This window comes from Massilia mucilaginosa (assembly GCF_011682145.1).
GTDB classification, from domain to species: Bacteria; Pseudomonadota; Gammaproteobacteria; order Burkholderiales; family Burkholderiaceae_D; genus Telluria_A; species Telluria_A mucilaginosa.
Map to the genome: position 1 here is coordinate 1 of NZ_WHJH01000047.1, position 53,959 is coordinate 53,959.

General features: G+C 64.3%; 55 protein-coding genes and 1 tRNA gene. 26 read left to right on the forward strand and 30 right to left on the reverse strand.

The annotated features are described in order from the left end of the window. Window positions 1-707 precede the first annotated feature (707 nt). From F2P45_RS26310 to petA, 8 genes are all read right to left on the reverse strand, one after another. Entirely contained in the window at window positions 708-1,424 is a 717-nt protein-coding gene (locus F2P45_RS26310; RefSeq protein WP_166881181.1) for a hypothetical protein, read from the reverse strand. Then, window positions 1,421-2,356, reverse strand: a complete 936-nt coding sequence (locus tag F2P45_RS26315) for a hypothetical protein (protein WP_166881182.1) — start codon at window positions 2,354-2,356, stop codon at window positions 1,421-1,423. Before F2P45_RS26315 ends, F2P45_RS26310 begins: the two co-directional genes overlap by 4 nt. Window positions 2,357-2,459: 103 nt before the next feature. Further along, window positions 2,460-2,535 (reverse strand) — tRNA-Thr (locus F2P45_RS26320). 26 nt (window positions 2,536-2,561) lie between these two features. Continuing rightward, the gene (locus tag F2P45_RS26325) at window positions 2,562-3,086 is read right to left on the reverse strand and encodes a ClpXP protease specificity-enhancing factor (RefSeq protein WP_166881183.1); all 525 of its coding nucleotides are present in this window, start codon (window positions 3,084-3,086) and stop codon (window positions 2,562-2,564) included. A 106-nt stretch (window positions 3,087-3,192) separates the two neighbouring features. After that, window positions 3,193-3,804, reverse strand: coding sequence for a glutathione S-transferase N-terminal domain-containing protein (locus F2P45_RS26330; RefSeq protein ID WP_054265664.1), 612 nt, complete (start codon window positions 3,802-3,804; stop codon window positions 3,193-3,195). 105 nt (window positions 3,805-3,909) lie between these two features. Continuing rightward, on the reverse strand, window positions 3,910-4,671 hold the full coding sequence (locus F2P45_RS26335) for a cytochrome c1 (protein WP_166881184.1): 762 nt from the start codon (window positions 4,669-4,671) through the stop codon (window positions 3,910-3,912). A 29-nt stretch (window positions 4,672-4,700) separates the two neighbouring features. Next, complete coding sequence (locus F2P45_RS26340; RefSeq protein WP_166881185.1) at window positions 4,701-6,113, reverse strand: cytochrome b; 1,413 nt, start codon at window positions 6,111-6,113, stop codon at window positions 4,701-4,703. Window positions 6,114-6,115: 2 nt separating this feature from the next. Next, window positions 6,116-6,721 (reverse strand): ubiquinol-cytochrome c reductase iron-sulfur subunit, encoded by a 606-nt coding sequence (gene petA / locus F2P45_RS26345; RefSeq protein ID WP_166881186.1) that lies wholly within the window; start codon window positions 6,719-6,721, stop codon window positions 6,116-6,118. 295 nt (window positions 6,722-7,016) lie between these two features. On the opposite strand from petA, the gene mscL reads away from it, so the two are divergent. The 5 genes from mscL (at window position 7,017) to F2P45_RS26370 (ending at window position 10,452) form a co-directional block, all read left to right on the forward strand. Further along, on the forward strand, window positions 7,017-7,436 hold the full coding sequence (gene mscL / locus F2P45_RS26350) for a large conductance mechanosensitive channel protein MscL (RefSeq protein WP_166881187.1): 420 nt from the start codon (window positions 7,017-7,019) through the stop codon (window positions 7,434-7,436). Between the two features lie 13 nt (window positions 7,437-7,449). Then, complete coding sequence (locus F2P45_RS26355; RefSeq protein ID WP_166881188.1) at window positions 7,450-8,598, forward strand: Do family serine endopeptidase; 1,149 nt, start codon at window positions 7,450-7,452, stop codon at window positions 8,596-8,598. Window positions 8,599-8,642: 44 nt separating this feature from the next. Next, window positions 8,643-9,332: a DUF2461 domain-containing protein gene (locus F2P45_RS26360; protein WP_166881189.1), complete on the forward strand. Its 690-nt coding sequence runs from the start codon at window positions 8,643-8,645 to the stop codon at window positions 9,330-9,332. An 11-nt stretch (window positions 9,333-9,343) separates the two neighbouring features. After that, window positions 9,344-9,673 carry a cupin domain-containing protein gene (locus tag F2P45_RS26365; RefSeq protein WP_166881190.1) on the forward strand — a complete coding sequence of 110 codons (330 nt, stop codon included), beginning with the start codon at window positions 9,344-9,346 and terminating at the stop codon, window positions 9,671-9,673. 62 nt (window positions 9,674-9,735) lie between these two features. Continuing rightward, window positions 9,736-10,452 carry a substrate-binding periplasmic protein gene (locus F2P45_RS26370; RefSeq protein ID WP_166881191.1) on the forward strand — a complete coding sequence of 239 codons (717 nt, stop codon included), beginning with the start codon at window positions 9,736-9,738 and terminating at the stop codon, window positions 10,450-10,452. A 56-nt stretch (window positions 10,453-10,508) separates the two neighbouring features. On the opposite strand, the gene F2P45_RS26375 is transcribed toward F2P45_RS26370, so the two are convergent. From F2P45_RS26375 to F2P45_RS26395, 5 genes are all read right to left on the reverse strand, one after another. Next, on the reverse strand, window positions 10,509-11,549 hold the full coding sequence (locus tag F2P45_RS26375; RefSeq protein WP_166881192.1) for an NAD(P)H-dependent glycerol-3-phosphate dehydrogenase: 1,041 nt from the start codon (window positions 11,547-11,549) through the stop codon (window positions 10,509-10,511). A gap of 5 nt (window positions 11,550-11,554) precedes the next feature. Then, the gene (locus F2P45_RS26380) at window positions 11,555-11,998 is read right to left on the reverse strand and encodes an SH3 domain-containing protein (protein ID WP_166881193.1); all 444 of its coding nucleotides are present in this window, start codon (window positions 11,996-11,998) and stop codon (window positions 11,555-11,557) included. A gap of 289 nt (window positions 11,999-12,287) precedes the next feature. Further along, window positions 12,288-12,761, reverse strand: a complete 474-nt coding sequence (gene secB, locus F2P45_RS26385; RefSeq protein ID WP_099873667.1) for a protein-export chaperone SecB — start codon at window positions 12,759-12,761, stop codon at window positions 12,288-12,290. Window positions 12,762-12,909: 148 nt separating this feature from the next. Continuing rightward, window positions 12,910-13,173 carry a glutaredoxin 3 gene (gene grxC, locus F2P45_RS26390; RefSeq protein WP_166881194.1) on the reverse strand — a complete coding sequence of 88 codons (264 nt, stop codon included), beginning with the start codon at window positions 13,171-13,173 and terminating at the stop codon, window positions 12,910-12,912. Window positions 13,174-13,186: 13 nt separating this feature from the next. Then, window positions 13,187-13,588, reverse strand: coding sequence for a rhodanese-like domain-containing protein (locus F2P45_RS26395; protein WP_166881195.1), 402 nt, complete (start codon window positions 13,586-13,588; stop codon window positions 13,187-13,189). Between the two features lie 147 nt (window positions 13,589-13,735). On the opposite strand from F2P45_RS26395, the gene gpmA reads away from it, so the two are divergent. The 18 genes from gpmA (at window position 13,736) to F2P45_RS26485 (ending at window position 34,328) form a co-directional block, all read left to right on the forward strand. After that, complete coding sequence (gene gpmA, locus F2P45_RS26400) at window positions 13,736-14,482, forward strand: 2,3-diphosphoglycerate-dependent phosphoglycerate mutase (RefSeq protein WP_166881196.1); 747 nt, start codon at window positions 13,736-13,738, stop codon at window positions 14,480-14,482. Window positions 14,483-14,521: 39 nt separating this feature from the next. Further along, the gene (locus F2P45_RS26405; RefSeq protein ID WP_166881197.1) at window positions 14,522-16,006 is read left to right on the forward strand and encodes a murein hydrolase activator EnvC family protein; all 1,485 of its coding nucleotides are present in this window, start codon (window positions 14,522-14,524) and stop codon (window positions 16,004-16,006) included. Between the two features lie 22 nt (window positions 16,007-16,028). Further along, the gene (locus F2P45_RS26410) at window positions 16,029-17,531 is read left to right on the forward strand and encodes a S41 family peptidase (protein WP_166881198.1); all 1,503 of its coding nucleotides are present in this window, start codon (window positions 16,029-16,031) and stop codon (window positions 17,529-17,531) included. Between the two features lie 25 nt (window positions 17,532-17,556). Then, window positions 17,557-18,315, forward strand: coding sequence for a HesA/MoeB/ThiF family protein (locus F2P45_RS26415; RefSeq protein WP_166881199.1), 759 nt, complete (start codon window positions 17,557-17,559; stop codon window positions 18,313-18,315). A gap of 220 nt (window positions 18,316-18,535) precedes the next feature. After that, window positions 18,536-20,659, forward strand: coding sequence for an amidohydrolase family protein (locus tag F2P45_RS26420; protein ID WP_166881200.1), 2,124 nt, complete (start codon window positions 18,536-18,538; stop codon window positions 20,657-20,659). 264 nt (window positions 20,660-20,923) lie between these two features. After that, a complete protein-coding gene (gene gspG, locus F2P45_RS26425; RefSeq protein WP_166881201.1) occupies window positions 20,924-21,391 on the forward strand; it encodes a type II secretion system major pseudopilin GspG in 468 nt (155 codons plus the stop codon). A gap of 24 nt (window positions 21,392-21,415) precedes the next feature. Continuing rightward, window positions 21,416-21,886: a GspH/FimT family pseudopilin gene (locus F2P45_RS26430; RefSeq protein WP_166881202.1), complete on the forward strand. Its 471-nt coding sequence runs from the start codon at window positions 21,416-21,418 to the stop codon at window positions 21,884-21,886. A gap of 13 nt (window positions 21,887-21,899) precedes the next feature. After that, window positions 21,900-22,292 (forward strand): type II secretion system minor pseudopilin GspI, encoded by a 393-nt coding sequence (gspI, locus tag F2P45_RS26435; RefSeq protein ID WP_229505317.1) that lies wholly within the window; start codon window positions 21,900-21,902, stop codon window positions 22,290-22,292. After that, window positions 22,289-22,969: a PulJ/GspJ family protein gene (locus F2P45_RS26440; RefSeq protein WP_166881203.1), complete on the forward strand. Its 681-nt coding sequence runs from the start codon at window positions 22,289-22,291 to the stop codon at window positions 22,967-22,969. The genes gspI and F2P45_RS26440 overlap by 4 nt, the downstream gene beginning before the upstream one ends. Then, entirely contained in the window at window positions 22,969-23,967 is a 999-nt protein-coding gene (gene gspK / locus F2P45_RS26445; RefSeq protein ID WP_166881204.1) for a type II secretion system minor pseudopilin GspK, read from the forward strand. Before F2P45_RS26440 ends, gspK begins: the two co-directional genes overlap by 1 nt. An 18-nt stretch (window positions 23,968-23,985) precedes the next feature. Beyond that, window positions 23,986-25,203 carry a type II secretion system protein GspL gene (gene gspL / locus F2P45_RS26450; RefSeq protein WP_166881205.1) on the forward strand — a complete coding sequence of 406 codons (1,218 nt, stop codon included), beginning with the start codon at window positions 23,986-23,988 and terminating at the stop codon, window positions 25,201-25,203. Continuing rightward, complete coding sequence (locus tag F2P45_RS26455) at window positions 25,200-25,733, forward strand: type II secretion system protein M (RefSeq protein ID WP_166881206.1); 534 nt, start codon at window positions 25,200-25,202, stop codon at window positions 25,731-25,733. Before gspL ends, F2P45_RS26455 begins: the two co-directional genes overlap by 4 nt. Then, a complete protein-coding gene (gene gspN, locus F2P45_RS26460; protein WP_166881207.1) occupies window positions 25,730-26,509 on the forward strand; it encodes a type II secretion system protein N in 780 nt (259 codons plus the stop codon). Before F2P45_RS26455 ends, gspN begins: the two co-directional genes overlap by 4 nt. Further along, a complete protein-coding gene (gspD, locus tag F2P45_RS26465) occupies window positions 26,509-28,752 on the forward strand; it encodes a type II secretion system secretin GspD (RefSeq protein ID WP_166881208.1) in 2,244 nt (747 codons plus the stop codon). The genes gspN and gspD overlap by 1 nt, the downstream gene beginning before the upstream one ends. Window positions 28,753-28,804: 52 nt before the next feature. After that, complete coding sequence (gene gspE, locus F2P45_RS26470; RefSeq protein ID WP_166881209.1) at window positions 28,805-30,250, forward strand: type II secretion system ATPase GspE; 1,446 nt, start codon at window positions 28,805-28,807, stop codon at window positions 30,248-30,250. Window positions 30,251-30,260: 10 nt separating this feature from the next. After that, on the forward strand, window positions 30,261-31,481 hold the full coding sequence (gspF, locus tag F2P45_RS26475) for a type II secretion system inner membrane protein GspF (protein WP_166881210.1): 1,221 nt from the start codon (window positions 30,261-30,263) through the stop codon (window positions 31,479-31,481). 11 nt (window positions 31,482-31,492) lie between these two features. Next, a complete protein-coding gene (locus F2P45_RS36835; protein WP_267877382.1) occupies window positions 31,493-32,092 on the forward strand; it encodes a type II secretion system protein N in 600 nt (199 codons plus the stop codon). A gap of 7 nt (window positions 32,093-32,099) precedes the next feature. Next, window positions 32,100-34,328: a patatin-like phospholipase family protein gene (locus F2P45_RS26485; RefSeq protein ID WP_166881211.1), complete on the forward strand. Its 2,229-nt coding sequence runs from the start codon at window positions 32,100-32,102 to the stop codon at window positions 34,326-34,328. Between the two features lie 12 nt (window positions 34,329-34,340). On the opposite strand, the gene F2P45_RS26490 is transcribed toward F2P45_RS26485, so the two are convergent. Then, entirely contained in the window at window positions 34,341-35,075 is a 735-nt protein-coding gene (locus F2P45_RS26490) for a helix-turn-helix domain-containing protein (protein WP_166881212.1), read from the reverse strand. 143 nt (window positions 35,076-35,218) lie between these two features. Between F2P45_RS26490 and F2P45_RS26495 the strand changes: the two genes are divergently transcribed. After that, window positions 35,219-35,794 (forward strand): outer membrane beta-barrel protein, encoded by a 576-nt coding sequence (locus tag F2P45_RS26495; RefSeq protein ID WP_166881213.1) that lies wholly within the window; start codon window positions 35,219-35,221, stop codon window positions 35,792-35,794. A gap of 539 nt (window positions 35,795-36,333) precedes the next feature. Here the strand turns inward: F2P45_RS26495 and F2P45_RS26500 are convergent. From F2P45_RS26500 to F2P45_RS26560, 13 genes are all read right to left on the reverse strand, one after another. Beyond that, window positions 36,334-36,594, reverse strand: coding sequence for a hypothetical protein (locus tag F2P45_RS26500; protein ID WP_166881214.1), 261 nt, complete (start codon window positions 36,592-36,594; stop codon window positions 36,334-36,336). Between the two features lie 2 nt (window positions 36,595-36,596). After that, complete coding sequence (locus tag F2P45_RS26505; protein ID WP_166881215.1) at window positions 36,597-36,974, reverse strand: Tse2 family ADP-ribosyltransferase toxin; 378 nt, start codon at window positions 36,972-36,974, stop codon at window positions 36,597-36,599. 178 nt (window positions 36,975-37,152) lie between these two features. Then, window positions 37,153-37,347 carry a hypothetical protein gene (locus tag F2P45_RS26510; RefSeq protein WP_166881216.1) on the reverse strand — a complete coding sequence of 65 codons (195 nt, stop codon included), beginning with the start codon at window positions 37,345-37,347 and terminating at the stop codon, window positions 37,153-37,155. After that, window positions 37,344-37,544: a hypothetical protein gene (locus F2P45_RS26515; RefSeq protein WP_166881217.1), complete on the reverse strand. Its 201-nt coding sequence runs from the start codon at window positions 37,542-37,544 to the stop codon at window positions 37,344-37,346. Before F2P45_RS26515 ends, F2P45_RS26510 begins: the two co-directional genes overlap by 4 nt. A gap of 11 nt (window positions 37,545-37,555) precedes the next feature. Then, on the reverse strand, window positions 37,556-38,896 hold the full coding sequence (gene hslU, locus F2P45_RS26520) for an ATP-dependent protease ATPase subunit HslU (RefSeq protein ID WP_187367231.1): 1,341 nt from the start codon (window positions 38,894-38,896) through the stop codon (window positions 37,556-37,558). Window positions 38,897-38,919: 23 nt separating this feature from the next. After that, window positions 38,920-39,456 (reverse strand): ATP-dependent protease subunit HslV, encoded by a 537-nt coding sequence (hslV, locus tag F2P45_RS26525; RefSeq protein WP_099873691.1) that lies wholly within the window; start codon window positions 39,454-39,456, stop codon window positions 38,920-38,922. Window positions 39,457-39,586: 130 nt separating this feature from the next. Further along, entirely contained in the window at window positions 39,587-40,918 is a 1,332-nt protein-coding gene (locus tag F2P45_RS37055) for an STAS domain-containing protein (RefSeq protein WP_166881218.1), read from the reverse strand. A gap of 287 nt (window positions 40,919-41,205) precedes the next feature. Continuing rightward, window positions 41,206-41,655 (reverse strand): RNA polymerase-binding protein DksA, encoded by a 450-nt coding sequence (gene dksA, locus F2P45_RS26535; protein WP_166881219.1) that lies wholly within the window; start codon window positions 41,653-41,655, stop codon window positions 41,206-41,208. Between the two features lie 196 nt (window positions 41,656-41,851). Beyond that, window positions 41,852-42,895, reverse strand: a complete 1,044-nt coding sequence (locus tag F2P45_RS26540) for a CobW family GTP-binding protein (RefSeq protein ID WP_166881220.1) — start codon at window positions 42,893-42,895, stop codon at window positions 41,852-41,854. 151 nt (window positions 42,896-43,046) lie between these two features. Continuing rightward, window positions 43,047-44,000, reverse strand: coding sequence for a tyrosine recombinase XerC (locus tag F2P45_RS26545; RefSeq protein WP_166881221.1), 954 nt, complete (start codon window positions 43,998-44,000; stop codon window positions 43,047-43,049). 1 nt (window position 44,001) lies between these two features. Beyond that, the gene (locus tag F2P45_RS26550) at window positions 44,002-44,664 is read right to left on the reverse strand and encodes a DUF484 family protein (RefSeq protein ID WP_166881222.1); all 663 of its coding nucleotides are present in this window, start codon (window positions 44,662-44,664) and stop codon (window positions 44,002-44,004) included. Between the two features lie 304 nt (window positions 44,665-44,968). After that, entirely contained in the window at window positions 44,969-46,252 is a 1,284-nt protein-coding gene (locus tag F2P45_RS26555) for a porin (RefSeq protein ID WP_166881223.1), read from the reverse strand. 272 nt (window positions 46,253-46,524) lie between these two features. Continuing rightward, window positions 46,525-47,586, reverse strand: coding sequence for a porin (locus F2P45_RS26560; protein ID WP_166881224.1), 1,062 nt, complete (start codon window positions 47,584-47,586; stop codon window positions 46,525-46,527). Window positions 47,587-48,049: 463 nt separating this feature from the next. Here F2P45_RS26560 and F2P45_RS26565 point away from each other — a divergent pair, with 463 nt between their 5' ends. After that, on the forward strand, window positions 48,050-49,690 hold the full coding sequence (locus F2P45_RS26565) for a tetratricopeptide repeat protein (RefSeq protein WP_166881225.1): 1,641 nt from the start codon (window positions 48,050-48,052) through the stop codon (window positions 49,688-49,690). Window positions 49,691-49,728: 38 nt separating this feature from the next. Here the strand turns inward: F2P45_RS26565 and dapF are convergent, their stop codons facing one another. Genes dapF through F2P45_RS26580 form a run of 3 tightly spaced genes read right to left on the reverse strand, consistent with a single transcriptional unit; the run spans window position 49,729 to window position 52,335 of the window. Next, a complete protein-coding gene (dapF, locus tag F2P45_RS26570) occupies window positions 49,729-50,589 on the reverse strand; it encodes a diaminopimelate epimerase (protein ID WP_166881226.1) in 861 nt (286 codons plus the stop codon). Between the two features lie 25 nt (window positions 50,590-50,614). Further along, entirely contained in the window at window positions 50,615-51,487 is an 873-nt protein-coding gene (locus tag F2P45_RS26575) for an LpxL/LpxP family acyltransferase (protein ID WP_166881227.1), read from the reverse strand. Beyond that, window positions 51,484-52,335: a lysophospholipid acyltransferase family protein gene (locus F2P45_RS26580; RefSeq protein WP_166881228.1), complete on the reverse strand. Its 852-nt coding sequence runs from the start codon at window positions 52,333-52,335 to the stop codon at window positions 51,484-51,486. The genes F2P45_RS26575 and F2P45_RS26580 overlap by 4 nt, the downstream gene beginning before the upstream one ends. Before the next feature lie 188 nt (window positions 52,336-52,523). Between F2P45_RS26580 and metK the strand changes: the two genes are divergently transcribed. Further along, window positions 52,524-53,690 carry a methionine adenosyltransferase gene (metK, locus tag F2P45_RS26585; protein ID WP_166881229.1) on the forward strand — a complete coding sequence of 389 codons (1,167 nt, stop codon included), beginning with the start codon at window positions 52,524-52,526 and terminating at the stop codon, window positions 53,688-53,690. The last annotated feature ends 269 nt before the right edge of the window (window positions 53,691-53,959 follow it).

A 53,959-nucleotide genomic window follows, 5' to 3' on the forward strand; every position in this document is an offset into this window, starting at 1 on the left:
TCGCGGCAACGTGCTTCTCCCAAAAAACGGTCGTGTTTTCCATGCTTGCTCCGGTATCAAATCGAAGTAGCAAGAATGCGGAAATTCGGATTAGCCAGCAAGTCTGGGGTTTATGGAGCGCTTACGGCAATTCCCCCTCGCCGCAGTTACACACTGGCGCCCATGCCAGCAACCACAGGGCTAATGTCGCAAGGGTTTCTGAACGCGCAATAGACGCGAAAGCCGTTGCGAATCAAATGGTTGCGGCAGAGCGTGCAATGCCGACGTCGCAGGTTTCTGAACGGATCGGCGGCGAGTGCGCGGCCGGCGCCGGACCTCCAGCTTGGCCGGGCCGGCCCGGCGGCTGCGAGGTAACAAGTAACGCGCGTGCGCGCAAGGAGCCGGTCCAGCTCTCATCGTGTTGTGGCGGCTGGTCGCCTGTGAGTGCGGTCGCGCGGACCAGTCTACAGAGGTGCGCTGACCAGCGTGGGCGGCCTTTCAGTGGCGCCGTGACGGCGCTAGAACTGGCAGCGGCGGGCTTCCTGTGCCATCGGTATGGGCAAAGTGCCGGAAAGTGCCGGGAAGTGCAGCTTAACGCCGCACGGTGTCCGGGCTGGATGGCACAGCGCAAGGTCGACCGTGATACATTCGATTAGCCAGCGCGCTACTTCGGGCAGGCCAGCGGCGGGAACTGAGGGCCGGAGGACGCAATGGCAAAGTAAGATGCCTTAAGCAGTTGTGGCAGCAGGAAAAAACTTCTTGCGGCGCTCTTTGACGATGTCAGGTACATACCGATTTTTCTCAGTTCGGTTACCGAGGCCCAGCAATTCATAAAGCGAGCCCCCTATTCCGGGAAGCACACTTTCTCCATCAGCGGCTTTTTCGCTATCCGTGACGAAGTGCACAAACTTAAACTTTGAGCTAATTGCGTCAGGGAACTCTTGCGCTAAGCGATCTTCAGCACCCACTAGCATGACCGGGGACGCAACAAAGATTTCCGATGGATCGGCGAACGAAATTGCGCGAGTCAAGTTGGTCTTAACTACGCAGGCGCCAGAGATAATTGCCTTCACGACAACAAACGTCGAATGTTTGGGGTCGAAGTCCTCTTTATACTGTCGAGTAATTGGGGAGAGCGATACCCCGTTCTTGCTAATCTTGTCATTCCACAAGCAGATAAGGTGAAGGCGACTACCGAAGCCGCGCTGCTCTAGTTCCTCGATCAGTCCACGTCCGAGAAAATCCGCATCCTCGACAGTGCAGACCACGCATATGTCGTTCTCAAGGCCTTTGTCAAGTTGAGGCGCCACACCGGCACCAAGGTGCTTACCAATCTGACGCATTTGATCACGATACTTCAGCGGATTATTCTGGATAGTGTGGAGCTCTTCCACCAGTTGTCGAGCAACCGGATCATGATTAGAGTAGGAAGTGAAAGTTCTCATGGCAGTAGCTCCTCAAAGCCATCAAATGTCGTCGGTTGTTTAAGTTCAATTAATGCCTGAAAGTCATTGAAGCGTTCATCAGCACAATCGAAATCTAACGCGCCATGTGTTCCAAAACCTGACCACGCAAAGAACCCTTGGGTGACATCGTACGTTAATCCCGATATTCCAGCAAGAGTATTGACAAACTGAGCACGCAGGTGTACTTGCTCAACGACTCCAACTCTTCTAAGCTGGTGAGGGAGATAGCGCTGTGCAACATCTAGCACATCGTCCACGCTGCCGCCGTCCGGGAAATCGCCACAGGCCATCACGAGCACGCCTAACACACCAGCGAGTTGGTCATCAGTTGGATTGCGCGACCGCGCCAGACTGCCGAGTACGCTGTGAAAGGACGGGTTCTCAATTACCCAACGGTTTAGGGTCGGGCTATACGGGAAATGAATCACGCCGGAATGGGACCTGATTGCGGCCGGCACATCAGCACTGAGCTTAGCCGCAAGCGCGGTTGAGGATACGACGATACTTGTCTTGGGTGTTGGCTGTTGAAGAAAGTTCGCGAGACGATACTGGTACGAAAAATCGGTTACAACCGGGTGCTCGCCTGCTGTCCAACTGATTGTTGCTGCGTTTTTCAGCTGGAAATAATTCGTTGCCATTGCGTCCCGAATCACCACGTCATCTACAAAGCTCTGCGCCTGGCCACTCACGTGAGGCCATGGATCGGTTGTTGACGTACGAAGTGAAACGATCTCTGCAACCTTATACGCAAGAAATAGATCCTCATATCGCGTTCCCTTCTTGCCATTCTGACCGCCACGATGCTTATTCGCTGCGTAGTTAGCGGCGGCTTGACCCAAACCGCACGCAATTATTGCCGCTGCGGTGGTTGAAGCCACTCCAGGAACATTTTGGGACGGTGGTTGAGTCATCAGAACCTTGAAAGTTTCCGTAAGAAATTCCTACATGGTGCCTACACGGCGCAGGATAAAAAAAGCCCAGCCATATTTGGCCGGGCTAAGTTATTGATTTTATTGGTGCCGACTGCCGGTTTCGAACTGGCCACCTGATGATTACAAATCAACTGCTCTACCAAATGAGCTAAGTCGGCGAAACTTTTACAGCTGCGATTATACGCTATTTGATGCGCGTGAGCGTCGGACGGCCACCTTTTTTAGGCGGATCGTTGTTGTCGTCCGGCGCCGGCGCGGTCGCCGGCACGCCCGTCGGCGCACTGTCCGCACCCGTGACCGGCACGCTCTGCAAGCCCACCGGCGGCACCTTGGCCAGCGCCGGCACGCTCGACAGCGGGCTGTCGGTCGGCTGGCTGGCCGCGTTCTCGGACGCCGTGCTGCTCACTTCGAACGCCATCCCCTGGCCGTTCTCGTTGCCGTAGATCGCCAGCACATTTTGCACCGGTACGTAAATCTCGCGCGAGACGCCGCCGAAGCGGGCGTGGAACTGGATCGCGTCATTGTCCATCTTCAGGCCCGAGGTGGCGCCGAAGCTGATGTTAAGAACGATTTCGCCTTTTTTGACGAATTCCATCGGCACCGTCGTAGCGGCGTCGACCTTGACGGCGAGGTAGGGCGTGAACCCGTTGTCGGTGCACCACTCGTAAATGGCGCGCAGCAGGTAGGGCTTGGTTGAGATCTCGGGCATGTTCTGTCGTGGTGTGATACGCGGTGATCACGCCAGTCTACTGCGATTGGCCCGAAGGCGTCGTGACTGGCGTGATACGGAAGTTGCGGTAAGCGTCGGCCGCCGATCAGCGGCGCATGACTTTCTCGGACGGGGTCAGCGCTTCGATGTAGGCCGGACGCGAGAAAATGCGCTCGGCGTACTTCATCAGCGGCGCTGCCGTCTTCGACAGTTCGATGCCGTAGTGGTCCAGGCGCCACAGCAGCGGGGCCACCGCCACGTCGAGCATCGAGAATTCGTCGCCGAGCATGTACTTGTTCTTCAGGAACAGCGGCGCGAGCGTGGTCAGGCGGTCGCGGATTTCGGCGCGGGCCTTGTCGTGGCTCTTGTCGTTGGCCTTGGCGCGCTCGCTTTCGAGCACGTGCACATGGACGAACAATTCTTTTTCGAAGTTGAACAGCATCAGGCGCGCGCGCGCGCGCATCAGCGGATCGGCCGGCATCAGTTGCGGATGCGGGAAGCGCTCGTCGATGTATTCGTTGATGATGTTCGATTCGTACAGGATCAGTTCGCGCTCGACCAGGATCGGTACCTGGCCGTACGGATTCATCGTCGAGATGTCTTCTGGCTTGTTAAACAGGTCCACATCGCGCACTTCGAAGTCCATGCCCTTTTCGAACAGGACCAGGCGGCAGCGTTGGGAAAACGGGCACGTGGTGCCGGAGTAGAGAACCATCATTTTTATAGTTCCTTAGAAACAAAGGGGGTGAAACGACGAGCGGATCACCCCGAAATGTGCCCGCTGAATGACTCAGCGGGCAATGAATGAAGCGTGCAGCCTGCCTTACTTGACTTCTTTCCAGAACGATGCGCTCAGGCGCCATGCGAACAGGGCGAAGATCGACATCAGGAACAAGACCCACACGCCCAGGCTCTTGCGGGTGGCGGCGGCCGGCTCGGCCATCCACTCGAGGTAGGCAACCAGGTCGGCCGTCGCTTCGTCGAACTGGAGCGGCGTCATGGTGCCAGGCGTCACTTGGGTAAAGCCAGCGAACTTGTGCACGGTTTTGCTTGCATCATGCGGATCTTTGACTTCATCCATCTTGACGGTGCGCACACCCTGCTGTTGCCACATGACGTGCGGCATGGCGACGTTGGCCACCACCATGTTGTTCCATCCGGTCGGACGGGTATCGTCCTTGTAGAAGGTACGCAGGTAGGTGTACAGATAGTCGGGGCCGCTGCCGGCCGAGGAGGCCTTGGCGCGCGCGATCACGGACAGGTCGGGCGGTACCACGCCGAACCATTCCTTGGCGTCGGCCGGGCGCAGCGCGGTGGTCATCAGCGCGCCGACTTTTTCACCGGTAAACAGCAGGTTTTCCTTGATTTGCTCTTCCGTCAGCCCCAGGTCTTTCAGGCGGTTGTAGCGCATCGAGGAAGCCGAGTGGCAGTTCAGGCAATGGTTGACGAACAGCTTGGCGCCGTTTTGCAGCGAGGCCAGGGCCGGGCGCGCAGGCGCCTTGTCCAGCGGATGGGTGCCTTCGCTGGCCAACGCCAGGCCCGGCAGCAATGCCAGGATCGCGATCAGTTTTTTCGGAAAATTCATGTAATGTCCTTTTGCTGTGATGTCGTCGATTAGTGCGGATGGAACGTCACACGTTTCGGCACGGGCTTGAAGGTGCCCATCGAGCTCCACCAAGGCATCAACATGAAGAAACCGAAGTACAACAGCGTGCACACTTGCGATGCGGCCGTGAAGAAGGCGGTCGGCAACTGGGTGCCGAGGTAGCCCAGGGTCACGAACGACAGGCCGAACACCATGTACACATACTTGTGCCAGTCGGGACGGTAGCGGATCGACTTGACCGGCGACTTGTCCAGCCACGGCAGGGCGGCGATGATCATCACCGACGAACCGAACAGGACCACGCCCCAGAATTTCGCATCGAGCACCTGCGGCAGCATGCCGATGATGACCAGCAGCGCGAAACCGGCGATGGCGGCCTTGACGATGAACGGCAGGCGCGTCTTGACCCAGATGAAGGCCACGTACAGGGCGATCGCACCCATCAGCACATACATGAAGTCGGCCGTGGTGGCGCGCAGCACCGAGTAGAACGGCGTGAAGTACCAGGTCGGGGCGATGTGCGCCGGGGTCTTGAGCGAATCGGCCGGGATGAAGTTGTTGTACTCCAGGAAGTAGCCGCCCATTTCCGGGGCAAAGAACACCACCGCGCTGAAGATCAGCAGGAACACCGACACGCCGAACAGATCGTGCGCCGAGTAGTAAGGATGCGACGGGATCGAATCGAGCGGATGGCCGTCCGGACCCAGGGTTTCCTTGACTTCGATGCCGTCAGGATTGTTCGAACCGACTTCGTGCAGCGCGATCAGGTGGGCGGCAACCAGGCCCAGCAGAACCAGCGGGATCGCGATCACGTGGAAGGCGAAGAAGCGGTTCAGGGTGGCGTCGGAAACAACGTAGTCGCCGCGGATCCACAGCGACAGGTCGGGGCCGATGAAAGGAATCGCACCGAACAGGTTGACGATCACCTGGGCGCCCCAGTACGACATCTGGCCCCATGGCAGCAGGTAGCCGAAGAAGGCTTCGGCCATCAGGCACAGGAAGATCGCAAAGCCGAACAGCCAGATCAGTTCGCGCGGTTTGCGGTAGGAACCGTACAGAAGGCCGCGCGTCATGTGCAGATAGACGATGATGAAGAAGGCCGAGGCGCCGGTCGAGTGCATGTAGCGCACCAGCCAGCCCCACGGTACTTCGCGCATGATGTATTCAACCGAACCGAAGGCCAGGTTGGCGTCCGGCTTGTAGTGCATGGTCAGGAAGATACCTGTGACGATCTGCAATACCAGCACCAGCATCGCGAGCGAGCCGAAGATGTACCAGAAATTGAAGTTTTTCGGGGCGTAGTACTGGCCCCACTGGTCGTTCCAGAGTTTGGTCAGGGGAAAGCGGTCGTCCACCCAGCCCAGTGCCTTGTCGGCCACCGGCGCATTCGCGGGGAACTTGGTTTCTTTGAAAGCGGCCATGGTTATGCCTCGCCTTTCTCGTCTTTACCGATGATCAACTTGTCGCCCACGTACATGTGGCGCGGCACTTCGAGGTTGTCCGGCGCCGGCTTGTTCTTGAACACGCGGCCGGCCAGGTCGAAGGTCGAACCGTGGCAAGGGCACAGGAAACCGCCCGCCCAGTCGTCCGGCAGGTTGGGCTGGGCGCCTTCCGCGAACTTCGAGGTTGGCGAGCAGCCCAGGTGCGAGCAGATGCCGACCGCGACCAGGTAGTCGGGCTTGATCGAACGGTGTTCGTTGCGCGCGTACTCGGGCGTGAGCATGTCCGGCGTACGCTCGGACTTCGGATCGGCGACCGCGTTGTCGGTCTTTTTCAGCGACGCCAGCATTTCCGACGAACGCTTGAGAATCCACACGGGCTTGCCGCGCCATTCCACGGTTTTCATTTCGCCGACAGCCATGCCGGCAATATCCACTTCCACCGGCGCGCCAGCGGCTTTTGCCTTCTCCGACGGCTGGAATGTGCTTACCAAGGCTCCCGCCGTGGCCAAACCGACAACACCACCCGCCGCGCACGTAGCGGCGAGCATGACGCGTCGGCCCGGATCGACCTGCTTTTCGTTACTCATACCAACCCCAATCAGTCAAAATGCGAAATCTTAAAAAGCTACTTAGAGCTTCTAGCAACCTTAAATTATAAGGGAAGAGGGGGGCGAGTTAAAGAAAAAATGTTGCTCGTGCGCCTGTCAAGAGCGAATCATCGCCAATTTGAAACGAATCGGCCGCCCGTTGCCGGCATTTCGCGCGCGCCGGCCCTGTTTGCGGGGCGATAGCGGTGCGCTGGGAACCGATGACACGGTTTGGTTTCTAACAGCGGTGCGGTATGATCGGGGATGGCTATTTCACAATCCTAGGGTGGCAAGAATGACGATGATGAGCGAGTTCCGGCAGTTCGCAATGAAGGGCAATGTGGTCGATCTCGCCGTCGGCGTGATCATCGGTGGTGCTTTCGGCAAGATTGTCGATTCACTGGTGCAAGACATCATCATGCCGCCCATCGGCCGCCTGTTCGGCGGGCTCGATTTCGCCAATTACTATATCCCGCTCAACAACCAGGCCATGAACCTGACCCTGGTCGAAGCCAAGAAAGCCGGCGCGGTGCTCGCGTACGGCAATTTCCTCACCATCCTGCTCAATTTCATCATTCTCGCCTTCATCATCTTCCAGATGATCCGCCTGATGAACAAGCTGCGCCGCGCCGAGGAAGCGCCTGCGGTGGCGGCCGCGCCGACCCCCGAAGACGTGCTGCTGCTGCGCGAGATCCGGGATTCCCTGAAAAAATAGACAGGAGGGCGCGATGCGGCGCTGCTGGTTGTTGTTTTCGCAAGTGGTGACGATTGCCCTGGCCCTGTACTTCGTGGCCGCGGCGCTGCGCCCGGACTGGCTGGCGTGGCCGGCGCGCCGGGTTGAACCGGCCAAGGTCGCCAGCAACGTGTCGGTGCTGCAGGCGCCCGGCGCGGCGCCGGCCTCGGGCAGCTATCGCGAGGCGGCCGGGCGCGCCATGCCGGCCGTCGTCAACATCCTCACGAGCAAGAACCAGGGACGCGAGCATCCGCTGCTGAAAGACCCGTTCTTCCGCCGCTTTTTCGGCGACCGCCTGCCGCCCGGGGAGCAGCAGGCCAGCCTCGGCTCCGGCGTGATCGTCAGCCCGGACGGCTATATTCTCACCAACAACCATGTGATCGAAGGCGCCGACCAGATCCAGGTGGTGCTGGCGGACGGGCGCAAGGCGCCGGCGCGCCTGGTCGGCACCGACCCCGAGACCGACCTGGCGGTGATCCGGATTGAGGCGCGCAACCTGCCCGCGATCGTGCTCGGCAACGACGACGCCGTGCGCGTGGGCGACGTGGTGCTGGCCATCGGCAACCCGTTCGGGGTCGGCCAGACCGTCACCCTGGGCATCGTGTCCGCGCTCGGGCGCAACAACCTGCACATCAACCAGTTCGAGAACTTCATCCAGACCGACGCCGCGATCAACTTCGGCAACTCGGGCGGCGCCCTGGTCGATACCAACGGCAACCTGCTCGGCATCAATTCGGCCATCTATTCGCAGAGCGGCGGCTCGGTCGGGATCGGTTTTGCGATTCCCGTCACCACCGCCAGGACCGTGCTCGACGCCATCATCCGCCACGGCGCCGTGGTGCGCGGCTGGATCGGCATCGAAACCCAGGACATCACGCCCGAGCTGGCCGACAGCTTCGGGCTGGCGCAGCAAAGCGGCACCATCATCGCCGGCGTGGTGCGCAACGGCCCGGCCGACCGCGCCGGGCTGCGTCCGGGCGACATCTTGCTGGCGGTCGACGGCAAAGAGGCCGGCAACACCAACGACACCTTGAACCTGATCGCGCAGCTGGCGCCGGGCGGCAAGGCTACAATGACCGTGATGCGCAAGAACCGCCCGGCAAAGGTCGACGTCACCATCGGCAAGCGCCCGCGTCCGCAGTAAGGACTCCCGGGGACCTCGACACCCCCTTCTTTTTTGGATTGACAATGCATTTGCGCGACCTGACGCAGTTTTTGAACGAATTAAGCGAAAATAACAACCGTCCCTGGTTCATCATGAACAAGCCGCGCTACGATATCTTGCGCGAAGAATTCCTGGCCGTCGTGACCGAACTGATTAGCGAACTGAGCAAATTCGACCGGCAGGTGGCGGCCTGCAATCCCAAGAAAGCCATGTTCCGGATCAACCGCGACATCCGCTTCGCCACCGACAAGCGCCCGTACAAGACGCGCTTTTCGGCCGGCATCACGCCCAGGGATTTGCGGCGCCCGAGTGCCGGTGGCGGTTCCACCTACTATTTCCAGATCGACGGCAGCGGCAAGCTGCAGTTCGGGGTCGGCGAATACCTGCCGCCGGCGCCGCGCCTGAAGGCGATCCGCGAGCACATCGTCAACGATGCGACAGGATTTGCCAAAGTAATGAAGAATAGACAACTGCGCGCCACCTACGGCGACCTGCTGGACGAAGACAAGCTGCAGCGTCCGCCCAAGGGCTTCGATCCGCAGCACGTGCATGTCGAGTATCTGAAGCTGAAAAGCTTTTTTGTCTGGACCGCGATCGACCTCAAGGTCAATCAGCCGGACCAGCTGGTGCCGGACCTGGCGCGCGGATTCAAAGATGCCTTCGCGCTGGTGACGTGGTTGCGCAGCGTGGAGATGAGCAATCCGGAAGAATAAAGGGAAACATCATGGCCTTACAACATGCCGCCTCGGGCGAACTGATTCCACTGCAACGCGGCGACGACGACATTGCCCATTTCACCTCGGTGGCGCTGGCCAAGACCGAGAACATGGAGCTGATCCGGCTGGTGCTGCCGAAGGACCGCGACATGCCGGTGCACAAGGTCGATGGCGAGATTACCTTGCTGTGCCTGCAGGGCGAGATCGTCTGCGATGCGTACGGCAAGAGCGTGCTGCTGCGCCCCGGCGAGATGCTGTACCTGCTGGGCGGCGTGCCGCATGGCTTGCGCGCGAACGAAGATGCGGTCGCGCTGTTGACCATCTTGCTCAAGCCCTGAGGCCGGGGCGGTGGCAAGGGACGGGTTAAGATGGTACTGAGCACATTCCTTCGGAGAATCCCATGGACCGCCACCGTTTTTTGATACTTGCGTTCGCCTTGAGCGTGATGCGGGCGGGAGCCGCTGCCGAGAGCGGCGACATCCACGTTTCCACGCTGGTCGGCAGCGACCCGGCCACCAGTGTCGCCGAACTGGTCATGGGCGAAGCCTATCGCCGTATCGGCCGGGTGCTGGTGGTGCACAAGCTGCCCGGAGAACGCACCCTGATGATGGCTAACGAAGGCCGGATGGATGGCGAGCTGTATCGAAAGGTCGGCATGGAGCGGGACTATCCGAACCTGACGATCGTTCCCGTGCCCTTGCTGACCTATGAGATCGTCATCTTCACGCGCGGGACCGATTTCGTCGTCAACGGCTGGGAAAGTTTGCGGCCGTTCACGATTGGCTATGTGCGCGGTATCAAGATCGTCAAGGAAAATACGGCGGGCATGAAGACCGAAGCGGTGCCTGCCATGGGACAGGCTTTCCAGAAGCTGGCCATGGGCCGCACCGATGTCGTGGTCGGCAACCGCCTGTCGGGACTGGCTGCCGCCGAGACCCTCGGGATCGACGATGTGCGCGTGCTCTCGCCCGCACTGGCCTCGTTCCCGGTCTACCACTACGTGAACAAGAAGCACGCCGCGCTGGTGCCGGCACTGGTGGCGGCCCTGCAGGCAATGAAGGCGGACAAGACCATCGACAGGCTGCAGAAACAGGGCGCGCGCGGCGCGCGGCCCTGATGTGCGGCGGCGCGCAGTGCCCGTTCCGGGCAATCGGCGCCGCCTGAGGCCCTGCGTCAGGTCAATTCATCGCGCGGATCGCGCGCCAGCAATTGCGCCAGCATCGCCTGCGGCGTTCCGCCGTCGAACAGCACGCCGGCCACCGCGTTGGTGATCGGCATATCCACTCCCAGCGTGAGGGCCAGCGCCCGTACCGCCTTGGCGCACGGCACGCCTTCGGCCACGTGCCCGAGTTCGGCCACGATGGTTGCCAGGGCCTTGCCCTGCGCCAGCCCCAGCCCCACGCGCCGGTTGCGCGACAAGTCGCCGGTGCAGGTCAAAATCAGGTCGCCCATCCCGGTCAAGCCCATGAAGGTTCCCGCAACCCCGCCCAGCGCCATGCCCAGCCGCGTGATTTCGGCCAGCCCGCGCGTGATCAGCGCCGCGCGCGCATTCAGGCCCAGCCCCAGTCCATCGGCCACGCCGGTGGCGATCGCCAGCACGTTCTTGACCGCGCCGCCCACTTCCACGCCGACCAGGTCGTCGCAGGAATACACGCGGATATTGCCGCCATGCACAGTGGACACCACCCGCTCGCGCAGCATCTCCGAGCGCGACGCCACTGTCAGCGCACACGGCAGGCCGCGCGCGACTTCCTGCGCGAACGACGGTCCCGACAGCGCGGCGCCGGCCACCCCGGCGCCCAGCACCTGGCCGACCACCTGATGCGGCAACAGGCCGGTATCGCCCTCGAAGCCCTTGCAAAGCCAGACGATGTGCGAGATTGCGTGCGGTTTGAGTTGCAGCAGCAGCGGCCGCAGCCCGGCCACCGGACAGGCCGCGATCAGCAGCGGGGCCTGGTCCTCGGGCGTGCCGAGCACATGCGCCAGCGCGGCATCGAAGTCGGCCGTCACCCGCAGCCCGGGCGGAAACGCGCAGCCGGCCAGGTAGGCGCGGTTCTCGCGCTGCGCGCCCATCGCCGCCATGGCGCCGCCGTTGCGGCCCCACATCAGCACATCATGGCGCGCCGCCAGGGCGATCGCCACGGCCGTGCCCCAGGCGCCCGCGCCCAGCACCGTGATCTTGCGGTTTGAAACGTTGTGCGTGCTCGTTGGCATGGGGCTCAGGTGCCCCACACGTCGGCGGCGCGCATATAGCCGCTGATGCCGTCACGATGACGGACTTTGATCCAGCCCGAGGCCGGGGCATCGAGCAGTTCCAGCAGCACGCCCTTGTCGGCGGTCATCACCGGATTGGCGTCGGCGTCGGCCGTGCCGCGCACTTTGGCGTTGGCGCTGCGCACCACCACGGTGCGGCGCGGGCTCAGCGATTTGGCTTCGGCCCAGGCCAGGTCGCCGCCGGCGTCGCGCAGCTTGACCCAGTCGCCATAGGTGAGCACGACTTCGACCGGCATGCCGCGCGGCGCGATGAACAGCTTGGCGCCTTTGAGCGAGGGTGCGTCATACAGGATCAGGCTGGCCGCGCCGACGCTCTTGAATTCGAGGGCGTGCGCGCAAGCCGGGGCCAGCACGAATGCGGCACTGAGAAGAAAACGGGGAATTGTCATTGCGTGGCCTTCGCCGTGAGAGTGCAGGGTGGCGGCCGCCAGCGGCAAGGGAGACCCGTGCCTGGACAGGACCCGCGCGCAGTCGATGGAGTCGATAGCGCGCGGGCGGCCCGGCCCACCCTGCGGCTTGCCTAGAGCCTATCTCGGCAGACCGGAGTCGCTGCTGGCGCGCCTGGCAGGCGGGGGCGGCGTTGCTCGTCGTTGCATGGCTAGCCATGCGGCCTCCTCGCGCCTTGCCCGCGCCGGCCATGCACTGCCACCAGCTTCCCCCGGTCTACCGAAATAGGCTCTAGTGTGCTGCGGTGTCGGCTGGGGCAGCGGCGGCTGCTTCAGCGAGCGCCTGGCGGCGCTGCTGGTAGAACACTTCGAAATTGATCTCTGCCAGATGCACAGGCGGGAAGCCGGCACGGGTGATCACGTCGGCGATATTGCCGCGCAGGTAAGGGTAAACGATGTTCGGGCAGCCGATTCCCAGCAGGGGATCCATCTGGTCCGCAGGAATGTTGCGCGCTTCGAAGATACCAGCTTGCTTGCCTTCAACCAGGAACGCAACCTTGTCCTTGACCTTGGCGGTCACGGTGATGGTGACGGTCGACTCGTAGATGCCGTCGGCGATGGCTTCGGCGCCAACGTCCAGCGACACTTCGATCGACGGCGCTTCTTGCTCGAGGAAGATGGCTGGGGAATTCGGCTGTTCCAGCGACATGTCTTTCAGGTAGACGCGTTGGATTTGGAATACGGGTTGCAGATTTTCGTCAGACATGGAACGCTTTCGTTGAGAAATTAACAGAACGGCGACACGCCGTTCCCTCTGTGCTTGGACTTCAAACGCGACGGCAATTGTAGCAAAATCATACGACTTGAAATAGTTTTGCGCAATCGATTACCGGCGACCCGGGACTATATGCCGATCAAACCCCTTTTAACAAGGGATCGAGTCGTCCTTGTTGATCGAGCGCATACAAATCGTCGAAACCGCCGACGTGCGTCTCGCCCACGTAAATCTGGGGCACGGTGCGGCGTCCGGTCCTGTTCATCATGACCACTTTCTGGTCCGGGTCGAGGTCGACGCGGATTTTCTCGATATCGGTCACGCCCTTCGCTTCAAGCAGGCGCTCGGCGCGCACGCAATACGGGCAGGAGGCGGTATGGTAGAGCACTACATGGGCTGTCATGGTGTTTCCTTTCTCACTTTGCAATCGGCAAGCCAGCGGCTTGCCATGCGGTCTGGCCACCGTCGAGGCTGAACACGTCGGTAAAACCGGCGCCTTCGAGGATCTTGATGGCCTTGTCGGCACGCGCGCCGGTCTGGCACACGACGACAACGGTTTTGCTTTTCGCCTTGTCGAGCTCGGCTATGCGGGATGACAAGTCTGCCAGCGGAATGTTTTTCGCGTCGCGCAAATGCCCGTTTGCAAATTCTTCCGCCGTGCGCACGTCCACCACCACGGTCTTGCCGCGGTTGATGAGCTGGGTCACCTGCAAGGTGGAAGCACGTTTTCCGCGTGGTTGCAGCGCCGGCCAGAGCAGGGCGCCACCCGACAGCACGACGATGCTGACGATAAAAATATGGTCAATAATGAATTTCACGGGGTTCCAATGGTTTAGGACAATCCGCGCATTATAAAATAGAAGCCGGATCTGCTATAACTTCACCTTTGCTGCATCGATAGTTAGCGCTGGCACTCACCATTTTCGCATCGCACCCCTTTTCCTCACTCTTTTGAAAAATTGCTTATGTACAAAATTGTCTTCATGCGCCACGGCGAATCCACCTGGAACCTCGAGAACCGCTTCACCGGCTGGACCGACGTCGACCTGACCGAAAAAGGCGTGCGCGAAGCGCGCAGCGCCGGCCAGGTGCTCAAAGAGGCCGGCTTCACCTTCGACGTGGCCTACACCTCGGTGCTCAAGCGCGCCATCCGCACCCTGTGGCTGGCGCTCGACGACATGGACATGATGTGGCTGCCGATCAAGAACGACTGGCGCCTCAACGAGCGCCACTACGGCGCCCTGCAGGGCCTGGACAAGGGCGAGACCGCCGCCAAGTACGGCGACGCCCAGGTGCTGGTCTGGCGCCGCAGCTACGACACGCCGCCGCCGGCGCTCGAAGCGTCCGACGAGCGCACCTCGTTCAACGATCCGCGCTACAACGGCGTGCCGAAAGACAGCATTCCCCTGACCGAATGCCTGAAAGACACCGTGGCGCGCGTGATGCCGGTGTGGGATGAGGAAATCGCCCCGGCCATCCGCGCCGGCAAGAAAATCCTGATCTCGGCCCACGGCAACAGCCTGCGCGCCCTGATCAAAATGCTCGACGGCATCAGCGACGACGACATCGTGGGCCTGAACATCCCCAACGGCCAGCCGCTGGTGTACGAGCTCGACGCCGACCTGAAACCGATCCGCCACTACTACCTGGGCGACCAGGATGCCATCGCCGCCGCCGTCGCGGCGGTTGCCAATCAAGGGAAGGCCAAGTAAGTTTTGTCTTTCAAGTTCAAGCAGTTAGCGGCCGGAGCCTTGTGTGCGCTCCTGGCCGTCGCCACGTGCGGCGCGGCTAGCGCGCCGGCTCCCCGCCAGACCGAACGCTCCAAGCAGAAAGTGCTGGCGGAGAAGACGCGCGCCGGCATCCAGCAAAAACTGGCCGAGCTCAAGCGCGAAGTCAGCAAGACCGAAAGCGAGCGCGAGGATGCGGCCGACACCCTGGCCGAGTCCGAGGAAGCCATTTCCAACGCCAACCGCGTGCTGCGCGAGCTCGCCAGCGAACAGAGCGACACCAGCGCCACCGTGGCCGAACTGGCCGCCTCGCAAGAGCAGCTGGCCGCCACCATCGTCAGCCAGAAACAGCAACTCTCGCGCCTGTTGCGCGAGCAATACGTGGCCGGCAACGAAGACCGCATCAAGCTGCTGCTGTCGGGCGACAATCCGAACCGCATCAACCGCGATTTGCAGCTGATGGCCTATGTCTCGAAAGCCCAGGCCAGGCTGCTCGCCTCGCTGCACGGCAACCTGGCCGCTGTCGCCAGCAACCGCGACAAGGCTGAAAACGCGCGCGAAGAACTCGACGAAATCGCCCAGGAAGAGCGCGAACAGAAAGCCGTGCTGGTCAAGGAAAAGGCGCGCCGCGCCGCCTTGCTCGGTTCGCTGTCGGAACGGCTCGCCGAGCAGCGCAAGGAAATCGGCGGCCTGGAACGCGACGAGCAGCGCATGGCCGGGCTGGTCGACAAGCTCTCCAAATTGATCAAGGAACAGGCCGAAGCGGCGGCCGCCGAGCAGCGCCGCCAGGAAGCGCTGGCCGCCGCGCGCGCCAAGGCCGCCGAGCAGGCCCGGGTGCTGGCGGCGGCCAAAAAAGCCGAACGCCGTGCCGAACGCGAGCGCGAACGGGAGCGCGAACGCGAACGCCTGGCGCGCGAAGCGGCCAAAAAGCCGCCCAAGATCGACCCGCGCACCGGCGCCAGGACCCCGCCGGCTCCGGTCCCGGTACCGGTTCCGGTCCCGCTGGACCCGATCGACGACGACGACGCACCGGTGCTCGCGCAAGTGCCCGAGAAGCCGGAACCGGCGCCGCCGCGCAAACCCGACATCGCGCTCGCGCCGGCCATGCTCGACGGCGCTTTCGCCAGCCTGCGCGGCAAGCTGCGCGCGCCCGTGTCCGGCAAGCTGGCGGCCCGTTTCGGCGCCAAGCGCGGCAGCGGACCGAGCTGGAAAGGGATGTTCATCAAGGCCGCCGAAGGCAGCGAAGTGCGCGCCGTCGCTGGCGGGCGGGTCGTGTTCGCGCGCTGGATGCGCGGCTTCGGCAACCTGATCCTGGTCGACCATGGCAGCGAATACCTCTCGATCTACGGCAACAACCAGGCCCTGCTGAAACGCGAGGGCGACGCCGTCAAAGGAGGCGACCCCATCGCCAGCGCGGGAAACACCGGCGGCAACGAGGAATCGGGGCTATACTTTGAAATCAGGCACAAGGGTGCGGCAGTCGATCCGGCGGGCTGGGTGAATTTCTGACGGTATTACTATAGGTAGAAGAATGAAAGTCAAAAGTATCGGCCTGATCGGCATTGGGATGGTGGCCGGCGTGGCCGCGTCCTTCCAGTTTTCGGCCATGGCGCAAAAACCCGGCGGCGCGCCCCTGCCGCTCGACGAGCTGCGCCAGCTCACCGATGTCTTCGGCCTGATCAAATCCGACTACGTCGAGCCGGTCGAAGACCGCAAGCTGCTGTCGGAAGCGATCACCGGCATGGTGGCCTCGCTCGACCCGCACTCGGTCTACCTCGACAAGAAAGCCCTGCGCGAAATGCAGGAAAGCATGCAGGGCCGCTTCGTCGGCCTCGGCATCGAAGTGGCCATGGAAGAAGGCTACGTCAAGATCGTGACCCCGATCGAAGATTCGCCGGCCTTCCGCGCCGGCATCAAGGCGGGCGACCTGATCACCCGCATCGACAGCACCCCGATCAAGGGCATGTCGCTGGACGAAGCGATCAAGAAAATGCGCGGCGAGCCGAAAAGCCGTGTCGTGCTGACGATTGCGCGCAAGGGCGACGACATGCCGTGGATCGTGCCGCTGGTGCGCGAAGAAATCCGCGTGCAGAGCGTCAAGGCCAAGATGGTCGAGCCGGGCTACGGCTGGCTGCGCATCAGCCAGTTCCAGGAACAGACCGTGGACGACATGGTCAAGAAGGTCAACGCGCTGTACGCCCAGGACCCCAAGCTCAAGGGCCTGGTGCTGGACCTGCGCAACGATCCGGGCGGCTTGCTGCCGGGCGCCATCGGCGTCTCGGCCGCGTTCCTGCCGCATGACAAGCCGATCGTCTCGACCGCCGGCCAGCGGCGCGACTCGAACGAAGTGTTCTACGGCCGCCGCGAATTCTACGCCGCCCGCAGCGGCGCCGATCCGCTGGCCAAGCTGCCGGCCGCGCTGAAAAACGTGCCGGTGATCGTGCTGGTCAACACCGGCTCGGCCTCGGCCTCCGAAATCGTCGCCGGCGCCCTGCAGGATTACAAGCGCGCCATCATCATGGGCACCCAGACCTTCGGCAAGGGCTCGGTGCAAACCTTGCGCCCGCTCACCAAAGACACCGCCGTCAAGCTCACCACCGCGCGCTACTTCACCCCGAACGGGCGCTCGATCCAGGCCAAGGGCATCGTGCCCGACGTCATGGTCGACGAAACCGCCGAGGGCGACGGCTTGAACAGCCTGCGCGTGCGCGAAGCCGACCTCGAAAAGCACCTGTCCGACGGCAGCGGCAAGGATAGCGTCGATGCGGGCCGCGCGCGCCGCGACGAAGTCGAAGAAGACCAGCGCGCGCAGAGCCTGGCGCGCAGCCGCAAGCCGCTCGAATTCGGCAGCAAGGACGACTTCCAGCTGGCCCAGGCCCTGAAGCATTTCAAGGGCTTGCCGGTCAAACTGTCCAAGGTCGAACCGGTGCACGACAAGGAAGCCGAAAAATCGAAGGAAAAGGCGGCGCCGGGCGTCAAGCTGCCGGCGACCGAGGTCAAACCGCCCGAACTCAACAAAGGCGACAAGAAATAATGCAGCACAGTACGGCCCGCACGCGATGAACGACAAGCAGCTGCTGCGCTATTCGCGCCATATCCTGCTCGACGAGATCGGCATCGAAGGCCAGCAGCGGGCGCTGGCGGCGAGCGCGCTCGTCATCGGCGCCGGCGGGCTCGGTTCGCCGGCGGCCCTGTACCTGGCCTCGGCCGGGATCGGGCGCATCGTGCTGGTCGACGATGACGAGGTCGATCTGACCAACCTGCAGCGCCAGATTCTGCACACCACCGAGCGGGTGGGGCAGCCCAAGGCCGAGTCGGGGCGCGCCGCGCTGCTGGCGCTCAATCCCGAGATCGAGGTGGTGGCCTTGCGCGAGCGGGCCGATGACGCACGCCTGGCCGAGCTGGTCGGGCAGGCCTCGGTGGTACTCGATTGCAGCGACAATTTTGCCACCCGTCACGCGGTCAACCGGGCTTGCGTGGCGCACACCGTGCCGCTGGTGTCGGGGGCGGTGATCCGTTTTGATGGGCAGATCAGCGTGTTCGATCCGCGCGCCAAGGAGTCGCCTTGCTACAGTTGCCTGTTTCCGCAAGACCAGCGCTTTGAAGACGTGGCGTGCAGCACCATGGGCGTGTTCGCGCCCTTGGTGGGCGTGGTCGGCGCGATGCAGGCGGCCGAGGCGCTCAAGCTGGTGATGCAGATCGGGCAATCGCTGGCGGGACGCCTGCTGCTGCTCGACGGGCGCGCCATGGAGTGGACCAGCATCGGCGTGGCGCGCAATGCGGGGTGCCCGGTGTGCGGGAGCGCCGGTTGCGTGTAAGCCTGCTAGCGCCTCCTTCAAACTCTGACCTCAAGACGGCTATAAATGAGGCGGTCAATGATGCTGCACCGTACGGATTAGCGCGCTTTTCACCCTCTCTCTTCCCCCCAACATAGTCATTTGTGCATTTGTCTTTCTGACATTGCTCTAGACCGTACTTTGCCGTGCTATTCTTGCGACCCAGCACAATTCCAACCATCCCGTCCAGGAGATGCATCACATGAAACGTCCGCTCGTCCTTGCTGTCGCTGCCGCCCTGAGCTGGTCGGCGCACGCCGCCACCCAGACCATCCGCTACGAAATGCACGCCGAGAACGGCAAGCGCATCGGTGAACAGGTCGTCGAGCGCGACGACGATGGCCTCACCCGCGTACGCTTCATCTACAAGGACAACGGCCGCGGCCCCGAGCTGACCGAGCAATTCCGCCTGGGCGCCGACGGCACCATGACCGACTACACGGTCAAGGGCAACTCGACCTACGGCGCGGTGGTGGACGACCGCTTCGAACGCAAGGGCGACAAGGCCAGCTGGAAATCGACCTCCGAAACCGGCGAAAAATCGATTGTCGGCCCGGCCATGTACGTGCCCCTGAACAGCTCGGCCGAAATGGCCTCGATCGCCATCGCCGCCCTGGCCGCCAGCCCGAGCGGCAGCCTGCCGCTGCTGCCTTCCGGCACCCTGACCCAGCGCAAGCTCGATGAAGTGGAAGTCTCCGCCAACGGCAAGACCCGCAAGGTGCAGCTGTTCGCCCAGACGGGCCTGGGCATGTCGCCGCAATTCTACTGGGCCACCACCGACGCCAGGCCGCGCCTGTTCGCGATGGTGATCCCCGGCTTCATGACCGCCGCCGAAGAAGGCTGGAACAGCGTCGGCAAGGTGCTGGCCGAACGCCAGAAACTGGCCGAAAGCAAAATGCTGACCGACCTCGCCAGCCAGCTCCAGCACAAGCTGACCGGTTTGACGGTGGTCAGGAACGCGCGCATCTTCGACAGCGAAAAAGCCACCGTCGGCGCGCCGTCCGACGTGTATGTGCTGCGCGGGCGCATCAGCGCGATCCTGCCGGCCGGCGCCCCGGTGCGCGGCGCGGTCAACGAAATCGACGCCGCCGGCCGCATCATGCTGCCCGGCCTGTTCGACATGCACGGCCACGTGGGCCGCTGGGACGGCGGCCTGAACCTGGCTGCGGGCGTGACCACGGTGCGCGACATGGGCAACGATAACGCGCAATTGCAGCAGATCCTCGACGAAGTCGCCGATGGCCGCCTGCTCTCGCCGCAAGTGGTCCCAACCGGTTTCCTGGAAGGCGAAAGCCCGTTCTCGTCGAACGGCGGCTTCGTGGTCAAGGACTTGCCGGCCGCTAAGAATGCGATCGACTGGTACGCCGAGCACGGCTATCCGCAGCTGAAGATCTACAACTCCTTCCCCAAGGCGATCCTGAAAGACACCGTCGCCTACGCCCACCTGCGCGGCCTGCGCGTGTCGGGCCACGTTCCGGTCGGCCTGCGCGCGCATGAAGCGCTGGACGCCGGCTACGATGAAATCCAGCACATCAACCAGGTCATGCTCAACTTCCTGGCCACGCCGGAAACCGAAACGCGCACCCTGGAACGCTTCATCCTGCCGTCCGAAAAAGTGGCCGGCCTGGACTTCGCTTCGCCCAGGGTCAAGCAATTCATCGCGCGCCTGAAAGCCAAGCAGATCGTGATCGATCCGACCCTGGCGACCTTTGCCTTCCTGAAGCAGCGCGACGGCGACCTGAACGAGCCCTTCGTGGCCGTGGCCGAGCACATGCCGCCGGATGTGAAGCGCGGCTTTTATGTCGGTACCATGAAGATCGCCGACGACGCGGCCCAGAAGCTGTACGAAAAATCCTACGCCAAGATGGTCGACTTCGTCGGCCTCCTGTACAAGGCGGGCGTGCCGATCGTGGCCGGCACCGACGAAATGGCCGGCTTCACCCTGCAGGCCGAGCTCGAACTGCTGGTCAAGGCCGGCCTCACGCCAGCCCAGGCGATCCAGGTCGCCACCCTCAACGGCGCGCGCTACACCCGCACCCTGGCCGACCGTGGCACGGTCACCCAGGGCAAGCTGGCCGACCTGGTGCTGGTCGACGGCGATCCGACCAAGCAGATCGGCGACATCCGCAAGGTGGCGGCGGTGATCACGCGCGGTTACGTGATCTATCCGCATGAAGTCGACAAGGCACTCGGCATCGTGCCTTTCGTCAAGGATGCGCCGATGCTCAAGGCGCTCGCGCCGGTCTCGAGCAACCTGGCCGAGGGCGGCAATGATGGCGGCTGCATCGCTTCACGGGCAGTAGTGCCCGCCATCACCACTGATTGAGCAAAGCTTGCGCGCGGCGGCACTGTCGATTTGTCCATCATTGGAAAGCGCCGCCGCACTGCCTTACAATGAAACCGTCGATCCGCCCGATCGACAGCGCCGCCGGGTGTATCAAGGTAACTTGTATGACGTCCGGCAACGGAAGCTTCCACCTGCGCAATTATGACGGCGAGATGACGCAAAATAGCCCGCAGTTGGATAGCGACGGCGGGCCTTATTGGCCTTATACTCCGACTTCATCGTAGAACTTATTACAGACTGACTATGAAACTCGCTGCAAAACTTTCTCTTCGCCAGCGCCATGCGCGCGGCATGCGCGCCCCTGGTTTCACCCTGGTCGAAATCATGGTGGTGGTGGTCATCATCGGCGTGCTTGGCGCGCTGGTCGTGCCGAAGCTGCTCAGCCGCACCGTCGAGGCGCGCATCACCGCCGCCAAGAGCGATATCGCCAGCCTGAACCAGGCGCTCAAGCTGTACAAGCTGGACAACCAGCGCTACCCGACCACCGAGCAAAGCCTGAACGCGCTGGTCGCCAAGCCGAGCAACGGTCCGAGCGCCAACGGCTGGAAGTCGGGCGGCTACATCGATAAATTGCCGAAGGACCCGTGGGGCAACCCCTACCAGTTCCTCTCGCCCGGCGTGCAGGGCGAAGTCGACGTGTTCTCGCTCGGCGCCGACGGCTTGCCGGGCGGTACCGGCGACGACGCCGATATCGGTTCCTGGGAACAGTAAGCCGGCCCGGGTCGCTTGAGCGTGATGAAGGCACTGCGCGCCGCGCGCGGCTTCACCCTGATCGAGGTGATGGTCGTCATGGTCATCATGGGCATCGTGCTGGGCATGGTCTCGATCAATGCCATGCCGAGCCCGCGCCAGAACCTGGAGAACGAGGCGCGCCGCCTGGCCTTGCTGCTGCAGCTGGCGCGCGACGAAGCCATCGTGCGCAACCGCCTGGTGGCCTTCGAAGCCGATACCGAACGCTATCGCTTCCTGGTGCGTAACGAAGCGATCTGGGAACCGGTCACGCGCGACGACCTGCTGCGCGAGCGTCCCTTCAAGGGTGCGCCGGTGCAGCTGCTGCTCGACCCGCCGGTATCGGTCGGCGGCGGTCCGGTGCGCATCACCTTCGGGCGCGAGCCGGTCGACAAGCCGTTCGTGCTGACCCTGGCGATCGGCGACGACCGGGTTGCCATCCGGGCCGACGGCATCGGCCACTTTGTCGTTGAGTAAACCAGCTGAAAACATGATGCGCGCTCCTGACCGTTGTCCATCTTCCCGCCAGTCCGGCTTCACCCTGCTCGAAGTGCTGGTGGCGCTCGTCATCATCGGCACCGCGCTGGGCGCCTCGCTGCGCGCGGTGGGCAGCCTCACGTCCAACAGCGCCGGCCTGCGCGCCGCCATGATGGCCACCTGGTCGGCCGAAAACCGGCTGGTGCAGATCCGCCTGGCCAAGGAATATCCGGCCATCGGCAAGAACAGTTACGAATGTCCCCAGGGCGACCTCAAGCTGCTGTGCCAGGAAGAAGTGCTGGCCAGCCCGAATCCGCGCCTGCGCCGGGTCGAGGTCAGCGTGTTCGACAGCGCCAGTCCGGAACGCCGCATCATCAAGCTGGTCCAACTGGTGCTCAACGAATGAGTCGGCGCGGGCAGTACGGCAAACGGCAGCGGCAAGGTGGCTTCACCCTGATTGAACTGCTGGTGGCGATCAGTATCCTGGCCATCGTGGCGGTGCTCGGCTATCGCGGCCTGGACAGCATCGTGCGGGCGCGCGAAGCGCTCACCCTCCAGCTCGAATCGGCGCGCGGCATGCAGCTCGCCTTTGCCCAGATGCAGAGCGACTGCGAGCACCTGGCCACGCCAGGCCTGCTGCAGGGCCGTCCCTACCTGCTGTCCGCGCCCGACCGCCTGACCCTGGTGCGCAGCGTCTACAACGAAAACGACGCGGCCCGGATGCAAGTGGTCACTTACCGCATCGTCGAGCGCATGCTCACGCGGCGCGAAAGCAATGGCACGCGCGACCTAGTCCAGCTCGACGTGATGTGGCAGGCCGCCATCAGCAATGCCGACACCAGCCCGTCGGTCACCCTGCAATCGGGCGTGAGCGCGATGCAGATCATGACCTGGGAAAACAATGGCTGGCGCCAGAACACGCAGCCGCTGGCGCAGGCGGTCCCCACCCAGCAACAGCAGCAACAGCAGCAGCTGGCCCCGGTCGCGCCGCCCAGCCTGGCCCCGACCGGGCTCCAGGTGCAGTTGCAGGTCGACAATGTGGCGGCCGTGATGACCAAGTCCTTTCTGTTGGGGGGCATGTGATGCGCCGCCCCTATCCGCGCCGCCAGCAGGGCGTGGCCATCATCACGGCCCTGCTGCTGACCATGCTGTCGGTGACCATTGTCGCCAGCCTGTTCTGGCAGCAGCAGGTCCAGGTGCGCTCGATGGAAAACCAGCGCCTGCACTTGCAGACCAAGTGGATCCTGCGCGGCGCGCTCGACTGGGCGCGCCTGGTGCTGCGCCAGGACGGCATCGACAACCGCAGCCTGACCACCCTGAACGCGGTGTGGAACACGCCGCTGGCCGAAACCCGGCTCGACCAGTACATCGAGCGCGAGCGGGTCGAGGGCGAGGTGTTCGACGCCACCCTGTCGGGCCAGATCTCGGACGCCAACGCGCGCTACAACCTGCTCAACCTGGCCAACGGCCGCGATGTCGACAAGATCCACGTCGGCATCTACCAGCGCCTGCTGCAAAACCTGCAGCTCGACCCGGCCCTGGCCCAGCGCACCGCGCTGGCGGTGGCCGCCGGCGCGGTGGCGGAGGCAAAGAAACTCGACGAGAACGGCCAGCCGCCGCCGATCGACCCCGACGTGGTGACGGCCCCGGTCTCGAGCGACACGGCGCCGCTGGCCCTGACCCAGCTCGACGACCTGCTGTCGATTCCCGGCTACACCGTCGAAACGGTCAACCGCCTGCGCCCGTTCGCCATCGTGCTGCCCGAAAAGACCAGTATCAACGCCAACACCGCTCCGGCCGAAGTGCTGGCCGCGATCGTGGTCGGCATGTCGGTGTCGGAAGCGACCGCCCTGGTGGCGCGCCGCAAGACCGCGTATTTTCTGCATGACGACGGTTTCAAGGAACAGTTGTATGGCCACAAAGAAGACGTGATCAAGAAGACCTATAGTTTCAAGAGCGAATTTTTCCTGGTAAAAAGCCGGATCCGCCTGGACCGGGCCGCGCTCGACGCGGAAGCGCTGGTCAAGCGCGGGCTGGACGATCGTGTCACCACCACGACCGTCTGGGTACGGCAAAATTAAGAACGAAAGCGAGATGGTTTGACTACTTTATATATCCGGCATCCGGCCAGGGCTGACAGCGACGGGCCGCTGGCCCGCTTCGCGCTGGTCGCCGACGGTGGCGCCCTGATCCAGCAGGGCGAGGGCGTGCTGAAAGGCATGGGCGACCTGGTGGCGTCGAGCCGGCGCGTGGTGCTGCTGCTGGCCGCGGCCGATGTGACCTTGCTGCACATTAAGGTGCCGCCGCTGTCGGCGGCGCGCCTGCGCACCGCGCTGCCCAACCTGGTCGAAGAACAAGTGCTGGGCGACCCGGAAGAATGCGTGCTGGTGGCCGCGCCCGCCACCGCCGCGGACGGCATGCGCCCCGTCGCCGTGGCCCAGCGCGCCTGGCTCGAAGCGCTGGTGCGCTCGCTGCTGGCCATGGGCGCGCGCTCGGTGTCGGCCTTTCCCGCCCAGCTGTGCCTGCCGCTGGCGCCGGGCAATGCCTCGGCCGCCATCGACGGCGCCGGCATCACCATCCGCCATGGCCAGTATCACGGCCTGGGGCTGGCGCTGGCCGGCGAGCCGGCGCTGGCTCTGCAAACGGTGCGTGCGCTGGCCGGCGACACGCCCCTGACCCTGTACGTGCCCGAACAGCAGCTGGGCGAATACCAGGCCCTGCTGGCCGAAGCTGGACCGGCCGTCACGCTCGAAGCCGAGCACTGGGCGCACTGGATCGCCGGCTCGAAAAGCACGGTGCTCGACCTGGTGCCGGGCCTGGGCGCGGCCGGCGCCCGCACGCGTGACTGGCAGCGCTGGAAGTGGCCGGTGCGCCTGGCCCTGCTGGCGGTGGCGGTCAACCTGGCCGGCATCAATTACCAGTGGCTGCGCTTGAAGCGCGAAGCCGACAACACGCGCACGGGCATGGTGCAGATCTTCCGCGCCGCCTATCCGAAGGAGACCGTCATCAGCAACAACCTGGAACGCCAGATGCAGCAGAAAATCGCCCAGGCGCGCGGCGCTTCGGGCCAGGTCGGCCCCGAGGAATTCACCTTCCAGGCCGCCGCCCTGGGCGAAGCCATGCGCACCCTGGGCAAGCCGCCCGAGCTGGCCTCGATCACTTTCCGCGAGCGCGCCATGACGGTCAAGCTCAAGCCCGAAGGCGCCGATCCGGCCCTGGCCGCCAACCTCCAGCCCGGCCTGCAAAAGCACAAGCTCGACGTCAGTGAAGTGGCCGCCGGCACCTTGCTGGTACGCACTTCGGGAGCGAAACCATGAGCGCCCTGACCGCGCTGACCGGTTTCAAGGACAAGCTGGCGCTGTACTGGATGGCGCGCACCGAGCAAGAGCGCAAGTTCCTGGCCATCGGCGGCGCCATTGCGCTGCTGGCGCTGGTGTACGGCGTGTTGCTGGCGCCCGCGCTGGAAGGCAGCGCGCGTCTGCGCAAGGAACTGCCCCTGCTCAAGCAGCAGAAGGCCCAGCTCGAAGCGCTGGCCAAGACCGCCGCCGAACTGGCCGGCCAGACGCCGCCGCAGGTCACGCCGATGTCGCGCGAGACGCTCAATGCCAGCTTGAGCGCGCGCGGCATCAAGCCCGAGCAGGTCAGCATGACGGGCGAGTACGCCAAGGTCCAGCTCAGCGCCGTGGCGTTTTCCAATCTGTACGCCTGGCTCGAGGCGCAGCGCCTTGAAAACCGGGTCAGCGTGCTGGAAGCGGCGATTACCGTCCCCACCACGGCTTCTGCCCCGGCCGGCCAGGTCGACGCCACCATCACCTTGCGCCAGAACGCGGATGCGGGTTCGCGATGATGCGCGCCGTGCTATGGTTGGGCGCCATCGTGCTGGCCGTCGCCCTCACCGTGCTGGCGTTCGCGCCGGCCGCCTGGCTGGGCGACGTCATCGAGCGCCAGACCGGCGGGCGTTTGACTCTGGGGGATGCGCAGGGTACGCTTTGGCGCGGCTCGGCCTTTATCGGCGGCGCGCCCGGGCCGGGTGGCGCGGTCACGCCGCTGCTGCCGGGGCGCTTCGCCTGGACCCTGTCGCCCCTGGCCCTGCTCGGCTCGGTCGACATGAGCCTGGAAAACCCGCTGGCCTTGAGCCAGCCGGTGCGCCTGACCGGCAGCTGGTCGCAGTGGCAGGTCAGTCCGGCCGCGCTGCTGCTGCCGGCCGAAGGCCTGGCCGGCCTGGGCGCGCCGCTCAACACGCTGGCGCTGTCGGGCGACATGAAGCTGTCGTGGACCACCCTGGGCCTGGCCGCCCTGAATGGCGGCAAGGCCATCGCGGTGGACGGGGTGACCACCCTGGAACTGAACGAAATGGGCTCGCGCATGGCCCCGATCAAGGTGCTGGGAAGCTACAAGATGACCATGGATTGGCAGGGTCAGCAGGCACAACTGAATTTGAAGACCGAACGCGGTGCCTTGTTGTTGGCGGGAAAGGGCAGCCTGAACCAGGGCCGCTTCCAGTTTTCCGGCACGGCACAAGCCGCCGATGGATATGAAGAAACGCTGGGCAATCTCCTGAATTTACTGGGCCAGCGCCGAATGGTGGACGGCAAGAAAACTATCGCCTTAGAGTTTAAATGATGAAAAAACAGTCACTGAGCACTTTCCCTTCCCCGGCGCTGCGCCGCATTGCCGCCGGCGTCCTGCTGTGCTGCGCGGTCGCGGGAGCCCCGGCCCCCGCGCTGGCGGCCCCGGACGAGTCGGCCGCCCTCAATTTCGTCGGCGCCGACATCGAATCGGTCATCAAGGCGGTCGGCCATTACACCGGCATGACCTTCATCATCGATCCGCGCGTCAAGGGCACCCTGACCGTGACGTCGGAAAAACCGGTCACCAAGGCCCAGGCCTTCGGCCTGTTGACCTCGGCGCTGCGCCTGCAGGGCTACGCCGTGGTCACCGGCGACGGCTACGCCAAGGTGGTGCCGGAAGCCGAGGCCAAGCTGCAATCGTCGCCGACCCAGGTCGGGGTGGGCGGCGCCAGGATCAAGGGCGACCAGATCGCCACCCAGATTTTTCACCTGAGCCACGAATCGGCGGCCAACCTGACCGCGGTCTTGCGCCCGCTCATTTCGCCGAATAATTCGATCATGGCCAATCCGGGCAATAACAGCCTGGTCATCACCGATTACGCCGACAACCTGCGCCGCCTGGCCAAGATCGTCGCCGCGCTCGACGCCCCGGTGGCGGCCGACCTCGACGTGATTCCCGTGCGCCACGCGATCGCCTCCGACCTGGCCACCATGGTCAACAAGCTGATGGAGCCGAGCGCCGGTGGCGATTCGGGCCGCATCAGCGTGGTGGCCGATCCGCGCACCAACGCGGTGGTGCTGCGCGCGCCGTCGCCGGCGCGCGCCAGCCTGGCCAAGTCGCTGATCGCCAAGCTCGACCAGCCGACCTCGGAAGCGGGCAACGTGCACGTGGTGTACCTGAAAAACGCCGACGCCACCAAGCTGGCGCAAACCCTGCGCGCGGTGGTCTCGTCCGACTCCTCGGCCCTGCCCCAGCAGCAGCAGGGCACCACCGGCGGCAGCGTGGCCAGCGGCGGCGGCGCCAGCAACAGCATGACCGGCGGGAACAACCAGAACAGCGGCGCCGGCAACAGCATGGCGCAGCAAAGCCAGACCGGCGGCGGCAGCGGCGGCAGCGGGGCCGGCTTCATCCAGGCCGACGCCTCCACCAACACCCTGATCATCACCGCCCCGGACGCGGTGTACCGCAACCTGCGCGCCGTCATCGACCAGCTCGACGTGCGCCGCGCCCAGGTCTACATCGAATCGCTGATCGTCGAAGTCAACGCCGAAAACGCGGCCGAATTCGGGGTCCAGTGGCTCGGCATCACCGGCACCGAAAACAGCAAGTACCGGGTCGGCGCGCTGCAGAACTCGACCAACGTGGCCGGCAACAACGCCCTGCTCAAGCTGGCCGCGGCCGGGCGCGCGGCCACGCCGGGCGCGGGCCTGTCGATCGGCATCTTCAAGCAGGTCGCGGGAGAACTGGGCCTGGGCGCGATCGCCCACGCGCTGCAAACCACCGGCAACGCCAACATCCTGTCGACGCCGAACATGCTCACGCTCGACAACGAACTGTCGACCATCAAGGTCGGCCAGAACGTGCCGATCATCACCGGCAGCTTCACCACCAACACCGGTGGCGCCGCCGGCGGCAACCCGTTCCAGACCATCGAGCGCAAGGATGTCGGCCTGACCCTCAAGGTGCGTCCGCAGATCTCGGAAGGCGGCACCATCAAGATGGCGATCTACCACGAGACCTCGAACGTCGACCAGTCCTCGCTGGCCGCGCCCTCGGGCGTGACCACCAATGTGCGCATCATCGAAAACAATGTGATCGCCGACGATGGCCAGATCATCGTGCTGGGCGGCCTGATCAAGGACGACACCAGCGACAACGAAGAACGGGTGCGCGGCCTGGCCGACATTCCCGTGCTCGGCAACCTGTTCAAGTACCGCAAGCGCGGCCGCACCAAGACCAACCTGATGGTGTTCCTGCGCCCGGTGATCGTGCGCAGCAAGGAAGACAGCAACGTCATCGCCACCGACCGCTACGATTTCATGCGCTCGGCCGGCCAGGCCGTGGGCGGACCGAAAGACAGTATCGTCATGCCCGACTACGGCACCCCGGTGCTGCCGCCCCTGACCAACGGCCAGCCGCCGCCGGGCGGCACCATGGCGCCGATGCTGCAGCGACCAAGCCAGGCGCCCGCCACGCCGGCCCCGGCGCCGGGCAGCACCACCGAGCGTCCCTTGTCCGCCCCGGCCACGATCAACCCGGCCGATGTGAATATGTATCGTCCGGCCACGAAGTGATGAAGACGCGGACAACACAGAAGCGGATAACCCAGAAGCGGACAACCCAGCGATGAGCAATCTTTTACCTTACGCCTTCGCGCGCGACTTCGGCGTGCTGGCGCGCTCGCCCGACAATGGCGAGCATCCGATCGAAGTCTGGGTCTCGGGCGCCACCGCGCCGGCGGCGATCGCGGAAGTCTCGCGCCGCTTCGGCCGCATCGCGCTGCGCTCGATGGAACGGGCCGACCTGGAAGCGGCGATTGCCAGCGCCTACGCCGGCGCCGGCGGCGACGCCTCGCAGGTGGCCGACGAATTCGACGCCGATCTCGACCTGACCAAGCTGCTGCAGGACGTGCCGGCCATCGAAGACTTGCTCGAATCGTCCGACGACGCCCCGGTGATCCGCATGATCAACGCGCTGCTGACGCAGTCGCTGCGCGAAGGCGCCTCCGACATCCACATCGAGCCGTTCGAACAGACCTCGGTGGTGCGCTTTCGCATCGACGGTTCGCTGCGCGACGTGGTGCGTCCGCGCAAGGCCATCCACGCCTCGCTGATCTCGCGCATCAAGATCATGGCGCAGCTCGACATCGCCGAAAAGCGCCTGCCGCAGGATGGCCGCATCACCCTGCGCGTGGGCGGCAAGCCGGTCGACGTGCGCGTCTCGACCCTGCCGACCGGGCATGGCGAACGCGCGGTGCTGCGTTTGCTCGACAAGGAAGCCGGCCGCCTCGACCTGTCGCACCTGGGCATGAACGCGGCCCTGCTGCCGCAGTTCGATGAACTGATCAACCAGCCGCACGGCATCGTGCTGGTCACCGGGCCGACCGGCTCCGGCAAGACCACCACCCTGTACGCGGCACTCTCGCGCCTGAACGCCTCGACCACCAACATCCTGACCGTGGAAGACCCGATCGAGTACGACCTGATCGGCGTCGGCCAGACCCAGGTCAACGCCCGCATCGACATGAGCTTTTCCAAGGCCCTGCGCGCGATCCTGCGCCAGGATCCGGACGTGATCATGATCGGCGAGATCCGCGACCTGGAAACGGCGCAGATCGCGGTCCAGGCCTCGCTCACCGGCCACCTGGTGCTGGCCACCCTGCACACCAACGACGCCGCGGCGGCGGTCACCCGTCTGCTCGACATGGGGATCGAACCGTTCCTGCTGTCGTCGTCGCTGCTGGGCGTGATGGCGCAGCGCCTGGTGCGCAAACTGTGCGAGCACTGCAAGGTGCGCGACGAGGTCGAAACCCCGCAGGGCCGGTCGGTCCAGTGGAAGGCGGTCGGCTGCGACAAGTGCGGCCAGACCGGCTACCACGGCCGGGTCGGCGTGTACGAACTGCTGCAAACGAACGACAAGATCAGCGCCCAGATCCACAACCGCGCCTCGGAAGCCGAGATCCGCGTGGCGGCCCAGGCCAGCGGCATGAAAACCATGCGCGAGGATGGCCAGCGCTGGCTCGACAACGGCACCACCACGCAGGCCGAATTGCTGCGCGTGACCAAGGACTAGGCCGAACACCATGCCCGCATTCCGTTATGAAGCCGTCGATGGCGACGGCAGCACCCGCAAGGGCGTGGTCAACGCCGACAGCGCCCGTTCGGCGCGCGCCGACCTGCGCCTGCAGGGCCTGACCCCGCTGATGGTCGACGCCATCGCGGCCCAGCTCGACGCCGCCGGCGTCGAGAAGAGCCGCGGCTTCGGCGAGCGCCTGTCGCAGGTCGAACTGGCGCTGTTCACGCGCCAGCTGGCCAGTCTGCTGGAGGCCGGCCTGCCGCTCGAACAAGCTTTTACGGCCCTGCTGGAACAGGCCGAGCGCCCGTATGTGCGCGACCTGGTGGCCTCGATCCGCTCGGAAGTGATGGGCGGCGCGCCGTTTTCCGACGCGCTCTCGCGCCATCCGCGCGACTTTGCCGAGATTTACCGCGCGCTGGTGGCCTCGGGCGAGCAGATCGGCCACCTGGCGCGCGTGCTCTCGCGCCTGGCCGACTACATCGAACGGCGCAACGCGCTGGTGCAGAAGGTGCGCCTGGCGTTCACCTATCCGGCCATCGTCACCGTGGTGGCGTTCGCGATCGTGATCTTCCTGCTCACCTACGTGGTGCCGCAGATCGTCTCGGTGTTCGCCAACACCAAGCAAAAGCTGCCGCTGCTGACCGTCATGATGCTGGGCGTGTCGAATTTCGTGCGCGCCTACGGCATCATCGTCGGCATCTTGCTGGTCGGGGCCTTCTGGATGTGGCGGCGCGCGCTGCGCAACCCGGTGCTCAAGCGGCGCTGGCATACCTGGCTGCTCACCGCGCCCATCTACGGCAAGTTCGAGCGCAGCCTGAACACGGCGCGCTTCGCCAGTACCCTGGCGATCACCACCGGCTCGGGCGTGCCGATCCTGCGCGCGCTCGACACCAGCCGCGATACCCTGTCCAACGTCGCCATGAAGGAGCTGGTCGAGCAGGCCAGCGCCAGCGTGCGCGAGGGCGTCAGCCTGGCGCGCGCGCTGTCGGCGCAAAAGCACTTTCCGCCGATGCTGATCCACATGATCCGCGCCGGCGAGATCACCGGCGAACTGCCGGCCATGCTGGAACGGGCCGCCAATTCGCAGCAGCAGGACCTGGAGCGGCGCACGCTCACCATCGCCGGCCTGCTCGAACCGGTGCTGATCCTGGCCATGGGCGTGGTGGTGCTGCTGATCGTGCTCGCGGTGCTGATGCCTATTATTGAAATCAATCAGCTGGTGCGGTAAAAAGGAATGTAATGAAGCGTTTGCCAATAGTTTTCAGCCTGCTCGCCGTGGTTCTCCTGTCGGCCTCGATCGCCTACTGGGCCATGCAGTTCATCAAGGGCGAGCAGCGCCCGATCGTCGCCGCCGCCAGCGCGCCCGATCCGGTGCCCGCGCCGGATGCCGCCGCCACCCTGTTCGGCGGCCAGGCCGCCACCGTCGTGGTCAGCAATTACCAGCTGACCGGCGTGATCTCGGCCGGGCGCGACAGCGCCGCCATCCTGGTGGCCGACGGCCAGCCGCCGCGCGCGCTCAAGGTCGGGCGCGAAGTCGCCCCCGGCGTGACCGTCAGCGCGGTGTTCCCGCGTTACGTGATGCTGTCCGAAGGCGGCGTCGAGAAGCGCATCGAACTGGCCACCGACGCCAAGGCCGGCCCCGAGATGGCGCCGCCGATGCCGGCCCCGCCGCCGGCCGACAACAGCGCCGCGAACCCGCCGCCGGCGCCGCCGCCGGACGCCGCGCAAGGGCTGTCGCCAACGCCGCCGGCGGCCAACGCGCCGCCGCCGCAGATGCCGGGGCCGAACCGCACCGTGGTCAGCCCCGGCAACAACGACAACCAGCCGCCGACCCAATAGGGTGCCCATGAAGCGACTGTGCGTGCTGGCCGCAGCCTGCGCCCTCGGCCTGCCCGCGGGCGCCGCCCTGGCGCAGGCTCCCGCCGCGTCCGATGGCGGCGCCGGCGCCAGTGTGGCGGCGCGTCCGCGCGTGGCGCTGGTGCTCTCCGGCGGCGGCGCGCGCGGCTTCGCCCACATCGGCGTGCTGCGCGTGCTGCGCGAGCTGCGCGTGCCGGTCGACATCGTGGTCGGCACCAGCATGGGCAGCGTGATCGGCGGCGCCTACGCGGCCGGCTCCTCGGTGGCCGACCTGGAACAGATGGCGCGCCACACCGACTGGGACCGCGTGGTGGCCGACCGTCCGGCGCGCGAAGACCTCGCGTTCCGGCGCCGCGAAGAAGACGTGATGCTGCCGTCCCGCATCGAGTTCGGCCTGCACCGCGACGGCGTTTCGCTGCCGCCGGCGGCGGCCGGCAACGCCGCGCTGGAACTGGCCCTGGCGCGCCTGCTGCCGGCCGGCACGCGCGACCGCCCGGTCAATCAACTCAGCCTGCCGTTTCGCTCGGTCGCCTCGGACCTGGTCACCGGCGACCTGGTCGACCTGGTCGACACCCCGCTGTTCCTGACCATGCGCGCCTCGCTGGCGGTGCCGGGCGTGTTCGCGCCGGTGCGGGTCAACCAGCGCCTCGTGGTCGACGGCGGCCTGGTGCGCAACCTGCCGATCGACCTGGCGCGCAAGATGGGCGCCGACATCATCATCGCGGTCAACGTCGGCACCCCGCTGGCGCCCGAAAAGAACCTCGGCAGCGCGCTCGGCGTGGCGCAGCAGATGATCAACATCCTGACCGAGCAGAACGTGCAGCGCTCGATCAAGGAACTCGGCCCGGACGATGTCCTGATCTCGCCGGACCTGAGCGGCACCAGTTTCCTGGACTTCCGCAATATCGACAACGCCATCAAGGGCGGCGAGGCGGCCACGCGGGCCCTGGCGCCGCGCCTGGCGGCGCTGGCGCTGCCCGCTGCCGGCTACGCGCTGTTCGAAAACAACCGCCTGGCCACGCCGCCGCTATCGGACACGCCGCTGCTGCTGGCCGAGGTCAAGGTCGAGAGCAGCGGGCGCATCAACCCGAAAATCCTGCAAGTGCAGTCCGGCCTGGCGCAGGGCCAGACCCGCACGCGCGACCAGGTGCGACGCGCCGCCAACAGCCTGTACGGGCGCGGCGACCTGGAGCGGGTCGAAACCGATATCGACGACGAGGGCGGCCAGCGCGCGGTGGCGATCCGCGCCACCGAGGCCGGCTGGACCAACAGCCGCCTGCGCGTGGGGCTGGAACTGGCCAGCGACTTCGACGACGCCAACCGCTTTGCGCTCAAAGTGATGCACGTGCGTTCCTCGATGAACCCGTGGGGCGGCGAGCTGCGCACCACGGCCCAGATCGGCGACGAGCGCGGCATCGGCGTGCAGTTCCACCAGCCGCTCGGCCCCGGTTCGCCCTGGTACGTGGCGCCCGACGCCCAGTACGGTTCCAGCGCGTTCGACGTGTTCAAGTACGGCCGGCGCCAGAGCCGCGTCGCCTTTTCGCAGCGCTCGGTGAGCCTGGTGCTGGGGCGTGAACTGGGCAACTGGGGCGACGTGCGCTTCGGCGTGGTGCGCCAGAGCCTGGGTGTGCGCGCGGTGATTCCCGAGCAAAGCGGCGGCGCGCGCGCGGAGAATAACTATAGTTTCCTGCGCTACCGCATCGACACGCTCGACTCGCTCGGCTTTCCCAGCCGCGGCAATTTTCTCGACGCCCAGCTGGCCGGGCGCGGCCGCGACGCCGACGGCGCCGGTGCGCTGGCGCAGTTTTCCGTGCTCGGCCTCTCCGCCTTCCGCACGCGCGACTGGGCCGGCCATGTGTACGGCGAATACGCGATCGCCAGCAGCGGCGCCGCGCCGCTCAGCCTGGGCGGATTCTTGCGTTTGTCGGGCTCGCTGCCGGAATCGGTGGAAGGCAACCGCATCGTTTTTGGACGGCTGGTCATGGCGCGCCGCATCGGTGCCTTGCCGGTGACCCTGGGCGGCACCGTGCGCGCCGGCTTTTCGCTGGAAGCGGGCGGTGCTTTCGACCGCCAGATCGTGCAGGGCGACGCCGCCTTCAAGCAAGCCGTCAGCGGTTTTCTGTCGGTCGACACGCGCTTCGGCCCGGTCTACGTGGGCGCCGGCAAGACCATCCACGGCGGCGGCACCGCCTATCTGTTCCTCGGGCCGATCTGGTAGCCGCCGGCGAGCCTAAGCGCGCCGCAGCGCGGTAAACGCACTCGACTCCCACGATTGAAAGCCGAGCAGCAGGGTCACGCCGTCGCGCTCGTCGCGGGCCAGGCGGCGGTCGGCCTGGTGCAGGCGCGCCAGCTCGGCCGCCAGCTGCTGGATTTTCAGCAGCAATTCGCGCGAACTGCCCAGCGACAGGCGCGCGGGCAGGCACAGCAAGGTTTCGCCGGCGCCGTCGAAGCGCCCGCTGAAATAGTCTTCCACCACATGCTCGCGGAAATACTGCTGCACCGGCCCGTCCGGCAGCCAGCGGAAGGTGGTCGAGACGCGCATGCTGTAGCGGTTCAGGGGTTTCAGTTCGATCAGGCCGAGACGGTCCAGTTCGACCATCAGGCCGATGCATTCGGGCTCGCTCAGCTGGTAGGTTTCGATGATCTGGTCGAGCGTCCAGTTGCCCAGGCAGCAGATGGCGACCAGCAACAGGCGCGGATTGGCCATCAGCGACTTTTCCTGGGTCGGGGTGAGGGTGTCGGCCTGCGGACGGGCGTCGGCGGCGCGGCGCAGCACGTCTTCGAGCGGCACCCCGGCCGCCTTGCAGATTTGCGCCAGGCGCGACAGCGCCATATCTTTCTGGCCGAACATGCGCTTGACGCTCGACTCGCTCATGCCGATGCGTGCGGCCAGCGCCTTGTACGTGATGCCCGCCGCGCGCAACTCGGCGCGCAGCACTTGTATGACCAGCTCAGGTGAGCTCATGCGATTCCTTTAAGGGCAAAATGTAGTGTTATCCGATACTCAATGTACCGAATTTCGGTGCTTCGCACAAGAAGATAGTACTTTTTGAGGAAAAGCAGGACACTGGCTTCATTCCCCTCACGCTGTATAGCGAAAGTGAACCGATGCCGAAAACCCCGCTGCTTGCCGCCATCCTGCTGACCGTGTTCAGCGGCGCCGCCAGCGCCGCCAGCTACGGCGATACCAGCCCGATCTATGTGGGCGGCGCGGCAGGGCGCATGCAGTTCAGCGCGCCTTGCGGTGCGGGGGATGGGTGCAAGGGACAGGACAATGGCAGCGGCAAGCTGTTCGCCGGTTTCAATTTTGCGCCGTTCAGCGCGTGGCAGGGTTCCGAGCTGACCAGTTCGGTCGAGCTGGTGGGCTACCGCAGCGGCAAGATGAGCCTGGCGCGCGAGCATGGCGCGGCGTCGCTGCGGGGAGCGGGGCTGTCGTACCGGATCAGTTCACGCGAGACCGATGCGCTGTCGGTGCACGCCAGGGCGGGGCTGGCGCGCTTGTCGGGCAAGTTCGATGGGGCGTCAAACGCCTCGACCGGGGTGACGGGCGGGCTGGGGATGGCCTATGCGCTCGACAAGCATCTGTCGCTGACGGCCGATTACGATGTGCTCAGGGCGGGTTTCGGCGCGCTGGCACGCACGCAAGTACATTTACTGACCTTAGGCGCGGCCTACAAGTTCTAGGACGCGCGCACCAGATGGCCTGATCGCGGGCGCCCGCCAGGGCGCCCGCTGGCGGCCCTTGCCTTGATCGTTTGATATCCTCGCTGTACTCAACATGCCCGTCCCCGTCGTCGATGCGCTACTGCGACAAGCTCCCGATCGGAATCGACGCTAGCATCGGTGATTCGGCGCTTGCCTCGCCACCCGGCGTTGCCGACAACCCACCACACATCACCTATGGACCCATCAGAATCACCAAGGCGGGCTGTCTCGAAGAGCTCGCCAGCAATACCCGTGTTGGTACAAACTTCCAGTGGTGGATGAACGATTTTCCTTGCTGGTCCAGCTGGGGGGCGTAAGCCGGAACCGCCGAAAATTCCGCGCCGCTGTGTGTCGCTCGTCAGCTTGATCCATACCTCAGCTTGACGTCAGGCACATGGTGAAAATCACGCCAACTTAAGGTCGGTTTTGGCATTGTCTGACACCACCGTGCCGACTTCCCAGGCTTCAACCGGACCTGGCAGGGGCGCGGAATTTTCGGCGGTTCCGGCTGACATTCCCTACTTCAGGTCATTTTCATAGCTGGCATCAGCTTCCGGCGGTGGGGTTCCAAACGCTTCTGCGAATTCGTGCTGAATGTAGTCTTGCAGGCGCTGCAAAGCGTCGCGATCTTCGTACAGTTCGGCCAATGCGTCTTCATCGATGCTTTCAGTGTCTACTGCATCCATTTTCGACATGCGCGCAGCGATAGCCTGGCGCAGCACTACTGCGTCACCCATCAGCAGCGATAGCGAGATCCCCGATTTTGTCGTATTAATCATATTTAACTCACTTTATGGCAGTGCATTACAAGCTCTTGAAGCAAGCCGATGAACTTCGCAAACGGCATGCTCTTCGCTGGCGCCAGCATATAATGGCCGTCGTGTCCCGGGCGAAGGTCTTTTACCAACTTTACCCCGGATGGCAGCGGGGTATTCACAGGAATTTTCCAAGTATTTTTGCGCTTGGGGTCAAATTTTGTGTTTAAAGAAATGCCGTTACCATTGGCGATGATGGTTTGTATGCCGTTGGTCGTTATGATCGCAACGTCATGGAATGGGCGGACGTTATCCAGTCTCGGCCCCGATGCATTTCCATTGCGGAAGAAATCGTGCGTTAAAAAAGTGGCCTCTTCAATGTACAGAAATTGCGGCTCTAGCATTGATATTTCCCTCTCTATTGTTGCAAATAAAGTAGTTAATTAGTTTGTAATTATAGATGGGGACCGCCCTTCCTGGTTGGTTAAACCGTAGCTGGGGAGAACCTGCAATTCTAGGACGCGCACACCAGATGGCCTGATCGCGGGCGCCCTTCAGGGCGCCCGCTGGCGGCCCCCGGATTTACTCCGTGTACTCCAGCACCGGTGTCGTCAACGCTTCCATATACAGTGCACAGCAATTGCGCAATTCTTCCAGCGTCCCGCCCGATGGCGCTTCTGGCAAGATACTCGAGCTGATCACCTTGCCATCATCATAATACACCGAATAAACCGCCAGTTGCCCTGCCTTGTCCATGACCCGGTAATTCCAGGTCATTCGTCCTCCGGCACCAGCTTGGCCTTCTTGAGCGCGCGCTTGGCCGCCTGGCGTTCCTGCGCCGGCCCCTTGGCGTGCGGTCCGGCGGCGCGCAGCTTGGCTGCCACGGCCACCGGGTTGCGCACCTTGGCAACCTGCTGCGTCGGCTTGACGGTGATGCGCATCTTTTGCCGTGTCGCCAGTGCCTTGTTCGCCATCGCGCGCCTCCTTACAGCACGTAGCGCGACAGGTCTTCGTTGTCGGCCAGTTTGTCCAGACGCTCGTTGACGTACGCGGCATCGATCGCCACCACGCTGCCGCCGGTTTCGCTGGCGGTAAACGACACTTCTTCGAGCAGCTTTTCCATCACCGTGTACAGCCGCCGCGCGCCGATATTCTCGGTGCGCTCGTTGACCGAAAACGCAATCTCGGCCAGGCGCGTGATGCCGTCCGGCGCAAACTCGACCTTGACGTCCTCGGTCGCCAGCAGCGCTTCGTACTGCTTGGTCAGGCAGGCATCGGTGCTGGTCAGGATGCATTCGAAATCGGCAATCGACAGCGATTCGAGCTCGACCCGGATCGGAAAGCGCCCCTGCAATTCGGGAATCAGGTCCGACGGCTTGGCCAGGTGGAACGCGCCCGAGGCGATGAACAGGATGTGGTCGGTGCGGATCATGCCGTACTTGGTGTTGACCGTGGTGCCCTCGACCAGCGGCAGCAGGTCACGCTGCACGCCGGCGCGCGAGACATCGGCCCCGCCCATTTCGGAGCGCGAGGCGATCTTGTCGATCTCGTCGAGGAACACGATGCCGTTCTGCTCGACGTTGGCGATCGCCTTTTGCTTGAGCTCGTCGTCGTTGACCAGCTTGGCCGCTTCTTCGTCGATCAGCAGCTTCATCGCTTCGCGGATCTTGATCTTGCGCGGCTTCTTGCGCGCCGCGCCGATGCCGGAAAACATGGACTTGATCTGCTCCGTCATTTCTTCCATGCCGGGCGGGGCCATGATTTCCATCTGCGGACCGGGTTCGGCCACGTCGAGCTCGATTTCACGGTCATCCAGCTCGCCTTCGCGCAGGCGCTTGCGGAAGGTCTGGCGGGTGCCGTCGCCTTCCTTGGTTTCAAGCGGCGGCGGCGTGACGTTGAAGCCGAAGTCGCGCGCCGGCGGCACCAGGATGTCGATGATGCGGTCTTCGGCCGCGTCTTCGGCGCGCTGGCGCACTTTTTTCATTTCGCTGGAGCGGGTCTGCTTGATGCCGATGTCGATCAGGTCGCGGATGATGGTGTCGACGTCGCGCCCGACGTAGCCGACTTCGGTGAACTTGGTCGCTTCGATCTTGATGAAGGGCGCGTCGGCCAGCTTGGCCAGGCGCCGCGCGATCTCGGTCTTGCCCACGCCCGTGGGCCCGATCATGAGGATGTTCTTGGGCGTGATTTCATGGCGCAGCGGCTCGGCCACCTGCTGGCGGCGCCAGCGGTTGCGCAGGGCGATGGCGACCGCGCGCTTGGCCTTGCCCTGGCCGACCACGTGCTTGTCGAGTTCGGAAACGATTTCGCGGGGCGTCATATTCATGGTGCTTGGCATGGTGCTTCCCCTTAATCCAGTGTTTCGATGATGTGCGACATGTTCGTATAGATGCACAGCTGGCCGGCGATGGTCAGCGATTTTTTGACGATCTCGGCCGGCGACAAATCGGTGTTCTCCTGCAGGGCCTTGGCGGCCGACTGGGCGTAGGTGCCGCCCGAGCCGATGGCGCCGACCCCGTCTTCGGGTTCGAGCACGTCGCCGTTGCCGGTGATGACCAGGGTCGATTCATGGTCGGCCACCAGCAGCATGGCTTCCAGGCGGCGCAGCACGCGGTCGGTGCGCCAGTCCTTGGCCAGTTCCACCGAGGCGCGCAGCAGGTTGCCCTGGTGCTTTTCGAGCTTGCCTTCGAAGCGGTCGAGCAGGGTGAAGGCGTCGGCGGTGCCGCCGGCGAAGCCGCACAGGACCTTGCCCTGGTACAGCTTGCGCACCTTGCGGGCCGTGCCCTTCATGACGATGTTGCCGAGCGTGACCTGGCCATCGCCGCCGATCGCGACTTGCTTGCCGCGCCGTACGCACAGGATGGTGGTGCCGTGAAATTGTTCCATTGTCGTTGCCTCTCAGTGATGGAGCGGCCGGCCGGGAGAGGGCTCCCGCGCGGCTGCATGCCTCCCAGAAATGGGGATGCTCACGGAAATTGCAAGACAGCTACCGGCAAGCTGCGCCGGCCAGCCATGGTCAGTACTTGTGCGGGAACAGCTTGGCCACTTCCGTGAAGCCCAGTAGTTTGAACAGTGCGGCGACCAAATGGTTCAATTCGCGCAGCTCGATTCTTTTCTCGGCCGCGATCGGGCGCAAGCGGTTGAGCAGGGCGGCGGCGGCCGAATAGTCGACCCGCGCCAGGCGCGAGCAGTCGAACAGCACCGTTTCGGCGCTGTCGGCGGCGTAGGCGTCGATGGCGTCGAACAGGCTCGCGGTCGCGCCTTCGATCACCGACGGCAGCATGAAGCCTTCGGTGGCCGGCGGGGTGTGCAGGATGCTGACCGAGGTGGCGGTGCTCAGGGATGGTTCGAACGAGGGCGGCGAAACCTCGTAGGTGACGCAGTAGTCCATCGCCGTTTCTTCGAAATCCTTTTCGCGGTCGAGCAGCTGGAACAGGGCCAGTAGCAGCAGCCACGGCGCTTCGCTGGCGTCGCGCTGGCCGATCTCGATGGTCGAGTGGACCAGCTCGGCCAGTTCGGCGGCGCCGGCCACGATCAGTTCGCGGTCGCTGGCGCGCAGGCGGTTCATGGTTTCGAGCAGCAGGGCGCAGCCGTCCGGGGTGACGCTCTGGATGCGCGCGAATTCGAGGCGCAGCACCGGGTTTTCGCTGGCGCGCTGCAGCAGGCGTTCCAGGCGCGGGGCCACTTCGCCATCGAGCACGCCGCTGAAGACTTCGGTCGGGGTGACCCCGGCGAAGGTGCGCTCTTCCATGCCGGGAGGCATCAGCGGCGGCGACCACGACGGCGGCGAAGTTTCGAACTGGCTGGCGTAATCGATTGCAATGTTGTCGAAGTCCTCCTGGCGTCCGCCCACCTGGTACAGGTCGAACAGCATCCACCAGATGGTGCGGTCGTCCTTGCCCAGCTCGGCCAGGCTGTCGAGCAGCATGTGCTCGGTCACGGCCATCTGGTCGTTGGCGAACATGATGGCGATTTCTTCGATGACGGGGGCGGTCTGGGGCGCGACCAGCGCGTCCGGCAAGTCTTCGTCGGCCAGCAGCTCGGTGGTGGCCAGTTCCAGCATCGGCAGGGTGTCGCTGCCGGCGTCCTCGGCGGCCGGGGCCTTGGCCTTGCGCGGGCCGCTGCCCCAGGCCGGCTCGGGCGTGTTGAAGATGTCGTTCGACATGGCCGATTCGATCGCGTCGATCTTGGCCGCGGTGGCGCGCGCGATCTCGCGCTGGCGCGCGCGGTCGGCGTCGGTGTCGGCGGCCAGGCGCGACGGTTCGCCGACGCGCAGGCGCGAGTCCGGCGCATTCTTGCCGCCAGGCTGCTCAGTTTTCTTCTTGTTGAAGATGGAGAAGATACCCACGTCGTTCCCTGTCTCGTTCTACGCTGCGCACTGCGCCAACGGCGCCGGGCGCACCGACCGCAGCAAGCGCCCTGATTGATCTGTCTGCGGAACCAGCCGCAGCGCCAAGCCGCACGGTAGCATGCCGGCCCGGAGCGCGCCAGCCACCCATGCTGTCCGCTGGACTGGACAATCCGACATAGTGTAGCCGATAGGCAAGCTTCGAGTCGGATTGGCGGGAGCGGCAAAACAAAAAAGCATGCGGGGGCGAACCCGCATGCTTCTTCGGAGGTGGCGTGCGGCGAGGCTCAATCGCCGTACAGTTTTTGTTTCAGCTCGCGGCGCTGCTGCGCTTCGAGCGAGAGCGTCGCGGTCGGGCGCGCGATCAGGCGCGGAATGCCGATCGGCTCGCCCGTCTCTTCGCACCAGCCGTAGTCGCCCGCGTCGATGGCGGCGATCGACTGCTGCACCTTCTTGAGCAGCTTGCGCTCGCGGTCGCGCGTGCGCAGTTCGAGCGCGTGTTCTTCTTCGATCGTGGCGCGGTCGGCCGGGTCGGGCACGAGCACGGTTTCGCGCAGGTGCTCGGTGGTCTCGCCGGCATTCTTGAGCAGGTCTTTTTCGAGCTGCTGCAAACGGGCCTTGAAAAACGCCAGCTGCGCCGGATTCATGTAGTCCTTCTCACCCATGGCCCGAATTTCGTCTTCGGAGATGAGATGGCCTTCCGTATTGACGGCGGTCGATTTAGTTGTTTTAGTCATGACTTCACTTACCTTCGATACGACGGTGGTTTCATTTTATCAGCTAACCCGGCTGCGGCACCGGTAAAGCGGCGGTGCTGCGGCCGAAGCGCCTACCTTGACGGCTTGCTGAACTGCCGCCTTGTTCGTAACTCCCCGCACCGGGATGGCTTTTACTGATGGTGCGATAAAGCGGGCATCTTAAAACCCGGATAGTTTATACCAAACATTGTTCCAAACCGCTGACAAAGACATCTTTCGGTAAATTTTTGCCAATAAAAACCATTTTGCTGCCACGTTCCTCGTTTTCGCCCCATTTTGCGCCCAGATCGCTGCCCATCATCTGGTGCACGCCCTGGAATACCACCTTGCGCTCGGCGCCCTGCATCAGCAGCACGCCCTTGTAGCGCAGCATGCGCGGACCGAAGACATTGACCAGGCTGGCCAGGAATTCGTCGAGCTTGGCCGGGTCGAACGGGCGCTCGCTCTTGAAGACGAAGGCGGCGATGTCGTCGCTGTGGCGGCCGTGATGGTGGTTATGGTCGTGATCGTGGCGGCAGGCGTCGGTGTGCACATGATCGTGCTCGTGCTCGTGCGCTTCCTCGGCCTTGAGGAAGTCCGGGTCGATTTCCAGCTTGTCGTTGAGGTTGAAGCCGCGGATGTCGAGCACCTCGGCCAGCGGCGCGCGGCCGAAGTCGACCTGGCTGATCGGCGCGCGCGGGTTGATGCGCATCAGGCGCGCCTTGAGCGCGTCGAGCTGGGCCGTATCGACCAGGTCGGTCTTGGAGATCAGCAGCTTGTCGGCAAAACCGACCTGGCGCTGGGCTTCCTCGTAGTCGTCGAGCTGGGTCATGGCGTGGCGCGCGTCGACCACGGTCAGCACGGCGTCGAGCATGTAGTGCACGCCGACTTCCTCGTCCATGAAGAAGGTTTGCGCCACCGGCCCCGGATTGGCCAGGCCGGTCGTTTCGATGATGATGCGGTCGAAGTGCAGCTCGCCCGCTTCGCGCTTTTGCGCCAGGCTGGTCAGCGCAACGATCAGGTCGCCGCGCACGGTGCAGCAGATGCAGCCATTGTTCATCTCGACGATCTGCTCGCTGCTGTCCTGCACCAGGATTTCGTTATCGATGTTTTCCTGGCCGAACTCGTTCTCGATGACGGCAATCTTCAGCCCGTGGTCTTCCTGCAGGATGCGATTGAGGAGCGTGGTTTTGCCGGCGCCGAGGAAGCCGGTCAGGATGGTGCTGGGAATTAAGGCCATGTTGTCGTCAGTCAGTGTGCGGCCCGGGACCGGGCGAATAATCGAGCGATTATGCCGGATTTCGCCAATTGCTTCCAACTACCGCCATGCGGCTTGATGCGGATCATGCCGCAAGGGCGTTTCCGGCCCGGTTTTCGGTCCTGCTTCGGGCTTACTTCGCCTTGGCGCGCGGGTGCGCCTGGTCGTACACGGCCGCCAGGTGCTGGAAGTCGAGCGCGGTGTAGACCTGGGTCGAGGTGATGCTGGCGTGGCCGAGCATGTCCTGCACCGCGCGCAGGTCGCCCGACGATTGCAGCACGTGCGAGGCGAACGAGTGGCGCAGCATGTGCGGATGCACGTGCACCGGGGTGCCGGCGTCGATCGCGTGCTGTTTCAGGCGCAGTTGCACCACGCGCGGCGAGACGCGCGTGGCGCGCTCCGACAGGAACAGGGCGGCGCTGCCGTCGGCGGGCGGCGGGCGCACCGCCAGCCAGGCCGCCAGCGCGCTGCGCGCATGGCTGCCGACCGGCACCGTGCGCATCTTGTTGCCCTTGCCGGTGACCAGCACGTCGCCCGAGGCCAGGTCGATCCAGCCGAGCGACGGCGCCTGGCCGTCGCCGCCCTTGGTGTACGTGACGTCGAGCCCGGCCAGCTCGGCCACCCGCAGGCCGCTCGAATACAGCAGCTCGAACATGGCGCGGTTGCACAGCTCGGCGCTGGTGAGGGTGGCGCGGCCGGGCGGTGCGCTCGAGACCAGCTGCACGGCGTCGTCCACCGCCAGCGCTTTCGGCAGCGGGGCCGGGCGCTTGGGGGCGCGCACGCCGTCGGTCGGGTTGGCCGCCAGGGTCATGTGTTCCGACAGCCAGCCGAAAAACCCGCGCCAGCTCGACAGCTTGCGGGCGATCGAGCGCGGTCCCAGTTCCTGGCTGTGCAGGATCGAGGTCAGGCGGCGGATGTCGGCCTGGCGCACCTGCTGCCAGGGCATGCCCTTGGCCAGCGTGTGCAACTGTTGCAGGTCGCGCCGGTAGGCGTCGATGGTGTGCGGCGAGAGCTGGCGCAGGGTGGCCAGCTGGTCGAGGTAGCGCCCGACCCAGTCGGTGCGCTCCGGCTCGGCCGGATGGTCCATCTCAGGCCCGCAGCGCGGCCAGCGCGGCGCTGGCGGTTTCGCCGATATGGACCAGGAAATCGGTGCCCATGCTGGCGCTGAAGCGTTCCGGATCGGGCGAGCCGAGGATCAAGAGGCCGAAGGCGCTGCCGTTGCTGCGCAGCGGCAAAATGACGGTCGACTGCACCGCGCCGGCGTCGGCCAGCCAGCGCACCGCTTCGAAGTCGTGGTTGCTGCCGCAGTAGGGCGCCAGCAGGCTGTTGGCGAACAGGCGCGCATCTTCCGACACGCCGTTGACGTACCAGTTGCCGGCATGCGCTTGGGCCAGGTTCCACAGGCGCAGGGTCGCTTGCGGCACGCCGAAGTGGGTGGCCAGGCCGTCGACCAGGGCGCGCGCCATGTCGCTGTCGTGGCGCGTCTTGAGCAGGGTCTGGGTCCAGCCGTGGAACTTGTTTGCGATGGCGGCGTTCGCTTCGGCCAGGCGGACCAGGTCCGCCATGCGCAGCTCCAAGGCCTTGTATTTATCGCGCATCACTTCCATCTGGCGCTCCTGGAGCGAGACGGCCTTGCCGGTCAGCGGGCTCGACAGCTTGACCTCGCCCAGCAGCTTGGCGTGTTCCTGGAAAAAGGTCGGATGGCCGGCCAGGTAGTCGGCGACGGCGGTGGGGTCCAGTGTGGCGGTCATGTGAGTCTTTACGTGAAGTCTTGGTGCGGGGAATCGTGTTGCTGGCGAAAAAACGTCCCGCAATTCTAACCGACAGCTTGCGCTCACACGCAAAAAGACGCCCGCAGGCGTCTTTTTTGCAGTGCGGGAAGGTCCCGGCGCGTGCTTAAGTAAGTGCACATAAATTCTTGTCATTTCCAGCTTCCATAAGCGGCGCCTTGCTGCGTTGCCCACCGCTAGCAGTGCTCGCACTGCGTCGCGGCGTGCGCCTTGCCAGGCATCCGCTTCTGTTCGCTATAAATGACAATAACTTCTGCGCACTTACTTAGAAGCGGTGGCGCACGCCGATCTGGATGGCGCGGCTGTCCTCGCCCGCGACTTTGGTGAAGCCGCCCGGCGAACCGGCCCCGCCCGGCGTGTACTGGCCGTCGTTCTGGTTCTTGATGTTCGACAGCACCGTGTAGATATCGGTGCGGGCCGACAGGTTGTAGTCGTAACCGACCGCCATCAGGGTGGCATCGCTGTTCGACGCGGTACGGTCGTTCTGGCGCGCCGCCGAGGCCATGATGCGGCCCTGGCCCAGACGGTAGTGCAGGCCGAACTGGTAGCTGCTGGCATCGACCTGGCTGTTGCGGGTGATGTTGGTGGTGTAGATGCTGGTCAGGGCGGCGACGTTGGCAGCCGGCACGCCGGCGGCGCGCAGGCCCGGGGCGACCTGGCCGCTGAACACGGCGAGGTAGTCGGCCAGCAGGGCCGAATTGCGGTTGACCTGGTCGTGGTAGCCGGCGAAGAACTTGAAGTCGCCGACCTTGACCGAACCGCCCACGGTGGTGGTGGTCAGGCTCTTGCGGCCTTGCAGGTCTTCACCCTGGTTGTGGCCCACGCCGACATCGACAACGCTGGTCTTGTAGGTGATCGCGCCGCCCATGAACTTGTTGTAGCGGCCCAGGTAGCCGGAGTTCTTGGTGCCGTACATGAGCGAGCCGCCGAAGCCGGACGGGGTGGCGATGCGGTACTGGATCGATTTCTGCGAGCGGATGTCCGCGCCCAGCGCGGTAAAGCCGGCGGTGCCGCCGGTGATGCCGCCCCAGGTGCCGCCGGTGCCGGTTTCGAACGCGTCAGCCGCGGCGAACACTTCGTAGCCAGGGGTGTACATGCGGCCGACCAGGATGGCGCCGAACGGGGTGACCACGCCGACCATGGCGGTACGGTCGAACAGGGCTTTCTCGGCGTTGACGGCAACGGCTGGCTGCAGGCCGGCGCGCAGGGTCGCCAGGGTCGACGCCAGGGCCGGGGTTTTAAAGGCATCCATGCCCTTGGTCAGGTAGAAGCCTTGATTCGGGTTGACCAGGCCGGGGCTCTGGGTACCGGTGTCGAGTTCGACGCGCGCTTCCAGATTGAAGATGGCCTTGTAACCACCGCCGATGTCTTCGGTACCTTTGAGACCGATGCGCGAACCGTCCGCGATACCACTGACGAGTTTGGCCGATTCACCTTTGGTTTTCATAAAGCCGGCGTCGGCAATACCGTAAATGGTCACGCTGGACTGGGCCAGGACCGGGGCTGCGAAACAGGTAGCGATTACACCAGCGATTAATTTTGTTTTCATTGTGTCTCCAGGAGATTATTTTGTCTAAAAACGAACGTGCGTACTAATTCGTTTTAACCAATATGCCATCGTTTTTTAGCCTTGTACAGAAAGCCGGTCGCGCGCGCAAATGCTGGTTGCGAAAAAGACACAGACGAAGCAAAAACGTCAATATCGTCTTATCTGAAACACCACAGCATAACGCGAAAAACGCCAGGGGCGCCGATGTTGCCATCGCCGCCCCTGGTTTTATCCGACAAAATTATGTTGCATGCGATTTATATCGCACTGCATCAAAAAGCGTGATTGACGCCCAATGCATAGATATTCATGCTCGATGGAATGGTCGGGCCTTTCTTGTTGGAGGCATCGGCATACACATACGTGCGTGGCGACAGGCTGTATTCGTAGCCGATCGACATTTGCTTGGTCTTTTGCATGCCCTGGTTCAATGCGCCCTGGTTCTTCTGGCCATAACCGGCCAGGATTTTGCCCGCGCCCATCTTGTAATTGGCGCCAACCACCCACGAACGCGCTTCTTCGCTGTTAAAGAAGGTGTGGCCGCGGTCTTGCTGCACGCGCGTGGCCATCAGTTTCAGTTCCGGCGTGGCCATCACATAGCCGGCGACCGAGACCAGGCGCGATTCGACCGCATTGCGTTCGGCGGCCAGCATGATGGCGCCGGCGGCGCCAGTGTAGGTGGCCGAGACCGAGTACGGATTGGCCGACGCTTCCGAGCCGGGACGGTATTGCGGGTTGGCCAGGGTGCCGCGGCCGACGATGGCTGCCGAACCCGAGGCCGCTTCCTTGGTGCCGATGGTGGCATTGATCTGGAAGCCGTTGTACACGTTCGAGTTATAGAACAGGGCGTTGTTGAAGCGGTTGGTCGAATTGCCAACCGAGCCCAGCGGGTCCGAGGTATAGCCGGCCACCATCAGGTCGGTCTGGAAACCGGCCGGGCTCGGCACGCCGTGGAACGGCTCGAACTGGGTGCTCGTTTCCTGGAACGCGGTCAGGCCGCGCCCGAGGCGCACCATGCCGAAGGCGCCTTGCAGGCCGACCCGGCTCTGGCCCTGGAACAGGGGACGCTGGACGCCATTGCCGCCCTGCTCGATGGTGCCGGAGTCCGGTTCATAGCGAATTTCGAGCTGGAACAAGGCTTTCAGGCCGCTGCCGAGATCTTCCACGCCTTTGAAACCGAGGGTGTTATTGGCGCGCTTGCCGATGTTCAGCGATTGGTCGGTACGTTTGATCATGCCGGCATCAACGGTGCCGTAGATGACCACAGAAGATTGTGCTTGTGCAAAGCCGGCGCTTGCGCCCAGAACTGCCAGAGCGACCAGTGATTTTTTCATGTACACGTCCTTAAAAGTGAATCAGTCGAATCCGCAAGTGCCTTGAGTTTTCAATTTTCTGAACACCCGGATCAAGAAGCCTTAATTGCCTGGCCATGTGCCACTGGCTGTTGTGGTCGATTATGAGGGGTAGAATTGGTTGAAAGCCAATCATTCCAGCGGTGCTGTTGTATTTATGAAACGTCCGTGCGTATTGATACGGGCAAGAACAAGCGCATTTTTATGAAATCCTTTCATGCGGTATCCCACATATTCTTACTAACAAGCTTTGTGCGAAATCAAGGAAGTCGCCATCAGCGGACATCGCGCCGCATGCCTGACGTAGACTTTACAAGGTCGGCTGCACCCGCATCAGCCAGGCAATTGTTGTATATTGGCAACTCTACCGGCGCCATGCGGTGTAGCAGGCTCAAGGAATTGATCCCCTCCCGGAGCCCCTCCAACAAAGGTGATGGCAACAATCATGGCAAACCGCGAAGAACTAGCGCTCATCCGTGGCGCGCGCGCAGGCCGCGCCCAGGCCCAGCTTGAGCTGGGCACCCTGTATCTGTTCGGCAGCGCGGGCTTGCCCAAAAGCCTGCCGACGGCGCTGCACTGGCTCGACCGTGCCGCGCAGCAAGACTGTGCCGGCGCGTGCCAGCTGATCGGCAACCATATTCCCTTCGAGGTGGCGGTGCAGAGCCAGCGCGCGGTGGCGTGCTGGTTCGAGCACGCCTACGACGACGGCAACCTGCGCGCCGGCCTGGTGCTGGCCCAGCTGATACTGGGCGGGCATGGCGGCGGCACGCCCGGCTTGGCGCGGCGCGAGAAAGCGTTCGGCGCGCTCCAGGCCGGCGCGGCGGCCGGCCTGGCCGAAGCCCAGTGGCTGCTGTCGCAGCACCGGCGCCTGGCCGGCGCGCTGGCGGTGGCGCCCGAGGCCCCGGCGCCGTCGCCGGCGGCGCCATTGGCGCATCCGGCGCCAGCGGCGGCGGGTGCCGGGGCGGCGCCGCGCACGGCCGATGCGCGCTGGCTGCGGCAAGCCGCCGACAGCGGTTTGCCGCAGGCCCAGCTGTCGCAACTCGACATCGACTGGGAAGACGGGCGCCTGGGCGCCTACGCGGAGGGCGCGCTGCCGCTGGCGCGCGCCCTGGTGCGCCGGCTGGGCACGACCCCGCGCGCCGCCAGCGGGCTCGGTCCGGCGGACGTCACGCTGCTGTCGCGCTGCGCGCGCGCCATGGCGGCCGAGGCCGAGGCTGGGCGCGCCGCTACTGGCCGTGCCGAGGCGGTCAGTGCGGAAGCCCGTCATTTCTTCGAGCTGGCCGCGGCCGAGCACGATCCCCATGCCCAGTTCGCCGTGGGACTGTGGTGTGCGCGCATGCAGGTCGACGGCAAGCGCATTGCCGTGGGCGAAGGCTCGGCCAACTTCAAGAAAGCCATCCGCTGGCTGACCCTGGCCGGCAACCAGGGCCTGGCCGAAGCCTGGTACGCGCTGTCGCGCATCTACATCAAGCCCGAGTTCTCCCAGCGCAATGTGCTCGACGCCCAGCGCTATCTGGAGCGGGCCGCCGAAATGGGATACCGCGACGCCCAGCTCGAGTGCGGCAACAGCGCCTGGCGCGCGCGCCGCGAGAATGAAAACAATGACGTGCGGGCGGTGTACTGGCTGCAGAAGGCGGCGCTGCAAGGTTGTCCGCTGGCGGCCACGGCGCTGCACAAGATCGCCCCGCGCTGCGAGGGCACGGCGTACACCGAAACCGGGGCCCTGGCCGCGTACGAGCTGGGCGGAGCACATCCGCTGCTGGCCGCGCGCCTGGAACTGGCCGCCCTGTTCGGGCTGACCCGCGCCGAAGCGTTATTGCTCGATGTAACGGCGGCTGACCAGGGGCATTGCCTGGTGATCGACATCCGCGGCAGTTACGGGCGCAGCAAGCGGCGCCTGGTGGTGATCGATTCGATGCACGAGCGGCACGCGCTCGACCGCATCGTGCGCCTGTTCGACGGCATCGATTGCGGGCCGACCGGGCCGGAGGGCAATTACCGGCAGCGGCTGTACCGGCTCAAGACGCTGGTGCCGGAGTCCGAGCATGCGGAAGGGGAGGTGGAGGCGTACGAAATGGCGGCGTGAGGAGAAAGAAGGCGACCGGGAGTCGCCTCGCATTCAGGCTAAACCTCGATCTCGCCCTCAAACACCGTCACCGCCGGTCCGCTGAGCAGTACCGGCTGTCCATCGCCAGCCCAGGCAATCGACAACTCCCCGCCGCGCGCGCTGACGCGCACCGGTGAATCGAGCAGGCCGCGCCGGATGCCGGCCACCACGGCGGCGCAGGCGCCCGAGCCGCAAGCGAGCGTCTCGCCGGCGCCGCGCTCGTACACGCGCAGCTTGACATGGCCCCGGTCCAGCACCTGCATGAACCCCGCATTGACCTTGTTCGGAAAGCGCGCATGCGCCTCGATCAGCGGCCCGGTTTCCAGCACCGGCGCCAGCTCGACATCCTCGACCACCTGCACCGCGTGCGGATTGCCCATTGACACCACCGACACGAACACCGTCTTGCCACCCTGATACTTGATCGGCAAGGGCCACAAGGTATCCTGTCCCTCGGCCCAGCCGCCCAGCCCGGCCGCATCGAAGGGCACCCTGGCCGCCTCCAGCACCGGCGCGCCCATGTCGACCGTGATGCTGCCATCGGCTTCCAGGCGCGGCGTGATGATGCCCTTCATGGTTTCCACACGGATGCTGGACTGCTCCGTCAAGCCCTTGTCGGTGACAAACTTGACGAACGCGCGCGCGCCGTTGCCGCACTGCTCGACTTCGCCGCCATCGTTATTGAAGATGCGGTAACGGAAGTCGCAGCCGGCGCCCCGGGCTTTTTCGACCACCAGGATCTGGTCGGCGCCGATGCCGAAGCGCCGGTCCGCCAGGCGCTGCCACTGGGCGGGGGTGAAATCGACCTGCTGGCTGATGGCATCGATGACCAGAAAATCATTGCCGGCGCCGTGCATCTTGGTAAATTTGAGTTTCATGAGCGTCAGTATAGCGGTAGAAAAGCTATTGTTTGAAGTACGGCGACGGTTCACCGGGCGGACGGGTCTTGAAGCGCTTGTGCGTCCAGAAATACTCGGCCGGCGCTTCGCGCACCCGGTCTTCGATGAAGGCATTCATGCGGCGGGCCGACTCGGCCATGTCATCGCCCGGATAATTCTCCCACGCCGGATAGAACGTCACCTTCCAGCCCGTGTAATTCGGCAAGAACGTTGCCACCACCGGAATCACCTGCGCCCCGGTGGCCGCCGCAATGCGCCCCGGTGCGGTCAGCGTGGCGGCGGGAACGCCGAAAAACGGCACGAACTCGGCATCCTTGTCGCCGAAATCCATATCCGGCAACATAAAGTAGGGCACATGCTCGCGCATGGCGCGCAGGATCGGCTTGACTCCCTCCTTGCGCGAAAACAATTGTACCGGACGAAAGCGCGAGCGTCCCTTGCGCAACACCTCGTCGAAGACCGCGTTTTTCTGCGGCACATAAATCGAGCACAAACTGGTTTCCAGCATCACCGCCACGCCGGCCACGTCCAGGCTCACGAAGTGCGGACACAGCAAGATGGTCGGCTGGGCCGCGATCCGCGCCAGCGGCACGCCGGGCTCGACCTTGATCAAACGGCGCAGGCGCGCTTCCGGCGCCCACCACAAAATGCCGCGCTCCCACACGCTGCGCGAATACGACTGGAAATGCTGGCGCGCCAGCACCACCCGCTGCGCCTCCGACAATTCCGGCATGCACATGCGCAGATTGGTCAGGGCGATGTGGCGGCGTTTGCGCAGCACCATGAACAGCAGGCTGCCCACGCCCGTGCCGACCCGTCCCAGCACGGGCAGCGGCAACCAGTGCATCAGCCAGACCAGGCCGACCAGGAGCTTCATGCGTCCACCTGCGCGTCGGGCGCAGGCACGCCGCTGGGCTGCTTGTAGCGGTTATAACTCCAGAAATACTGGGCCGGGCAGCGCGCGATCAGCTGCTCCATGGCACGGTTGATCGTGCTCGCCTGCTCGGCCGGGCTGCCTGCCAGTTCCTGGCCGAAAGGCACGAAGCGCACGATGAACCCCTTGCCACCGGCACGCCGCTCGGCGTACACCAGGATGATCTCGGCATTGCCCAGCTGCGCCAGCTTGGCCGGCAGGGTCATGCTGTAGGCCGGGCGTCCGAAAAACGGCGCCCACACGCCTTCGCCCTGCTGCGGCACCTGGTCCGGCAGCACCCCGATCGGCTCGCCGCGCTTGAGGCACTTGGCCAGGATGCGCACGCCCGACAGGTTGGCCGGGGCCAGGTGCAGGTTATTGCGCGCTCTAGCGCCCTCGATCAGCGGTTTCAGCGCCGCCTGCTTGGGCGGGCGGTACATCACGGTCAGCTTGGTGCGCAGCGCGATCTGCTGGGCGGTGATTTCGAAGCAGCCCAGGTGCGGCGTCAGGAACATGATGCCGCGTCCGCTGTCGATGACCGACTGGACGTAATCCCAGTTCTCGTCGGTGGCCATGCTGGCCACTTTGTCGGGCGGCGCGCACCACACGAAGGCCAGTTCGATGATCGACTTGCCGGACTCGGCGATGGCGGCCGACAGATGCTGGCCGAAGCCGGCCGCGCGCATATTGGTACGCATCAGCTTGCGGTAAGAAGGGGAGGCGAGATACACGAACCAGCCCAGGCCGGCGCCCATGACATGCAGGACCGGCAATGGCAGTTTCGATAAGGTACGGAAAAGGGGAACTAACATGGTTTTTGACTGTGGTTCAACAAACGGCTAGTTGCTTAGCCAAAATTTCTCAAGGAGCGTAAAATACCACGTATGCAGTATCCGCCGAGTTAATAGACAACTTGCGAAGCGGAATATAAATGTCGCTAAAGCGTCGCAGGCAACCCGGTTACTGCGACATCAACACCACTCAGTAACAGGAGCATTGCATGTCAAACGACTATCTCTTCACGTCCGAATCCGTGTCCGAAGGCCATCCAGACAAGGTTGCCGACCAAATTTCCGACGCCATCCTCGACGCCATCCTCGAACAAGACCCGAAAGCGCGCGTTGCCGCCGAGACCCTGTGCAATACCGGTCTGGTCGTGCTGGCCGGTGAAATCACCACCCACGCCAACGTCGATTATATTCAGGTCGCGCGCGAAACCATCAAGCGCATCGGCTACGACAACACCGACTACGGCATCGACTACCGCGGCTGCGCCGTGATGGTCTGCTACGACAAGCAGTCGCCCGACATCGCCCAGGGCGTCGACGAAGGCGCCGGGCTCGACCTGGACCAGGGCGCCGGCGACCAGGGCCTGATGTTCGGCTACGCCTGCGACGAAACGGCCGAGCTGATGCCGGCCGCGATCCACTACGCGCACCGCCTGGTCGAGCGCCAGTCGCAACTGCGCAAGGATGGCCGCCTGCCGTGGCTGCGTCCGGATGCCAAATCGCAAGTTACCCTGCGCTACGTCGATGGCCGCCCGGTTGGCGTCGACACCGTGGTGCTCTCGACCCAGCACGCGCCGGAAGTGACGCACGCGCAGATCGAAGAAGCGGTGATTGAAGAAATCATCAAGAAAGTGCTGCCGGCCGAGTGGCTGCACAACACGCGTTACCTGGTCAACCCGACCGGGCGTTTTGTGATTGGCGGACCGCAAGGCGACTGCGGCCTGACCGGCCGCAAGATCATCGTCGACACCTACGGCGGCGCGGCGCCCCATGGCGGCGGCGCGTTTTCGGGCAAGGACCCGTCCAAAGTCGACCGTTCGGCGGCGTACGCGGCCCGTTACGTGGCCAAGAACGTGGTGGCGGCCGGACTGGCGCGCCAGTGCCAGGTGCAGGTCAGCTACGCGATCGGCGTGGCCAAGCCGATCAACATCACGGTCTACACCGAAGGCACGGGCGTGATCTCCGACGAAAAAATCGCCGCGCTGGTGATGGAGCATTTCGACTTGCGTCCGAAAGGCATCGTCCAGATGCTCGATCTGCTGCGTCCGATTTACCAGAAGAGTGCGGCGTACGGCCACTTCGGCCGCGAAGAGCCGGAATTCACCTGGGAACGCACCGACAAAGTCGCCCTGCTGCGCGCCGAAGCCGGCCTGTCCTAAGCAACACCGCCGCAAACCGCCCCCAGCGCGGTTTGCACCCCCAACCGGGGTCAGAGCTCTGACTAGAAATGTTTCAAGTCAGAGCTCTGACCCCGGTTGCCGTTTCGGGATTATTCCCTGCTAAAAGCGCAAGAATCCGGTGAAGTAGCTTCCTGTGTTTTCGTTTTCCGTATTCCGTGATCGCCAGTGGCGCGCGTTTGTGCGCCCAGGAAAAATTCCTCAACCGGGGTCAGAGCTCTGACTCGAAATCTTTCGAGTCAGAGCTCTGA

What these genes read in the sequence shown, in the direction of transcription:
- F2P45_RS26310 (WP_166881181.1), bottom strand. Translation starts at nt 1,424, where the DNA reads ATGAGAACTTTCACTTCCTACTCTAATCATGATCCGGTTGCTCGACAA.
- F2P45_RS26315 (WP_166881182.1), bottom strand. Translation starts at nt 2,356, where the DNA reads ATGACTCAACCACCGTCCCAAAATGTTCCTGGAGTGGCTTCAACCACC.
- F2P45_RS26325 (WP_166881183.1), bottom strand. Translation starts at nt 3,086, where the DNA reads ATGCCCGAGATCTCAACCAAGCCCTACCTGCTGCGCGCCATTTACGAG.
- F2P45_RS26330 (WP_054265664.1), bottom strand. Translation starts at nt 3,804, where the DNA reads ATGATGGTTCTCTACTCCGGCACCACGTGCCCGTTTTCCCAACGCTGC.
- F2P45_RS26335 (WP_166881184.1), bottom strand. Translation starts at nt 4,671, where the DNA reads ATGAATTTTCCGAAAAAACTGATCGCGATCCTGGCATTGCTGCCGGGC.
- F2P45_RS26340 (WP_166881185.1), bottom strand. Translation starts at nt 6,113, where the DNA reads ATGGCCGCTTTCAAAGAAACCAAGTTCCCCGCGAATGCGCCGGTGGCC.
- petA (WP_166881186.1), bottom strand. Translation starts at nt 6,721, where the DNA reads ATGAGTAACGAAAAGCAGGTCGATCCGGGCCGACGCGTCATGCTCGCC.
- mscL (WP_166881187.1), top strand. Translation starts at nt 7,017, where the DNA reads ATGACGATGATGAGCGAGTTCCGGCAGTTCGCAATGAAGGGCAATGTG.
- F2P45_RS26355 (WP_166881188.1), top strand. Translation starts at nt 7,450, where the DNA reads ATGCGGCGCTGCTGGTTGTTGTTTTCGCAAGTGGTGACGATTGCCCTG.
- F2P45_RS26360 (WP_166881189.1), top strand. Translation starts at nt 8,643, where the DNA reads ATGCATTTGCGCGACCTGACGCAGTTTTTGAACGAATTAAGCGAAAAT.
- F2P45_RS26365 (WP_166881190.1), top strand. Translation starts at nt 9,344, where the DNA reads ATGGCCTTACAACATGCCGCCTCGGGCGAACTGATTCCACTGCAACGC.
- F2P45_RS26370 (WP_166881191.1), top strand. Translation starts at nt 9,736, where the DNA reads ATGGACCGCCACCGTTTTTTGATACTTGCGTTCGCCTTGAGCGTGATG.
- F2P45_RS26375 (WP_166881192.1), bottom strand. Translation starts at nt 11,549, where the DNA reads ATGCCAACGAGCACGCACAACGTTTCAAACCGCAAGATCACGGTGCTG.
- F2P45_RS26380 (WP_166881193.1), bottom strand. Translation starts at nt 11,998, where the DNA reads ATGACAATTCCCCGTTTTCTTCTCAGTGCCGCATTCGTGCTGGCCCCG.
- secB (WP_099873667.1), bottom strand. Translation starts at nt 12,761, where the DNA reads ATGTCTGACGAAAATCTGCAACCCGTATTCCAAATCCAACGCGTCTAC.
- grxC (WP_166881194.1), bottom strand. Translation starts at nt 13,173, where the DNA reads ATGACAGCCCATGTAGTGCTCTACCATACCGCCTCCTGCCCGTATTGC.
- gpmA (WP_166881196.1), top strand. Translation starts at nt 13,736, where the DNA reads ATGTACAAAATTGTCTTCATGCGCCACGGCGAATCCACCTGGAACCTC.
- F2P45_RS26410 (WP_166881198.1), top strand. Translation starts at nt 16,029, where the DNA reads ATGAAAGTCAAAAGTATCGGCCTGATCGGCATTGGGATGGTGGCCGGC.
- F2P45_RS26415 (WP_166881199.1), top strand. Translation starts at nt 17,557, where the DNA reads ATGAACGACAAGCAGCTGCTGCGCTATTCGCGCCATATCCTGCTCGAC.
- F2P45_RS26420 (WP_166881200.1), top strand. Translation starts at nt 18,536, where the DNA reads ATGAAACGTCCGCTCGTCCTTGCTGTCGCTGCCGCCCTGAGCTGGTCG.
- gspG (WP_166881201.1), top strand. Translation starts at nt 20,924, where the DNA reads ATGAAACTCGCTGCAAAACTTTCTCTTCGCCAGCGCCATGCGCGCGGC.
- F2P45_RS26430 (WP_166881202.1), top strand. Translation starts at nt 21,416, where the DNA reads ATGAAGGCACTGCGCGCCGCGCGCGGCTTCACCCTGATCGAGGTGATG.
- gspI (WP_229505317.1), top strand. Translation starts at nt 21,900, where the DNA reads ATGATGCGCGCTCCTGACCGTTGTCCATCTTCCCGCCAGTCCGGCTTC.
- F2P45_RS26440 (WP_166881203.1), top strand. Translation starts at nt 22,289, where the DNA reads ATGAGTCGGCGCGGGCAGTACGGCAAACGGCAGCGGCAAGGTGGCTTC.
- gspK (WP_166881204.1), top strand. Translation starts at nt 22,969, where the DNA reads ATGCGCCGCCCCTATCCGCGCCGCCAGCAGGGCGTGGCCATCATCACG.
- F2P45_RS26455 (WP_166881206.1), top strand. Translation starts at nt 25,200, where the DNA reads ATGAGCGCCCTGACCGCGCTGACCGGTTTCAAGGACAAGCTGGCGCTG.
- gspN (WP_166881207.1), top strand. Translation starts at nt 25,730, where the DNA reads ATGATGCGCGCCGTGCTATGGTTGGGCGCCATCGTGCTGGCCGTCGCC.
- gspD (WP_166881208.1), top strand. Translation starts at nt 26,509, where the DNA reads ATGAAAAAACAGTCACTGAGCACTTTCCCTTCCCCGGCGCTGCGCCGC.
- gspE (WP_166881209.1), top strand. Translation starts at nt 28,805, where the DNA reads ATGAGCAATCTTTTACCTTACGCCTTCGCGCGCGACTTCGGCGTGCTG.
- gspF (WP_166881210.1), top strand. Translation starts at nt 30,261, where the DNA reads ATGCCCGCATTCCGTTATGAAGCCGTCGATGGCGACGGCAGCACCCGC.
- F2P45_RS36835 (WP_267877382.1), top strand. Translation starts at nt 31,493, where the DNA reads ATGAAGCGTTTGCCAATAGTTTTCAGCCTGCTCGCCGTGGTTCTCCTG.
- F2P45_RS26485 (WP_166881211.1), top strand. Translation starts at nt 32,100, where the DNA reads ATGAAGCGACTGTGCGTGCTGGCCGCAGCCTGCGCCCTCGGCCTGCCC.
- F2P45_RS26490 (WP_166881212.1), bottom strand. Translation starts at nt 35,075, where the DNA reads ATGAGCTCACCTGAGCTGGTCATACAAGTGCTGCGCGCCGAGTTGCGC.
- F2P45_RS26495 (WP_166881213.1), top strand. Translation starts at nt 35,219, where the DNA reads ATGCCGAAAACCCCGCTGCTTGCCGCCATCCTGCTGACCGTGTTCAGC.
- F2P45_RS26500 (WP_166881214.1), bottom strand. Translation starts at nt 36,594, where the DNA reads ATGATTAATACGACAAAATCGGGGATCTCGCTATCGCTGCTGATGGGT.
- F2P45_RS26505 (WP_166881215.1), bottom strand. Translation starts at nt 36,974, where the DNA reads ATGCTAGAGCCGCAATTTCTGTACATTGAAGAGGCCACTTTTTTAACG.
- F2P45_RS26510 (WP_166881216.1), bottom strand. Translation starts at nt 37,347, where the DNA reads ATGACCTGGAATTACCGGGTCATGGACAAGGCAGGGCAACTGGCGGTT.
- F2P45_RS26515 (WP_166881217.1), bottom strand. Translation starts at nt 37,544, where the DNA reads ATGGCGAACAAGGCACTGGCGACACGGCAAAAGATGCGCATCACCGTC.
- hslU (WP_187367231.1), bottom strand. Translation starts at nt 38,896, where the DNA reads ATGAATATGACGCCCCGCGAAATCGTTTCCGAACTCGACAAGCACGTG.
- hslV (WP_099873691.1), bottom strand. Translation starts at nt 39,456, where the DNA reads ATGGAACAATTTCACGGCACCACCATCCTGTGCGTACGGCGCGGCAAG.
- dksA (WP_166881219.1), bottom strand. Translation starts at nt 41,655, where the DNA reads ATGACTAAAACAACTAAATCGACCGCCGTCAATACGGAAGGCCATCTC.
- F2P45_RS26540 (WP_166881220.1), bottom strand. Translation starts at nt 42,895, where the DNA reads ATGGCCTTAATTCCCAGCACCATCCTGACCGGCTTCCTCGGCGCCGGC.
- F2P45_RS26545 (WP_166881221.1), bottom strand. Translation starts at nt 44,000, where the DNA reads ATGGACCATCCGGCCGAGCCGGAGCGCACCGACTGGGTCGGGCGCTAC.
- F2P45_RS26550 (WP_166881222.1), bottom strand. Translation starts at nt 44,664, where the DNA reads ATGACCGCCACACTGGACCCCACCGCCGTCGCCGACTACCTGGCCGGC.
- F2P45_RS26555 (WP_166881223.1), bottom strand. Translation starts at nt 46,252, where the DNA reads ATGAAAACAAAATTAATCGCTGGTGTAATCGCTACCTGTTTCGCAGCC.
- F2P45_RS26560 (WP_166881224.1), bottom strand. Translation starts at nt 47,586, where the DNA reads ATGAAAAAATCACTGGTCGCTCTGGCAGTTCTGGGCGCAAGCGCCGGC.
- F2P45_RS26565 (WP_166881225.1), top strand. Translation starts at nt 48,050, where the DNA reads ATGGCAAACCGCGAAGAACTAGCGCTCATCCGTGGCGCGCGCGCAGGC.
- dapF (WP_166881226.1), bottom strand. Translation starts at nt 50,589, where the DNA reads ATGAAACTCAAATTTACCAAGATGCACGGCGCCGGCAATGATTTTCTG.
- F2P45_RS26575 (WP_166881227.1), bottom strand. Translation starts at nt 51,487, where the DNA reads ATGAAGCTCCTGGTCGGCCTGGTCTGGCTGATGCACTGGTTGCCGCTG.
- F2P45_RS26580 (WP_166881228.1), bottom strand. Translation starts at nt 52,335, where the DNA reads ATGTTAGTTCCCCTTTTCCGTACCTTATCGAAACTGCCATTGCCGGTC.
- metK (WP_166881229.1), top strand. Translation starts at nt 52,524, where the DNA reads ATGTCAAACGACTATCTCTTCACGTCCGAATCCGTGTCCGAAGGCCAT.